The sequence below is a fragment of the Peribacillus loiseleuriae genome (assembly GCF_001183985.1).
Lineage (GTDB): Bacteria > Bacillota > Bacilli > Bacillales > DSM-1321 > Peribacillus > Peribacillus loiseleuriae.
This window is the reverse complement of record NZ_LFZW01000001.1, coordinates 1,715,870-1,773,540: the sequence shown is the minus strand read 5'-3', so window position 1 is coordinate 1,773,540 and position 57,671 is coordinate 1,715,870. Positions and strand designations below refer to the sequence as shown.

Genomic DNA, 57,671 nt, shown 5'->3' with positions numbered 1-57,671 from the left:
CAAAACCCTTCATCTCTATTCCTCCTGACATATAAGGTGACAATCTATTAATCTGGTTACGGATGCAAAACTACTTTTCCACATTGTCCTTTAATCATCAGATCAAAACCCTTTGCAAATTCACCCAATGGAAAATGATGGGTAATCAAGGGTTTAATATTGACTTGACCAGAAGCCAACAAGTTCGAAACCTGCTGCCACGTCTTGAACATAAGTCTGCCCGTTATCCCTTGCACCGTTATTCCTTTAAACACGATATCCTCGGTTATATTAACTTCTACAGTTCCTGTAGGTAAGCTTAATATCGATACGCGGCCACCGTTTGTAATCATTTTAAACCCTTGCTTGATTGCTGTTGGATGCCCACTCATTTCGCAAACAACATCGACACCGCATCCGTTGGTGAGCTGTTCCACGAAAGCAATTGGATCAAGTAGATTAGAATGTATGGCATGAGTTGCACCCATTTTTTTCGCTAAATCCAACCGATAATCATTTACATCGAAGGCAAGAACCGTTGATGCACCTACCGCTTTTGCTACAGCAATCGCCAGCAATCCGATTGGACCACAGCCTATAATTGCCACACTTTTTCCTGCTACATCCCCAGATAGTACTGTATGAACTGCATTTCCCATCGGCTCTTGAATGGATGCAATATCTGCATGCATGTCAATCGGGTTCCTCCACAGGTTTTTTGCAGGAAGTGCTACATATTCTGCAAAGCAACCTTGTGTATCCACACCTACTATTTTTGTATTCTTACAAATATGATATTGACCTGTTAAACATTGCGGACAAACTCCGCAAACAATATGGGTTTCCGCAGATACGAAATCTCCTACTTTTACACTCGTAACATGAGCACCAAGTTCTACTATCTCACCTGAAAATTCATGCCCAAATACATAAGGCGGATTCACCCTACTTCGGGACCATTCATCCCATGTATAAATATGTACATCCGTACCACATATGGATGTAGCTTTTACTTTTATGAGTACTTCTTCATCATGAATCTTTGGAATGTCGACCGTTTGTATTTCAGCACCATATCCCCGTTTATGCTTTACAACCGCTTTCATTTTCCCATTCATCATGTACACTCTCCCTAAATAAGAAACAGCAAGATACTTGAAATAATACTGCTCATCTTTATGAATATTTTATTGTAAAATACGACTGTATTTTTAAGTAACACAATCATTATTATCAACATACATTTTTATTTACTTGATAATTTGAAGTTTCCATCAGTAAAGGTTTCTTCCCCCCACTGATGGATTAGTTAAATCGGGATAATTTCCGTTTAGTTTCCAAAGCAATTAGAAGGCAGTTGTACTAGCACATTTATCCTAGTATCGGGCTGATGCCTGAAACCCACACCTCTTTGCAAGCATACAATATCTTGTACTGTAGTTACCGGTAAAGGGAGGGTAAACAGATGGGTCAAAGGCGTAATTGCGGAACCCGTTCATTTGAAGAAGCTGACCGAGTTACTTGTTTTAAACCGTGTCACGAATTTTCTTGTAGCGAATCAATTCACACTACTTGCTTCAAACCATGTTCTTGTAATAAGAGGAAAAGCAATATTAAAGAAAAATGTCCGTGTTCCACAGAGAATATTGCAGGTTCTTTCAACAACAATCCGCATCACAATAAAAATCATTGTTCATTATTTACATTTAATTGTGGCTGTCATCGGAGAAAAAGTCATTGTATCTGCCGCGACAATTTCTAATAAACAACGGTTTTTAGAACTGTTTATTTAAGACAGACTATGAGGTCATAGTCTGTTTTTATGTGGAATTTTATTTCACAACTCGAATTAAAGCTTTCCCATTCAAAACTCAGTATAATTAATTAACAGGTTGCGAATCATGAGGAAACTTCTTTGCAAAATTATTAAATAATAGATTTTTCACAAAATCAGCTGAGTAATACTTAGTAAGGTCATTGATTAATTTGTGGTAACCACGATAATTTGTTAACTCTGAAACTTTATGATCCATTCCATCAAAATCGGAACCAAAGCCAAGATTGTTTTGCCCGCCAAGGCTCCCAATATAATCAATATGCTTTAACACATCTTTGATTGTTACCTTTTTATCTTTGCTTAAAAATTCAGGTACAAATGTTATCCCAATCGGTGCTCCTTTGTTTATTAATGCAGAAATTTGGTTATCACGAAGATTTCTTTGATGTGGGCATAGTTTATACGCATTCGAATGAGATGCAATAATATCGTTTGCCAGTTCAATCACATCCCAGAAAGCTTGCTCTGATAAATGTGAAACATCAGTCCATGCTTTATATTCGTTTAATACTTGAATCAGATTTTTTCCAAACCGCGTTAAGCCCGCCCCTCTTAGTTCCATAGCTCCATCTGCCACCATATTCGCAAAATTCCAGGTAAGTCCCACTGAACGGACTCCAAGCCTTAGTAAAGTCTTTAGTTTCAATATATCTGCACCGATACAGTCACATCCTTCAAGTGTTAAAACGGCTCCAATTTGATTAACTTTAAGTTTTTGTATGTCTTCATTCGTGCGGATCCATCTTATTTGCGGTAATGAAACGATTTTGGTAACGAACAGTTCTACCATGGATAACGCCGCCATAAAACGCAGATCAGGGTGAACGTTCTCAGGTATGTATATAGCAAAGCATTGAACCTTTCCTCCAGTTTCTTTTAATGATTCATATGTTATATCTAATTTGGATTCATCATGAAAGGTAATGGTCGCATCAATAAACATTTTCATCAGAACGTCACAATGAGCATCGAATATTTTCATTATGTGATACCTTCCTTCATCTTTTTTATACAGGAAATCAGATAATTAGTAGGGGCATTGACATCTTTTCCTCCATAAAAAGAACCTGCTTGGCTATCCAAACAGGAAATTCTAAACTTCATTTTCATCTTGGTTCTATGATTAGTTTTATTGCTGTTCTTTCTTCCCCATCAATCTTAATGTCTGTAAAGGCAGGAATACAAATCAAGTCCATTCCACTAGGAGCTACAAATCCTCTTGCGATTGCTACTGCCTTGACAGCCTGATTTAACGCCCCTGCACCAATAGCTTGTATTTCCGCGGTTCCTCTCTCTCTTAGAACCCCTGCTAGGGCGCCTGCTACAGAGTTAGGATTAGATTTTGCTGAAACCTTTAATATTTCCATTCCTAGTCCTCCTTGTTTTCCCTTACCTGTTTGAATCGTGGCTCAAAAGGTATGTCTCTATCCACTGCTACTATATTCATGAATAAAAACAGGTATGACAAGAAGGGAAAATAAAGTGAAACTAACCATTAGCAACGGTCTTTTCGCGAACGGTTAGTCCCGTTCTACTGTCGCTAAGATCTTCGCTTTCGCTTCGATCAATCGACAGTACGAACCCGAATCAATGAATCACAGACTAAATACGCCGTGTCCTCATGTCTTCGTCCGTGTGACCCACGTCCCGTGGGCGCAAACTTACCTTTGAAAACCAATCAGGCATTTACGGACCGTTTTTTCTGTTTATATTCTTCAAATTTCTCTACATAAAATCCTAGTATGATGATGTTACTGTCCATTAATGCGGGGTAAAGTGAAAAACAGCCCGCTTACGCAAGGCTGTTTTAATGATTAATGAAAAAACGGGTGATCGTCGTTTATCAATAATCGATCTATTTTGTTTGCTTTTCCAGTTTTTTCATCAATGTCTATGATGACTGCACTTAAGATTGTTCTTCCTTCTTTTGGTACTTCAAAACGTACAGGTAGACTTGTTAAAAAACGATGGATGACAGCGTCTCTCTCCATTCCAAGAATTCCATCGTACGGACCAGTCATCCCAACATCAGATAAATAAGCTGTGCCCTGAGGAAGAATCCGATTGTCTGCCGTTTGAACATGTGTGTGGGTTCCTACGACTGCCGACACTTTCCCATCGAGGAACCAACCCATTGCTTGTTTCTCACTCGTAGCTTCTCCATGAAAATCAACAAAAATTATCGGTGTACGTTTTCTAGCTTCTTCTACAAGCTCTTCTGCTTTCACGAATGGACAATCTAATGCAGGCATAAATGTTCTTGCTTGTAAATTAATCACAGCAATCTCTAATTGATTTAACTTGATATATTTTATCCCTGCACCTGGGGTTCCTTCTGGAAAATTTGCAGGACGCACGAGATTCTTTGCAGATTCAATAAATTCAAAAATTTCACGGTTATCCCAAGCATGATTTCCAAGCGTCACAGCCTGCGCTCCAGCTTCAAGAAATTGCCGATAAATCTTCTCGGTGATTCCGCGACCCCCAGCAGCATTTTCCCCATTTATTATGGTAATTTGCGGTCGATATTTTTCCTTGATTTTCGGTAAATATTCTTTCACCATATCTCTTCCTGGTGAACCCATTACATCTCCAACAAAAAGCAATTTCATAGTTAATTCCTTTCTAAAAACCAAACTTTAATGATACTATTCTGTTCTATTGTACCACATATCATTGCCTAACCTTTCACGCTAACAACCACAATGAAAAGCACTTCACCCTTTCATCCATTAGTGAAACCATCATCGGTCATTAGCTACTAAAAACAAGTTATTCTAACATATTAGCCAATGAAACATGTCACAGTCAGGTGTTCAATTAGACATCAAAGCTCATAGGAAAGATTAAATGCCTTGTTCAACCTCAGGCATAGCAACTGTTTGGATAATCTTCTCCCTATCTGATTAATTGGTTCTAGCCTAGAGGTAAGGCTGTTTGTGCTAGACAGCAAAATTCATCGAAAAAGCTTATACGTATTCTTTATAAGAAAAACAAAGCGTTGGACCCCGAGGGCCCGAACGCTTTGTTTATTTTGCATATTCAACTGCTCTTGTTTCACGTAGCACTGTTACTTTAATATGTCCTGGGTAATCTAACTCTTCTTCTATTCGCTTACGGATATCCCTTGCAAGTCGATGTGCCCCCAGATCATCAATTTGTTCTGGTTTTACCATAACTCGTACTTCACGACCAGCTTGAATAGCAAATGATTTTTCCACTCCATCATAGGACTCAGATATTTCTTCCAGCTTTTCGAGTCTTCTGATATAGTTTTCGAGCGTCTCACTTCGAGCACCCGGCCTAGCTGCTGATAAAGCATCTGCAGCAGCGACTAGTACAGAAATAATCGATGTCGGTTCAGTATCGCCATGATGAGAAGCGATGCTGTTGATAACTACTGGGTGTTCTTTATATTTCGTAGCCAATTCTACACCAATTTCTACATGGCTACCTTCCACTTCATGGTCAATCGCTTTTCCGATATCGTGAAGAAGTCCTGCTCGACGCGCAAGCGTTTCGTCTTCACCTAGCTCAGCAGCTAATAAACCAGATAATTGTGCAACTTCTATGGAATGCTTCAAGACATTTTGACCATAGCTTGTACGGAATTTCAAACGACCCAGAATCTTAATAAGGTCAGGATGAAGTCCGTGAACACCTACTTCAAATGTGGTATGCTCTCCGATCTCTCGGATGTGTTCATCCACTTCACGTCTTGCTTTGTCCACCATTTCTTCAATGCGTGCTGGATGGATACGACCATCCTGTACAAGCTTCTCTAGTGCTAGACGAGCTGTTTCACGTCTTATTGGGTCAAATCCAGATAAGATTACTGCTTCAGGCGTATCATCAATAATAAGATCGATTCCCGTAAGCGTCTCAAGAGTCCTAATATTCCGGCCTTCTCGACCAATAATACGACCCTTCATCTCATCGTTTGGAAGATTGACAACTGAAACGGTGGTCTCAGCAACATGATCAGCAGCACAACGCTGAATTGCAAGTGAGAGAATATCTTTTGCTTTTTTGTCAGCTTCTTCTTTTGCGCGGTTCTCTGTTTCTTTAATCATAAGAGCAATATCGTGTGCCAGCTCATTTTCGATACGATCAATAATAATGGCTTTTGCTTCATCACGAGTCAGGCCTGAAACACGCTCAAGCTCTGTTTGCTGCTTACGAACCATCTCATCCACTTTGCTTTCCATCTCTTCAATATGCTGTTGTCTTTGGTCAAGAGAATCTTCCTTCTTTTCCAAAAGAGTTTCACGTTTATCTAACGATTCATCTTTACGGTCAAGGTTTTCTTCTTTTTGTAATAATCGATTTTCTTGTTTTTGTAATTCAGATCTTCGTTCTCGAACTTCACGCTCGGCATCTGAACGAGTTTTGTGAATATCATCCTTCGCTTCCAATAGGGCTTCTTTTTTTAGAGCTTCTGCTTCCCTTTTTGCATCTTCAAGAATTTGTTCAGCAGAATTTCTCGCCCCTGCTATTTTGTTTTGAGTAATGTTCTTAAAAACAAAATAGCTAACAACTGCACCGACGAATAGGCCAAGCAAACTGGAGATGATGAGTTGAATAGGTTCCATCGTTTCACCTCCCCTTGCTATGAACTTTTACTTAATAAAGTTGAACTGTCGGCAAGTACATTGTACATGTCTTCAATATACAGCACTTGGCTTTTCAAAATTCTTCATCTTAAAAAATATAAAATATACATGTTAATTGTATAGTTGAGAAATTTTATTGTCAAGAGTTTGCAAAGACTCTATACATGAATATTCAGAACGGTTCCAAAAAGTTAAAAATTATCCTTACAACCTTAACTTTTTTGCCTTATTAGCGAAATAACCTTGCTAAACTATGCTATTATTTTTGACCAAAAATTACCATTCTAAACCATGTTTACAAAGAAAAGAAGCCTAGTTTGTCATCAGGCTTCTTTTCTTTGGCACATTTATTCGGGCAGGCTCATTTCTTCCTGTTCTTTCTCACTATCTGCAGGCAATACATGTTCACCATCTAGATTATAATGATTACGAATTTTCTGTGCTATTTCAAGTTTAATAGTTTTGTTTTCTTTTAAGAATAGCTTAGCATTCTCTCGGCCTTGCCCTAGTCTTTCGCCGTTATAGGAATACCACGAACCGCTCTTTTCAACGATATCTAATTCTGATCCCATATCAATGATTTCGCCTTCTCTGGAAATTCCTTCACCATACATAATATCTACTTCTGCTTGCCTGAATGGTGGCGCTACCTTGTTTTTAACGACTTTAATTTTCGTTTTGTTACCTACTATGTCACTACCTTGTTTCAATTGTTCTGCACGGCGCACTTCAAGCCTTACTGTTGAATAAAACTTCAAAGCGCGGCCCCCTGGAGTCGTTTCAGGATTTCCAAACATTACGCCAATTTTTTCACGAACTTGGTTAATGAAAACAGCAATCGTATTGGATTTATTAATTGCACCAGATAGTTTTCTAAGTGCCTGTGACATCATCCTAGCTTGAAGACCCATATGAGAATCTCCCATTTCACCTTCAATTTCAGCTTTAGGTACGAGCGCAGCCACAGAGTCAATGACGATAATATCTACTGCACCACTTCGCACTAATGCTTCAGCGATTTCAAGTGCCTGTTCACCAGTGTCTGGCTGTGAAAGCAACAACTCATCAATGTTGACCCCCAGCTTCTGTGAGTAATCTGGATCCAGTGCGTGCTCTGCATCAATAAATGCAGCTGTACCTCCATTAGCCTGTACCTCTGCAATCGCATGTAAGGAAACCGTTGTTTTACCAGAACTCTCTGGACCATATACTTCAATAACCCTACCTCGAGGGTATCCGCCCACTCCTAAAGCTACATCCAATGCTAATGAACCGCTTGAAATTGTTGAAATTCTTCTATCTGTTTGTTCTCCTAACTTCATGATGGAACCTTTACCAAATTGTTTTTCAATTTGTTTCAATGCCATTTCTAATGCCGCTTGACGATCGCTCACTCAAGTTCCTCCTCTATAGGTTAATCAGCTTGGCTGATTAGATAATAAATTTTTAAGATAAAGCAGTAGCTCGCCCCAGGCTTAGTATACTAGGGGAAATACCCAAACTTCTATTCTAATTCGACTTATAAAAAAGAAAGGGAGAAAACAAGAATACATTCACGCATTTCTATTTGTGATGATCTTTAATCCATCTAAAATGCTCGCTTGGTTCCCTCTTTGATGTCTATCTCTACTATATACTCTTTCCTTTCATTTGCCAAGCAAAAAACGAACATTCATTCGTTTATTTCTAAAGTTATAATAACTTAAAAACAGCATTTCTGTCTAGCAAAAAATCTATTTCCAATTAATAAATACTTTAAAAATGCAATTTTGATTATATATTATTAAAAATGACGGTTGCATTATTTAACGATGCAATCGAGGGCTCAATTTAACTCTTTCTTCTTCTACAAGCTAAAAAAGTTTTAATAATAATATTCCAAAAATAAAAAGAGGTTGTCTTAAAAGCAAATTTCACCCTTTAAGACATCCTCTTGTAAAATTAGATAGAAAGATGGTTCAATAGATAATGGCAGCCGTATTTTACGCTTCTTATTCTGATCTGTGCTCTGCTACCAGAGAGGTTTAGTTTCTTAACCTTCGAATGCCCTTTGCGAAAAGCTATACCTATAAAGACGGTTCCTACCGGCTGATCTTCCTGTTCATCTGGTCCCGCTACTCCAGTAAAGCTGATTCCAACATCTGCATCGAGCTGTGTTCGAATATTTTCGGCCATTTCGATTGCGCATTGCTCGCTTATGACACCATATGCAGAAATGGTTTCATCGCGAATTTGAAGCAAATTAGATTTAGCATCATTTGTATAACTAACGATTCCGCCTTTAAAGACTTTACCGGCTCCAGGTATTGTCGTTAGTTGCTCTTGGAACATCCCACCAGTCAAACTTTCGGCAGCGGCAATTGACATACCTCTTGCAGTTAACTCTTTTACCAGCTCCTTAATTAAAGAAGTCTGGTCGCTTCCATAGTAAAAGTCTCCAACACGATTCATTATTTCTGCTTCAGTTTCGCCTATCAGCTGATCACATATTTCTTTTGACTCATGCTTAGCCGTAATCCTTAGCGTCACTTCACCATCGCCTGCAAGTGGAGCAATCGTCGGATTGGTTTGATTTTCAAGCAAGTCATCTATCTTCGTCTCTAACAATGACTCTCCAATTCCAAAAAAGCGCAGTACCTTTGATTCAATGCGTTCTTGTTTATCTAGCTTTTCCATTAACCTTTTATACCCATATGTTAAGAACATAGGCTCTAACTCTTTTGGAGGTCCGGGTAGTAACATATATGTCTTATCCTTTAAAGTAAGAATCATGCCAGGGGCCATTCCGTGATCATTTGCAAGTACATCCGCATGTTCTAAAATGAGTGCCTGCTTTTTATTATTTTCTGTCATTTCTCGTCCAGTCTTTGTAAAATACGCTTGGATAGCTGTTAAAGCATGATTGTCAAAAACAAGATTTTTTCCTAAATGACGGGCAATCGTTTCTTTCGTCAAATCGTCCTTGGTTGGTCCAAGTCCGCCTGTAAAAATAATGAAGTCAGCACGAGATTCTGCAATCTCGATAACAGATTGAAGCCGATCGCTATTATCCCCTACGACAGTATGGAAATAAACGTTAATTCCTATTTCTGCTAGTTGCTTTGATAAAAACTTCCCATTCGTATTGGCTATTTGGCCTAGTAGTAATTCAGATCCAACCGCAATAATTTCTGCGTTCATTTCCATCCCCCACACATTCGATTACTTAGAATTAATAAATACAGTTTTGTTTTTCGCGAAATAATCCCATCCAGACCAAACAGTAAAAACTAACGCAATCCATAAAGTGATGTTAGCGAATGGGAATGAAATTAAAACAAAAGGAATATTATGTAATAACAAAGCTGAAATAGCTACAATTTGTGCCCACATTTTTATTTTCCCTAAAATATCGGCAGCAACTACTTCACCTGTTCCTGCAAGTACAAGCCTTAAGCCTGTAACGGCAAACTCCCTACTAATAATGACAATAGCAATCCAAGACTGATTGTACATTAAGTCCAAATCAATTAATACAATTAATGCTGCTGAAACGAGTAATTTGTCAGCAAGAGGATCGAGAAATTTCCCAAGATTTGTGACCATATTGTATTTGCGGGCATAGTGTCCATCTACCCAGTCTGTTGATGCAGCAAGAATAAAAAGTATAGCCCCTACTAAATGATTAACTGGAAGAATGTAGTCCCCAAGCATCAACTCGCCCCAAGAAAAGGGTACGAGCATAAGAATCACAAAAATAGGTATTAAGATAATTCTTGATATTGTTATTTTATTTGGTAAATTCACAATAGTACCCTCCAAAATTGAATAGCATAAGATTCATTTCTTTATACTACAAGCGAAAAATAGCCATCATAAAGATGACTATTCAGCTTTTGTAAATTGTATCGTTACATTTTGAACGTCTTTCTCTGTTGGAGAAATGGCATATTCGACTTTTTGATCATTAGCGAAAATCTCCGTTTCATAGGCTCTTCCTGTACGGATGACAACTTCGGATTCATTCGTTGCATCAATTTCTTTGGCTTCTCCAGATTTTATAAGTCCATTAAATAGCGTCTGGCCGCTACCATTTTTCACTTTAACCCATGCTTCCCCTGTAGAGGCAACTTTCAATTTGAATGTCGCGGCGTTTTTCAGGGCATATGTGCTGTTCGATCCGCTGGTACTGATAATGGCTAATTCTTGGGTTGGTGCTGCTTCCTCAACAACCTTTTCTTTTACTGGCACATCGTCTTTAGACTTGTCTGTTTTATCAGTGCTTTTGTTTTCATTGACGTCTGTGTTACTGCCTTTATTTAGCGGTGAGTTATCAGGTTGACCGTGATCCACAACACCCGTACTATCGTCAACTACATTTGGCTTTTCATTTGGAGTAAATTTCAAATACAAGAAATACAGTAAGACTATGATTCCAACGAAAAATAATAGCCCCAATATTTTTGGAAATAGTTCCATCGCCTTTGAAGTTGTCGGTGAAAGCGTTCTTCTTGATTGAACGCGTGACAACTCTGGTAATTCGTCATGATAAATGGCTGGAACCTCATTTTTATATTGATCAAAAATCTCCTCTGGTTCAAGTTCAACCGCTTCACAATATTGTTTAATGAACGCCCGTACATAAAACTGACCCGGCATCATCGAATAATTGCCTTCTTCGATTCCTACCAAATAACGTTTTTGAATCTTTGTTACTTCTTGCAAGTCATCTAAACTTAAACCCTTTTCTTCTCTAGCTTCCTTCAATCTGTTACCTAATTCCGTCAAATCAAACACCTGCCAAATTAAAAATCAAATGAACCAAACTCTGACCCTTGTAATTGATCGTTTTGGTTTACTACTTCATATGTAATTTCTTCATAAGGAGTATTTCTTAACTCAATGATGTAATCAAAATCCTCAAGTTTGTACTCCGAATTTTGAACGAAAATATCTGGATGTTCAATTATTTTCACTGCATTTAGCCTCATGATTTCCCGAACTAGCTGCCAGTGCCTTTCATTGGCGCGTCTTGTAGAGACAATCCCGTCTAAAATAAATATATTATTATTATTGTACTCATCTTCAATAAGCTGACTGCGGATCGTTTGTTTAAGCAATGTGGACGATACAAATAACCAGCGTTTATTCGCACAGACACTAGATGCGACAATCGATTCTGTTTTCCCAACCCTTGGCATTCCACGAATCCCAATCAATTTATGACCTTCCTGTTTAAATAGTTCAGCCATAAAGTCTACAAGAATCCCTAAATCATCCCTCACGAAACGAAACGTATTTTTTTCATCTGCATCCCTTTGTATGTATCTACCGTGTCTGACAGCTAGTTTATCAAGCACATGCGGTTCTCTCAGCTTAATTACCTTTATTGTATCCATTGTCGATAGAATTGACTCAAATCTCTCAATATTTCTGCTGTCATTAGCCAGCAAAAGCAAGCCCCTTCTTCCTTCATCAACACCATTAATCGCTACGATATTTATCGATAGCATACCAAGTAATGAAGAGATGTCCCCTAATAAACCTGGTCGGTTTTTTTGTATTTCATATTCAAAATACCATTCTTTATTCTCCACTATACACACTCCTTATCAAGAAAGGGGAACCTAGACTTTTTATCATATTTAAAGATTACGCAATTTATCAATGAAGAAGAGATTTTTCCTAAAGAAACCCGATTTCATGAAAATAAAATTGTCTTGTCTCTATAATATAGCATTTCAGTAAAAGTTAAAAGGGAAAACATTACTTAACTTAATTTAAGATGATTCTCTACGTACCTAGATTACATGTTAATGAAAAAGGATGATTCAATTAGTCAGTCCCTCTAATTTGAGGTCCAAAACTTCTGAATCATCCTAATGTCTTTAGCTCGTGCCGTTGTTGTCGACTAACTTAACCATCAAGCAGGCAATTGCATGCTTTTCATCTTCATTTGCTACCGACCACAGATCAGATAGTACACGTTCCTGATCGTTTTTGGGATCTACTTGATTTGCCAGATAGTCCCCAATCTCAATAGCCAAGCCAGTTATTGCATCTTGGGAAAGGCCTTGCTTCTCCCCTTGGTTCAATCTGTCTCCTAAAAAGTCTTTCCATTGATCCCAGTTTTCTAATACAGACATTGATTATCATCCTTTCTTTAATTGGTACCATGTTAGCATATGAAAATAGATTATTTTTTATACAGGAAAGTCACATGTACCAACCACCGTTTACCCCTATGATTTGCCCAGTCATATAGGAGGCCTTCTGAGAGAGAAGAAATGCGACAACATCAGCAATTTCATTTGCTTCACCGATCCTTCCCATTGGAATGTCTCCCTGCAAGATTTCAAGTTCCTCTTCTGTAAAGGATTCTAGCATGGCTGTTGCTACCGCTCCAGGCGCAACAGCATTGACCCGGATACCATTTAGCGCTGTTTCCTTGCTCAATGCTTTAATGAATGCATTTTGCCCACCCTTGACCATCGAGTAAAGCACTTCACATGCGCTGCCTGTCTGTCCCCATATTGATGTAACCGCGACAATTGAACCTCTATTTCTCATTAATTTAGGGAGTAAGTTTCTTGTTAGCTGAAAAGGGCTTGTCACATGAAGCTGAATCATTTGCGCAACAGTAGAGTCATCCATATCGGTCATTAATCCATAAAAGCTATTGCCACTATTTAAAACAATCGTATGTAAAGAAAAGATTTGATTGCATAAATGCTTATACCCATCAACATTACCTAAATCAGCCTGTATCGGAATAAGTTCGATATCATAAGATGATAATTCCTTAATAAGTGCAACAATTGCTTCTTCATTCCGATTGTAATGGAGATACAATGAGTAATTTTCTGCTGCAAGCTTTCTTGCAATTGCGCTTCCGATTCCTCCACTTGCTCCTGTAATAAGTGCAAAACGTTTTTCCATCTTTATTCCCTCCTTGAAACCACTACAAAAAAGAACAGCTCATACAAAGAAAAATCATTTGTATGAGCCATCCTCAAAAAGCTTATTTAGGCAGCACCTGACAAACCGTAATAAATTTTTCTTCAATCAATTTTTCAGTCGTAACCTTGACATCATTAAACTCAATTTGTTCAAGCACTGGTACGACATCAAATAAATTCATATCATTAAAGGCGTAACGAGTAAATTGGTTCGCGATATATTCAGGGGAATTTAATGAACGTAAAAACAAGCCGATTCGTTTCTTGATTACTCGTTTCATGCTTTCTTCACTAATCCCTTTCCCTGTTTTTGCCTCAAAGAGGATTTGTTTCAACTTTGCTGTTAATTCGTCAGGATGTTTCGTATCTCCTCCTATTAACGCAAATCCAAAGCCATTCTCTTGGGTAAAGTCATAGGAAAATGTTTGGTCAATTAACCCGTTCGTATACAGTTCTTCATGAAGAGGCGAGCTTTTCCCCAATAACATTTCCAGCAAGATGCTTACGGTTAATTCTTTTTTTAATAACTCTTGACCGCTAAGATTGAGATCTGCCGATTTAATTCCGAGCATAATTTTCGGTGTTTGAACACTCATGTGTAATGTTCGGTCTTTCATCGCTACATCTGAAGGCTCCGTTTCAAATTTACGGTTAATTTCTCGTGGTGGTTGGAATTCCTTACCTTCTTGATTGTTGCGGATTTTCTCCATAATTTCTTCTGGTTCTACAGGTCCGACAATAAATAACAGCATATTGCTTGGATGGTAAAAGGTTTCATAACACTCATAAAGTAAATCCTTCGTAATGTCAGCAATGGATTCAACTGTTCCAGCAATATCAATTTTCACAGGATGGTTATGATACATATTTTCAATGGTTCCAAAATAAAGACGCCAGTCAGGATTATCATCATACATCTTTATTTCTTGACCAATAATCCCTTTTTCCTTTTCCACTGTTTTATCAGAAAAATAAGGATCTTGCACAAAGTCAACGAGTGTCTTTAAGTTAAGATCAAAGTCAGAAGTACTAGAAAAAAGATATGCTGTTCTTGTAAAAGAAGTAAAGGCATTGGCAGAGGCACCTTGCTTACTAAACTGTTGGAACACGTCACCATCTTCTTTTTCAAATAGCTTATGCTCTAGAAAATGTGCAATGCCATCAGGTACTTTTGCATAGTTTTCTTTACCTAGAGGAACAAAATGATTATCAATCGAACCATATTTCGTCGTGAAGGTCGCGAAAGATTTATTGAACCCTTTCTTTGGTAAGATATATACTTCCAACCCATTCGTCATTTTTTCATGGTATATTTCTTCTTGAAGTTGTTCAAATGTTATTTTCTCCATTCTTTACACCTCCGTTCCTTTCATGAAATAGATGGTATCTAATTCAACTTTTTGAGCAACCGCTATGATTTCCTCTTTCGTAATGGCTTCTGTTTTTTTCAGCCATTCTTCCAAAGAAACGGCATAACCAGAAACAACATTATGATAAAGTATTTCTACAAGACCGCGAGCTGAATCAACCGTTTCTAATAGTTGATTTTTGATTACTGCTTTTGTTTGAGATAATTCCTCATCACTGAAATTCCCTTGTTTCATTTCCTTCATCTGCTCATGAATAATGTCAACAGCTTGATTATATTTGGCTGATTCAATGCCCGACATAACCATTAACAAGCCTTTGTGGCTTTCTAAACGAGACGCCGCATAATAAGCCAAACTTGCTTTCTCCCTGACATTTATAAAAAGTTTTGAATGAGAAAAACCTCCGAATATTCCGTTAAAAACTTGTAAAGCATAATAGTCAGGATCTCCATATACAATATACGTGCGATATCCAATATTTAATTTACCTTGTTTAACATCCATTTCCTCAATTTTTTCCTTCACTTCGTTTACTTTTTTCTGTACACTGTTCATTCTTGCGGGCTCTCGATTAGGAAGCTTGAAATGTTGATTGAAGAGCTTCTGAACTTCTATCTCATTAATATCACCTATTACGTAAACATCCATTTCATCTTTCGCGAGCGCTTGCTTGTAATAACTATACATTGATTCCGCTGTAATGTTGTCTAATGACTCGATATCCCCCAATGCGTCTATACCATAAGGCTCTTCTTCACACATTACTTCCACAAGACGAGTCGTTGCATACCGCATTTTGTCATCATATATGGATTGTATTCTCTGTTGAAGCGATCTTTTTTCATTATTAAACGTCCCTACATCAAAGCTTTCGCCATCCTTTTTCGGATTAAATAGTACCTCTGCTAAGAAGGCAATCCCTTTTTCAAGTAAAGGCTCCGAGTCATGAAGGAATTTTTCATTGGCAATTTCAAAGATAAAACTAATGACTTGATATTCCCCTTTTTTGGCAACATCTACATAAAAACTCGCACCGTATAATTCATCCAAATATGAACGTAATGTTGGTGTCGTCTTGTATGTAGCTGTATTACTTTGCAATATATACGGAAGCAATGAACGATATGTCGCTGTTTCACTTTTTAGAGGTGCTTTCATTTTAAATACAAGTGTATTCGTTTTGTATTGAGCTGTTTTGACGATATGCAATGAATAGCCAGGGTTTTTCTTTATAGTGTCAAGAGAGATTCCCATTTTATAGTCCTCCTCATTCATTTTTTATCTTTATATTGTTTGTTAGTTCAAGTGCTTTTAAACCTATTAGAAGAAATTGAGTGCATACGATTTTTCTTCTATAACTTTTCTCTTCTTCTAAAATATACCTTGTTTAAGAAATTTCATGCAAGTATCATGATTTTTATTATTTTTTTTAAGGATTTCATACTATTTTAATGAATACAAAAACAAAAGTGGAAGCGGCGGTCTAGATGCGACTTGAAGGGGGGCGATTGCGAATGATGCGTATAGGTATAATACAACTTCCATATAAAGAACGTCATCTTATGCGCTAAGCAATAAAAAAACGAGGGTGGCCCAAAAGCAAAGGGGTCAGACCCCGCAACAACTAAATTCAGTATTAATATAAGTGTATGGAACACTACATACTGATTTAGTGTGCGAGGTCAGACCCTTATGAGACACCCTCGTTCAACTAATTATTATCTTTTGCCTTTAATATAAGGCAGACCTGATGCTTTCGGAGCGTCTGCGCGACCAATAAAGCCAGTCAAAGCGATAATGGTTAACACATATGGTGCAATCAATAAATAAACGGATGGGATATCTTTAAAAAATGGTAAGCTAGCTCCAACAATACTTAAACTTTGTGCTAAACCAAAGAATAATGCTGCACCCATTGCGCCAAGAGGATGCCATTTACCAAAAATCATTGCAGCAATTGCCATAAAACCTTGTCCGTTAATCGTGGAGTGACTGAATTCATTGGATACTGTCATTGCATGGACAGCTCCGCCGATTCCAGCAAATGCACCTGATAAAAGGACACCAGCGTAACGAATTTTTGCAACATTCACTCCCATTGTATCGGCCGCCATTGGATGTTCGCCAACAGCTCGAATACGTAAGCCGAATGGCGTTTTGAATATAATATACCAAACGACAACGGCTAAAACAATCGCAATGTAAGAGATATAATATCCGTTAGAGAAAAATATTTTCCCTATAATCGGAATATCACTTAGGAATTTGACATCAACACGATCAAAATTTTCTGTAACCATGTCTGTTTGCCCTTTTCCATAAAGCTTTTTAACTAAGAAAAGAGTAAGACCAACAGCCAACAAGTTGATTGCAACCCCACTGACCGTCTGATCAGCACGAAACGTAATCGATGCTACGGCATGTAGGAGGGAAAAAATTGTTCCCGCAACCATGGCGACTAGCACAGCGATCCAAGGTGTAGCAGCTCCAAATACATCAGCAAATGTCAGGTTAAACACAATACCTGTAAATGCTCCAATTACCATTAAACCTTCTAAGCCAATATTTACAACACCTGTACGTTCTGAAAACACACCGCCAAGCGCAGTGAAGATAAGTGGGGCTGCAAGACCAATCATTGATGGAACAATAATTTGCAGTACTTGATAAAAGTCCACTTATTTCACCCCCTTTTTATTAATTCGGTTTAAGATCCAGCGAATGAAATAGCTAGATGCAACAAAGAAGATGATCAGAGCAATGACGATGTCTACGATTTCATTTGGAATGGGCGTTTCAACCGGAATATTCAGAGCCCCAGCTTTTAAACCACCAAATAAGAATGCTGCAAGTACAACACCTATTGCCGTATTAGCACCTAGAAGGGCAACGGCGATTCCGTCAAAACCAATTCCAGTAAATCCGCCTTTTATCGAAGCATAACCAAATGTCCCAAGTCCTTCCATCGCACCAGCAAATCCAGCAAATGCTCCTGAAATAACCATTGACATCATAATGTTCCGGTTTACATTCATTCCAGCGTATTCAGATGCATGTTGGTTAAAACCAACTGCTTTCAGTTCAAATCCAGTTGTCGTTTTCTCAAGAATAAACCACATAATGATGGCACAGATCATCGCAACAATGATTCCCCAGTGAAGGCGTGAACCATCCGTTAATCCTGATAAAAATGGCGACCTTAATGTTGCTGTTGCAAAGATATTATTGGTCTTGTCTAATTTATCAGTTAACACATAGGAAATAATATAATTGGTCACATGAAGAGCCGTGTAATTAAGCATAATCGATACAATTACTTCATGTACTCTGAATTTGGCTTTTAATAAACCAGGAATAAATGCCCACACAGCCCCCGCTAATCCACCGACAAGAATAGCGAGCGGCAAATGAATCAACATCGGCAGTTCAAAAGTTGTCCCCACCCAAACGGCTGCCAACCAACCGACAATAAGCTGACCTTCGACACCAATATTGAAAAGACCTGTTCTAAAAGCGAATGCTACTGCTAAACCAGCTAGTATGTACGGCGTAACTGTTCGGATTGCTTCTCCAAGAAAATATGAATCACCAAAAATCCCATACAAAAGTGCTGAATATGCGTCAATCGGATTATATCCACTGACAAGCATAATAATGGCTCCTGCTAATAAGCCTAGCACAACCGATAAAACGGGTATAAACAAACCGGACATTTTTTTAACCATGAGATTTTCCACCTGCTTCCATACGCTTGCTTCCAGCCATCATCAATCCTAGCTCTTGCTCAGTTGTTTCTCTTGGATTGACGATAGCAACAATTTCCCCTTCATAAATAACCGCCACTCGATCACTAACATTTAAGATTTCGTCAAGTTCAAATGAAATAAGTAAAACAGCTTTCCCATTATCACGTTGTTCGATTAAACGTTTGTGAATGAACTCAATCGCGCCAACATCAAGACCACGTGTCGGTTGTGCTGCAATCAATAGATCCGGATTACGGTCTACTTCACGTCCTATGATTGCTTTCTGCTGATTACCACCTGATAGTGCACGGGCAGGCGTATATTCGCTTGGAGTTCTAACATCGTACTCTGAGATAATGCTTCTGGCTTGATCATAAATCTTCGAATAATTTAAGACACCTGATTTAGAAAGTGGCTTTTGATAATACGTTTGTAAGACGATATTTTCACCAATGCTATAATCCAAAACCAATCCATGTTTATGACGATCCTCTGGAATATGTCCTACACCAGATTCACTGATTTTTCTCGGTTTTAAATTTTGTATTTCTTTACCATTAATTTTAATAGAACCACTAATCGTTTTTTTCAACCCAGTAATGGCTTCTATTAGTTCTGTTTGACCATTCCCATCAATACCTGCAATTCCGACTATTTCACCAGCTCTAACCGAAAGACTTAAATGATTAACCGCTTGGATTCCACGGGCGTCCTTGACACTAAGACCATTAATATCTAAAACAACATCTGCTGGTGCTGCTTCTTTTTTCTCCGTTTTAAATACAACATCACGTCCAACCATAAGGCTCGCCAAAGAATTCGGGTCTGATTCACTTACATTAACCGTACCAATCCCTACACCTTTACGCATAACGGTCACGCGATCACATACCTCCATAATTTCTTTCAATTTATGAGTGATCAAAATAATCGATTTTCCTTCGTTAACAAGAGATTTCATGATCATCATTAATTCTTTGATTTCTTGTGGTGTCAGTACCGCTGTAGGCTCATCAAAAATCAAGATTTCAGCACCACGATACAAAGTTTTTAGGATTTCGATACGCTGCTGCATTCCAACTGAAATGTCTTTAATTTTCGCATCAGGATCGACACTAAGATGATATCTCTCAGAAAGCTCTCTTACCTTTTTACTGGCATCTTTTAAGTTGATTTTTCCAGCTTTGGAAGGTTCTTTACCTAGGATAATATTTTCTGTGACAGTAAAGGGATCCACAAGCATGAAATGTTGGTGAACCATCCCGATCCCTAAATCATTAGCAATATTAGGATTTGTAATTTTGACTGGTTCACCATTTACGCGAATTTCTCCTTTTTCTGGCTGGTAAAGACCGAAAAGAACGTTCATTAACGTTGTTTTCCCTGCTCCATTTTCCCCAAGCAAAGCATGTATTTCTCCCTTTTTTACTTGTAATGTTACATTATCATTTGCAACTATACCTGGGAATTCTTTACGAATATTGAGCATCTCTATTACATATTCCACGCGTAATCAACTCCTATAATTAAGTGAAACTTTCTACTAAACCTTTGGCTCACACTTATCGAAAACATCATTTCTCAACAATCGGAAATTTCATCCCATAAGCGAGGCGACTACTCTTATCGTGTGTTCGCTCACTAACGGATTATGAGTAACAGAACTATTTTTAAATACACAAATGATTGATTGGATGAGTCAGGTATTCATAATAATTTCCCCGCAGTCCATGTTATGAAATAAAAGTGATTTTTTAATAAAGAGGTAGATAAACACCATGCTTCTACTATCTTTACATTAGAAAAAATCAAATGAAAAACTATGAATGATCATAGCTTTTCCTTCAGTTTTTTCAAAATACATCAAATTAAATCCCCATAAAAAGAAGGAATAAAAGGCAAAGTGCTTGCCCCTTTTATTCCTTCTCCCTTTAGTTCAATATTAGAATCCCATTGCTTCGTATTCTGCTTTCGTCTTAGGAACTTCAATTTCTCCAGCTTTAATCTTTGTGATATATTCATCAACAGCTTTTAGAGCCTCTTCAGAAACATGGTCTGTATGCTCAGAAATTGCAATAGCGTTTTCTTCAAGACCATATTCCACGTTTTCTCCACCTGGAAATTCATTATTCATCGCTTTTTTAGATATATCTTGAACTGCAACGTCAACACGTTTAACCATTGAAGTTAAGGTAATGTTTTCTTGTTTGCCTTTAACTTCTACAGCACCTTCATCATACTGGTCACGGTCAACACCGATTACGTAGATTTCTTTGCTAGGATCTTGTTTCTTTAAATCTGTAGCTGCTTTAAATACACCTAAACCTGTACCTCCTGCTGCATGATAAATGATATCTGCTCCAGAAGAATATAAAGTGTTCGCAATAGCTTGTCCTTTTTCAGGTGCACCGAAGCCTCCTGCATACTGGATGACTACTTCGGCTTTAGGATTTACTGTTTTTACCCCAGCGATAAATCCTGATTCAAACTTTTTAATCAATTCACTGTCCATTCCACCGACAAAACCAACTTTATTGGTTTTCGTTGTTTTTCCGGCAATTACCCCTACAAGGAATGAGCCAATTTGTTCTTTAAATGTAATACTTGCGACATTATCCCCTTTAGCTACTGCGTCAATAATAGCGAAATTAGTATCTGGACGAAGTGCAGCAACTTCTTCGATCGAATTTTGAAGTAAGTATCCAACTCCGAATACTAAGTTATAGTTTTGTCGGGAAAGTTGGGTTAAGTTCGTTGTATAATCAGCGTCTGATTTAGATTGAAGGTATGTATACTCTTTTTTCTCAGTAAAATTATTTTCTTTACCGAACGCTTTAAGGCCTTCCCAAGAAGATTGGTTGAAAGATCTGTCATCAACACCGCCAATATCCGTTACCATAGCCACTTTAAATTTGCTGCTTTCTTTTGATGCCCCTTCATCCTTTTTACCATCATCTGAACCACATGCAGCCAACATCGTTCCAGTGGCTAAAACAAGTGACATCACTAACCCCATCTTACGCTTTTTCATAATTTATACCCCCTATATTTAATTGATACTTAGTAGAAATGCTTGTAACGACTAATTGTCTACGTTTCCATCGCTTGTAAAAAATTAGATTCGTTTACGAAGCACATGAAAACTAAACACATCCGCCTTAAAATAATTGACTGAATATAGAATTGGTTCATCCTTATCATCGAAGTGCATTTGCTTTAAAACAAGCAGCGCAGCTTCAGGTTCACATTCCAGAATCGGAGAAACCTTCTCATGATAGCCGATCGGCTCAATTTGAGCGACCGCATGAGTAATCGTACGGTTAGATTCTCTTTCAAGAATATGAAAAATCGATTCTTCACTGTATGAGAAGTTCCCTTTAAGTATACTTGCGGGAATCTTATCGATACAATAAACGACTGGCTTGCCATTCGCAGTTCTTACTCTTTCAATCACTACAATCTCCTCGTCTATTGAACAAGAAAAACGGCGGATATCATCGTCAGTCGGTTCCAGGGTTGTAGAGCTCAAGAAAATAGTTCCTGGTTTCATCCCTGCTTGCTTAATCATATTCGTGACACTATTAAGCTGCTCGATTCCTGAGCTAAACACAGGTTTGACATGCACAAATGTCCCAACCCCATGCCTTCTGATAATTACGTTTTCTTCTTCAAGAATTCGTAACGCTTCACGTAGAGTAGCCCTACTTACGCCGAGTTTCTTCGCAAGGTCAAATTCTGAAGGTAATTTCTCTTTCTCTTTATATGTACCCTCTTCAATATCCTGCTTGAGGTGATCGATTACTTGTAAGTATAAATGTCGATGATCAGACTTAATAGACATGCAGGTTCCTCCAACTTATTTTCTTCAGACTTCAGACCTCTGAGGTATAATCATTCCTACTAATCCAAAATACTATACCATTTTTCCTTTTATAAATAAATAGAGATTTTCAATTTGTCGAAAAATAACGAATAAGATCTTATTGCTTTTTCAGAAATTTCGCGAATTTTGAAATCAACGAAATATCCCATATGTATTATTATACATTATCTTTATTCATCTTTTATCTAAGGAATTTTCATTATCCGATTTTCCCTTTTTTGTATCAGTATCATTCATGCTTAAAATAATAATTAACCAAATATTAAGAATGATTAATCGTTTATATTTATTCATTTTTTTTAATAAGCTAGATTCATGCTTAACACTTTTATTTTTGCGTTTTTTGCCTGAACATTCTTTTTATCAAATGGGAATAGGTCATACTATTGCTTAGATTTTTCAGTATATAACCATATTATGGATATTACCTTCCGTTATTTCTATTTAATATTTTGTTCGGCATACTAAACAAGAATTATGAGGTATAATAATATAGACAAGCTTTTGGAAGGATGATTAGATGGTAATGATTACGGAGTATAGTATTGAAAAAATGAAAGATCCATTTGGGATTTTAACGGGGGAACGGTATGAAGTATTGCTTGATATTGCAGTCCCTGAAGATGATGAACTATTTACGGAAGCAGGAATTTACATTCGTGTATTATATAAAGTAGAAGATAGTCAATCAACAATCATTAAATATGATCTACTTGAAAGAGGAACAGATAAACTGCTGGACTTCGAATTAGAAGATGAAGAGATTGAGGCTGTTCGAGCCTTTTGTATTGAACACTTAGCTGAAGCTTTATAATCTATAAGGGCTGTCTCAAAAAAGAAGCTCGCCTCGTACTCTTTATACAGGATAGGTGCTACATTCACTTTTTCTCTGTAGTTAATTTCGAGGCTGTTTCTTCGTTTTTGAGACAGCTTATTTAAGTTGTTTATTAATTAACTTGAAAGTGATACTAGATTTTTTCTAAAAAATCTAGTCATTGAAGATTAACTACTCCATCTTAGTTGCTTTACTTCCTTCAATTTAATACCATATTTATCCTTATGACAGGTGCGCTTCGTTCGAAGAATCTTTTGCGATTAAGACGATTCTTGGCTTACTACCTTCATATGGTCCAACAATCCCTCTCGCTTCCATCTCATCGATCAACCGGGCAGCTCGGGTGTAACCAATTCGGAAACGCCTTTGCAACATGGAAACAGATGCTGTCTGCATTTCAACTATAAGCGTAACTGCATCATCATATAAACTATCTTCCACTTCACCAGTTGTTTCTACGATTTCATCAGGTATCATTTCTTCATTATACTGAGCTTTTTGCTGTGATATCACATAATTCACAACATCCTCAACTTCATGATCAGATAAAAAAGCTCCCTGAACACGAATTGGTTTTGACGCTCCTACGGGGAGAAACAGCATATCGCCTCGACCTAGGAGTTTTTCAGCGCCCCCCATATCTAGTATGGTTCGCGAATCCGTCATCGAGGAAACACTAAAGGCAATCCTAGATGGGATATTTGCTTTAATAATCCCTGTAATAACATCGACTGAAGGCCTTTGTGTTGCAATAATCAAATGAATTCCTGCAGCCCTTGCCATTTGGGCAAGCCTTGTAATGGCGTCTTCCACGTCAGAAGAAGCAACCATCATTAAATCAGCAAGCTCATCGACAATGACGACAATATACGGTAATAAAGGTTGTTTATTTTCTTCTTCCTCATTAAGGTGAGTGATATATTCATTATACCCCTCGATATTTCTAGTGCCTGTATGAGAGAACAACTCATAGCGTCGTTCCATTTCACTTACGACCTTTTTTAAAGCTTGTGATGCTTTTTTAGGATCAGTAACTACCGGGGCAAGCAAATGAGGAATGCCGTTATACACGTTCAATTCAACCATTTTCGGATCAATCATCATCATTTTCACTTCATGTGGCTTTGCTCTCATTAAAATGCTCGTAATAATTCCGTTAATACAAACGGATTTACCACTTCCCGTCGCTCCAGCAACTAGTAAATGCGGCATTTTATTCAGCTCAGCCTTCACTGCTTCGCCTGATATATTTCGTCCTAATGCAACTTGAAGTTTAGACTCTTGCTTGTCAAATTCCTTCGCTTCCAATACTTCACGTAAAGAAACCATAGCAATTTCAGAATTGGGAACTTCTATACCAATTGCTGATTTCCCCGGAATAGGTGCTTCAATTCGAATGTCCTTAGCCGCTAGTGCTAGTGCAAGATCATCTGACAAAGATACGATTTTACTTACCTTCACGCCAACATCGGGATGAATTTCATATTTGGTAACCGCGGGTCCCAGATGCACTTGGGTTACTTTGGCTTTTACTCCAAAACTTAAAAATGTCCGCTCAAGCTTTGCCGCATTTTCATGAATTAATTTATACTCTCCGCTTTGATCTGTCTTTTTAGGCTGATTCAATATTGAAAGTGCTGGAAGATTGTATTCTTTGTTCTCCACTTCTGTAAACGTCATAGGAGGGGCAATATCTCCTACTTCTTCCAATAGACCCTCAAAATCTTCTGACTGCTTATCCATTTCAATGGATTCAATTGGTTTTGAATCATCCTTTTCATCGTATGCCGTCTCGGCAAAATTGGAGATTAAGCGATTAGATGGGGCAATGATTTCGATTTCCCCTTCCTCCAATGAAGGTTCTTTACTTTCTTCTTGGTTCTCTCTTTCTACTTTGAGCTCTATTTGTTGCTTTTTACGTTCCTTTTTTTCTTGTGTCCATGTCTTCATATCGTCAATAAAAGCAGACCACTGTTCTGACACGAAATTGGAAAAAGAAATAAAAAACTTACCGAGCGTGTCCCCTAACGTTTTGCCAGTTAATAAAATGACTCCTATTATTATGAAGATAAAAGCAGCAATTTTAGAGCCTGCTGCATCAAATAAAAAATAAGATGCTGCAAACAAGATTGCTCCAATCATTCCCCCTCCTAAATCATGGGTGCTTGTTTTACCATTGACCTCCATCCAAAACAAGTCCCAAGTATTTCGGATTACGCTTGGCTTTTGAAACGGACCACCATCTGCCAATAGGGTAAATAATCTAACATGACTGAGCATCAGAATGCTCATCACAATTAAATAGAAGCCAACTAATTGCCGCTTTAGCAAAAATGGCACCGATCTCTTCACCATTAAAAATAGTCCGATTGCAATTAGACCAAGTAAGAGCAGAATATACCATTCACCCATAAAGAAACGAACCAAAAAGGTAATCGCCTTACCAACTGCACCAAGTTCAGCAATGGCGATTGCAGATAGCCCAAGAAAACTTAAGCCAATTAGTTCATATTTCATTGTTTTTTTTAAATCCGCTGATCCTTTTGATTTTCTGCGTTTTTTCTTCGCCATTTTATCACCTTAATTTTCCCTGCATTTTATGTACACTATTTTTTCAAGAACGAATAAAGCAGCCAAGAGGCTGCTTATTCGTAAGTAGTTTTAGTATAGCATAAAATAGCTTTCATGGACTTTTTTTCTAGTTAAGAAAGCTTTGTTTAACAGATAAAATGCTACCTGGCTCAATACTTTTTACTAAAAAATGAGCAGGGTCTGTGCTAACAATTCTTTCGACCCGAAACGAATAATGATCAGATTGTTCAGCCATAATTGAGATTCCGTCAAAGTTTAGAAGATGAATATTTGCATGTGCCTCAGGATGCCCCGGGAAAATGTATTCCTCTGGTACGATCGTATACAACGTCATTGCAGCATGCCCTCCTCATTACCCTCTTGCTCCTGATTGGATTGATCGATTAACTCGTTTAATTTCCTCATCGCTTGACCGACTCCTCCTACTTCATCAATGACTCCATAATCAACAGCCTCTTGACCGACAACATTCGTTCCAATATCCCTAGTTAAATTTCCTTTCGCGAACATAAGGTCCTTGAATTGTTCTTCCGTAACTTTTGAGTGCTTAGTTACAAAGTTGATTACGCGATCTTGCATCTTATCTAAGTATTCAAATGTTTGCGGGACCCCGATGACGAGACCTGTTAGACGAATTGGATGGATGGTCATCGTAGCAGTTTCAGCAATAAATGAATGATCACACGAAACAGCTATTGGTACACCAATCGAATGACCACCACCAAGCACGATAGAAACACATGGCTTTGATAATGAACCAAGCATCTCGGCAATTGCTAAACCAGCTTCTACATCTCCACCGACTGTGTTTAGAATAACAAGCAGCCCTTCGATATTCGGATTTTGTTCAATCGCAACTATTTGCGGTATCACATGCTCATATTTCGTTGTTTTATTTTGAGGTGGCAGCTGCATATGTCCTTCGATTTGTCCTACAATCGTTAAGCAGTGTATTTTTGAATCCTTTGACATCTGCGGAACATTCGTTTGCCCAAGCTGTTGAATTTTTTCTATAAGTGTCGAGCCTTTCTCTCCTTGTTGCCCTTCATCGGCATTTTCCATTTTTCCTTGATCCACTTTACCCATCCCCTTTCAGAATATGAATAGAGTTAGTATGGACTAAGCTTGGACGGTTCATTCTTTACAGGGAAATATCAATGGAAAAATAAAAATCTCGCACATTTCGTCAGAGGCACTAAAGAATTCCATTGAATAAAAAAATAAGTGGATTACCTACTATGTGTAGATAATCCACTTATTTTTTAACTATCCGTTGATGAAAGTACCTGTTAATTATTCAAAGTAAGCGAAGTGACAACATTTCGTTACGCGTAGATTATTATTCAGTTAATTTCTAATGAATATAAAACTAATGATTTTGTGTTAAACTTTTGATCCACCTTTTTCGGGATCACTTCACCTTTATACATAGTTTTACCCGTTTTCATTTCACCGATAAATAATTGCGGTGGTAGGTTCGACGAATTATTTTCTTCAAAATCATTCGTCGCAAGTACGTACACTCGATCATTTTTAATGACAATCGGAAACGTTTCTGTCCCGACACTTTTAATTGGGAAAGTTTGATCATTTGTAATAGTTTGGTTTGTGATAGTAAATGTTGTCAAATGCAGACCTTTCGCATCGTGATTGATTACATACAACTTGTCGCCATTCACATAATTTTGACTTGTAACAATACGATCTGTTAATGATTCAGGCAACTCAATCGTTTTTAAATGATTTTTATCATAAACATATTCAAATATCGCTGCTTTATTGGTAGTATTTGCTGATCCCTCACTTTGATTTACAATTTCAGGTCGCTTAATAAAAATGATTGATTTCTGAGGTTGCGATGGATTTTGTTCCATTGAATTTATGACATCATAGCCCATTTTGACTTGTTGTGGCGTAATGATCACTTCATCATTCAGCAGCTTCTGGTTACCAAGATCAAAAGTATATACATGTACTTCTGCCTCATCCATACCAGTATTGGTATACATATAATTTTTAGTAACTACTTTTAATTTGGATTGAATGAGTTGTACATCTAACACTGAGATACTGTTGAATATTTCGCCAGGAACACCGAGTTCGAATGAAATATCCTTATCAGAAGCTAAGTCCAATAAGCCAATGTTAAACACATATTTATATGAATGATCTAATGAAGATGGTTTGTAAACTGTCTCTGCATAGGCTATAAAATCGGCGTCTTGATAAAAAGAGTAGATATTATTTTTTCCACGCATAAAGGAACGATGCTCTTTTTTGAGTTTTTCAATTCTAGGATCATTATATACAGTCATTCGTTGTAAAGACGATTGATTACTCAGATATAATGTTTCATTAGAAGTAATCTTTACACTAGTATTCATGCCCTCCTTTTCAACAAAACCGCTTAAACTAACATCTTTCATTTCACTTTCATGACCTTCTAACGTTTTAATAGAGTATTCCGGAAAATCATTTGCATTAACAATCATTATTCCATAATAGGCCCCGATGATAATGATGGACAGACATACAAGTAAAATACTGCTAATATACTGTTTCATAGCCATTCCTCCTCTTAAACCAATACCCGTTTTGATATCAACCAATTTCCGATTGCGATGGATGCTCCCGTTATTAAAATTCCGAGTACTAGGAAAAGGGCAAAAATCTCTTCCGGATATAAATCAGGTACTGTTTCGTTAGCCATCGCAAACAATGGTGAAAGAAATAACAAAACCGCTGCAATAAAATAAAGAATTCCGAGTACAATCCCTTTCAGACGAAAACTTCTTTCAAATAGAATTGAGGTAAAGAGAACAAACACAAACATCATGCCAATTCCATACGAAATGAGAAAATCACTAAAATATGGCGGTATGACGATTCCTAAAATACCATTTGACTGAAGAATGACCGATACATCCATTCTCGTCTTTAAAAAGTTTTCTAGAATTAGTGATTCAAACAATGTATTCTCAAGTGGTAATATAAGTATTTGAAATGCAAGTAAACCAAAAGTAAAAAGCAGAATCGCTGAAGCTTTTGAAAAATATAATGAAATTCTTGCAGTTGGTAACATTAATAAGCGATAAGCGAATGTATTTTTCCCAAACCAATCACGATACCAGATCATAAAACTATAAAAGATAAGAGCGACAATACATAAAGCAATCGGACCTATAAACCAAAGGGTAGATGAAATGTCGGTAAAATCAATTCCACCAAATTTATGTAGGTATCCAGACTCGGACAAATTCTGCTCAAACATGACTTCATGTGCTCTATTCATAAAACTACTTGAAGTGACAATCACACCAATAAATTGACTAAGTAGAGTAATAACCAATAATGACACATAGATTTTTATAAAACGATTGATTTCAAAATTGACTAGCTTTATGTAGCTTTTCATCCTTGATACACCTCTCTCATCACGTCAATAACGGATTTACCTTCTTCCTGACGCATTTGTTCGGTATTAAATTCCTTTAAGACAATTCCGTTATCTAACAGAATGACTTTATCGATTAAATGCTCAATATCATTGATTTCATGGGTAGTAATGATGACACCCCGGTCTTCTATTAAATGACTTGTGAACACTTCTGCAATTTGTTCCCGACTAAAGATATCGATTCCTGAGAATGGTTCATCCATTAAAATATAATCTACGTCAATCGCCAATCCCATTAGCAAATTGATTTTGGCTGTATTCCCTTTCGATAATTCTGAAATACGTGTTTTTTCATCCAGCTTAAAGAAAGTAAGAAGCTCTGTCGCACGTTCTTGATTCCAATTCTTATAGAAATCCCGCATGAATTGCATCGCTTGTTTAATTGTCATTTGCGGAAGCATTGTAATCGCATCTGGGATAAATGTTACCTTTTCATACATACTCTTATTGATTTTTTGTCCATCAATTAATATACTTCCTTTATTGATTGGAGTCAGTCCCATAATTGCCTTTAATGTGGTTGTTTTTCCGACACCATTAATTCCGATTAAGCATGTAATTTCGCCCTTATTAGCCGTAAAAGTAACACCATCAAGCACTTTTTTTCTACCGAACTTTTTTGTGAGCTGATTGACTTCAATCATTTAGAGACCCTCCTTACTACTTTCTTGCGAATATTTTTCCTGCACAATCCGAAGTAGCTCATCGATTGGAACATTTATTGGCCGAATGGACTGCACGAATGAATCAACCGCTGCACTAATTAATTCCTCTCTTACACTCTGTAAGATATTTTCATTTCTTGTAATTTTGCTTGGAAAATTCCTTTCAGTTGTAATCAAACCTTGCTCCTCCATTTCTTTATACGCCTTTTGTGCCGTATTGGGATTTATTTTCATCGTGGCAGCAAGTTCTCTCCTAGATGGAATTTCTTGTCCAACCATAAGATTCCCATTTGCAATTTGTTCCTTAAAATATCGGACAACCTGTAAATAAACAGGATCACGATTATTAAAAGTAGCATTCATGAAACCATCTCCTATTTGAACTACTTTAACAGTGTATGTATCATATAGTTCATACACTACTTATATGTACTATACACATAATACACTCCAACTGTCAATATCATTTTTTATATAGTGAGCCTTCCATCAGTGGGTAGTTGAACCAATCGAGCTTTTACGGGCAGTTGTCCCCCAACCCACCTTCTTTATTCCTCATAAGCTTAAGGTGGGGGTCTTGACTTTCCGTTAATGCGGAATAAAAAGATCCTAGCATCTGGCACAGCTAGGACCATTTCAAAATATTAAATTTCCATAATAATTGGCAAGATCATCGGACGTCTTTTCGTTTTGTCAAAAAGGTATTGGTTTAATGAATCGCGTATATCTTGTTTCAATACAGCCCAATCGAAAGGATGGCGAGTTCTTGCTTTTTGGACAATATTATAAACTAGTTCTGTTGCCTCATCCATCAGCTTCTCTGATTCACGGACATAAACAAATCCACGAGAAATGATTTCAGGACCAGCTGCAATTGATTTATCTCCTCTGTTCAGCGTTACTACAACGATTAGCGTACCATCTTGAGACAGGAGCCTACGATCGCGGAGTACGATATTTCCCACATCCCCAACACCGCTTCCATCAATTAATATATTTCCTGACGATACTTTGCTTGAAAGCCTAATTTGACTATTGGTCATTTCAATAATATCACCTTTATCTGCGACAACGACATGATCTTTTCGTAGACCAGCTCCAATCCCAAGCTTTTGGTGAGCATATAATTGACGATATTCTCCATGTACTGGAATTAAATATTTCGGCTTCATTAGGTTTAGCATCATTTTCAGTTCTTCCTGACTGCCATGGCCAGTAACATGTACTGTATAACGATTGGGTACAACTGTAGCACCTACTCGGTATAACATATCAATCGTTTTAAATAGTATCACCTCTCCACCTTTTAAAGGAGAAGCTGCAAGAATCACTGTGTCTTCCGGTTTTATTGAAACTTGCTTATGCGTACCTTTTGCCATTTTTTGCAACGCTGTAATGGGTTCACTTTGGTGACCGGTCGATAAAATGACTAACTTATGATCGGAATATTGTTTAAGTTCTGACGCTGGAATAATTAAATCAGCAGGTAATGTAAGATAGCCTAGTTTTAAGGCGGTCTCATATACACGCTGTATGTTTTTTCCGACCACCACAACTTTTCTGCCACTGATTATAGCAGCGTTAAATACATGTTGAATACGGATAATATTAGAAGCGAAGCAAGCAACAATTAATCGTCCTCTCGCTTGTTGAAATGCCTGTATCATGTCTTGTTCTACAATTGCTTCTGAAGGGGTATAGCCTTGCGACTCTGCTCCTGTACTATCCGATAACAGACAGAGTACCCCCTCTTCTCCGAGAGCCGCCATTTTGCCTATTTCAGGCTTATACATATCTGTTGCTGCCTGATCAAATTTAAAATCACCCGTATAGACAATTGCACCTTCTTCTGTATGAATCGCAATCCCAACAGAGTCAGGTATACTATGATTCGTCCGGAAAAAGCTGATCCTACTTGCTGGGAAGTTCAGAATTGAATCAGACTGAATTTCAATAAATTCCGCATTGCCTTTAAAATCATTTTCCTTCATTTTCTCTTTGGCTAGAGCCAATGTTAATCTCGTACCATACACAGGTGCCTTAATGTATTTTAAAACATAAGACAAGGCCCCTATATGGTCGTCGTGCCCATGACTTAGAAGTATTGCTTTTACTCTTTCTTTGTTCTCAACCACATACGAAATGTCCGGAATAACCGCATCGATGCCTAACATTTCTTCTTCAGGAAACATTAAACCAGCATCAAGCAGAAACATATCTTGATTTACTTCAACAATATACATGCTTTTTCCAAGCTCTCCCTGTCCTCCCAGGGGTATAACTCTAATGCCGTTCATATGATCTCTAGTCAACCTTATATCCTCCTTAAGTAAATACTGTTCGAAATCCAATTGTATCCATTATAACTGAAGCTTTTAAAAAAATGGCAAACTTTCACTTTTATACCTTGATTTATTCAAAATATAGGAGTCAAAATCACTGCGAATATTTTTTTCAAAATTAAAAGCGCATACATTCATTATATACAACAAGCCAATCGTTACCGATTGGCTTGTATACGATGTCTATATTTATCCCGCAGTAACGAGCGAGACCCCTACCTCAAAGCTTAGAGGATGCGTAGGCCCGTAAAAGCCCGATTGATGAGATACAATGAAACTTACCTTTGTTGTTTTCATAGGTAAGTTTCATTGTAGTGTCACTTTATTAAAGGTATTAGTAACATTAGAACGAGACTAACAATTAGTAGGGGATAAAGCCCCTACTAATTGAAGTTTCACTTTATAAAATAGTTGTGCTAAGTGTCATTCTTTCCTGTTCAGTAAGCGGCACAAGCGGCAGCCTAACCGAACCGACATCCATTCCCTTCATTTGCAAAGCTGTCTTGACTGGAACTGGACTCGGTGCTGCAAATAGTCCTTTGAACACTGGAAGCAATGCCTGATGCTGTTTAGCTGCTTCTTTCAGGTTCCCTGTAAAGAAGGACTCGATCATTTGCTGCATTTCATTCCCGATAATATGTGATGCGACAGAAACGACCCCAGCGCCACCAATTGCAAGGACAGGAAGAGCAATGCCGTCATCTCCACTATACAAGTGAAAATCTTCATTTGTGCCTGATATGATTTGGGTCATGGCAGTCAAATCACCGCTTGCTTCTTTAACGGCCACAATATTATCAACTTCAGATAATCTAATAATCGTTTCTGGAGTAATATTTACAGCCGATCTTCCAGGGATATTGTACACCATAACCGGGAGGGTCGTGCTGTCTGCTATCGTCTTAAAATGCTGATAAAGACCTTCTTGATTTGTTTTACTGTAGTAAGGAGCCACTAGCATGATGGCATCTGCACCAGTTATCTCTGCTTTTTTCGTAAGCTCAATCGTTGCATACGTATTATAGCTACCAGTTCCCATAACAACAGGAATTCGTTTGTCAACAACTTTTACAACATGCTTGAGCAACGCTATTTTTTCTTCAGATGTTAAAGTAGGTGACTCTCCAGTTGTACCTGATATGACTAATGAATCTGTACCATTTTCAATCAAGTAATTGATCAATAATGTTGTTTTTGCTAAGTCAATATTCCCTTTTTTATCAAAAGGAGTAACCATTGCGGTTGAAACTCTACCAAAGTTAATCATACATACACCTCTTGATTTTATAAGATGAGATACTCATCACAATTAAAAAAATATAAATGAAGTTATCGATCTGTTATCCGGTATTCCGGGGTTTCCTCGTGCAATTGAAATGCGTCATGTAATGCATTCACAGCAACTGACAAATCTTGTTCCTTTACTAACACCCAAATGGTTGTGTGGCTATCGGCAGATTGTAAAATGCTAATTTCCCGATCTGATAATGCTGTCACGATTTTGGCAGCAACACCAGGTACTCCATTAATCCCAGCCCCAACAACCGAGACTTTTGCACAATTCCTTTGGATAAATGGCTCATACCCCATATTTTCCAAAATAGAAATGGCATTGCTTGTCATTTCTTCTGTAACTGTATAAACGACTGCGTTTGGTGAAATATTAATAAAATCGACGCTTATCGAAGCATTTGCCATCGCTTTAAATACTTCAGCCTGAAGATTATATTGGTCTTTCTTTGCTTTCACTTTGATTTGAGTAATTTTCGAGACATGGGCTATCCCTGTCACCAGTCTTTCTTTTATCTCACTGCCATTGCTGCCTTTATTCATGCTCGTTACTAATGTTCCGAGACCATCTGAATAAGTAGATCTGATGCGGATTGGAACTTTTGCCTGCATCGCAATCTCAACAGCTCTAGGATGAATAACTTTCGCACCTTGATAAGCCATATTACATACTTCATTGTAAGTTACTACAGAAAGCGGGCGAGCAAAGTCAGCTATGCGTGGATCAGCTGTCATTATACCTTCTACATCAGTGAATATATCTACATATTCAGCTTGTAATGCTGAGCCAAGGGCTGCTGCAGATGTATCGCTTCCACCCCGTCCAATTGTCGTTATGTCCCCGTTTTTTGCTGCTCCTTGAAAGCCAGCAACTACAACTACATCATGAAGCTCTAACTCTCTTCTTATTCTATCACATTTCATGTCAATAATTTTGGCATTTGTATGATCTTGGTTTGTGAGGAATCCGGCTTGTGCTCCTGTAAAGGTTGTCGCGCTTATTCCACTATCCAATAGTGTATTCGTGAAAACAACCGAGGAGATTGTTTCCCCCACGGATAAAAGTAAATCTTGTTCTCTTTTTGAGAGTTTGCTGTCTGTACCATTTACGAGTGATAAAAGCGTGTCCGTTGCATAGGCATCTCCTTTTCTTCCCATTGCCGAGACGACGACCACAACCTTGAACCCATCATTTAGCGCTTTTTGGATATGACGCTTAGCATGTGCTCTGCTTTCCTCATCTCGTACAGAAGTTCCTCCGAATTTCTGAACGATGAATTTCATTCTTCACACCTCAAATGTAAAGGGCTAGCTCAAAAAGGTCTGATTTCGTACTCTACTACAGTATTTAGTATTAAACAATACTTTTATACTATATTCAGTAGTTACTGGGTCTGCCTTTTTTAACCAGCCACATTGCTTCTTATATCTCTTTTTAATTACAATCGAACGATCAATCTAGCTTTACTGATAAATGCTATCTTTATTTTACCGTAACTAATCCTAATTTCAATAAACTTTCCGCGATTTGAACTGAATTCCAAGCAGCTCCTTTAAGAAGGTTATCGGATACTACCCATAGATGGAATCCATTATCCTTATCCAAATCTTTACGAATTCTGCCAACAAAGACGCCGGTTTTTCCAACAGCATCGGACGGCATCGGATAAATTTGATTTTCTGGATCATCTTGAAGCACGACTCCTGGTGCATCACTTAATAATGTTTTAATATCGGCTGCTGTAATGCTAGCTGCACTCGTTTCAACGTACACTGACTCAGAATGGCCGGTCTCAACAGGTAGTCTAACACAGGTTGCAGCTACATGTAGTTCAGGCATATGCATGATTTTTTTTGTTTCATTAATCATTTTCATTTCTTCGTAAGTAAAGCCATTATCCTGAAATGTATCAATTTGCGGAATTACGTTAAATGCAATTTGATAATGCTTTTTATCACCTTTCACTGGTAATATTGCTGGTTTGATTTCTTGGTTATCAAGTAAGTCGCGAGACTGCTCTCTTAATTCATTAATTGCTGCAGCACCTGCTCCAGAAACGGCCTGATAAGTAGATACAATAATTTTATTTAATCCATAAGCCTTTCTAATCGGTTCAAGAGCTACGACCATTTGAATAGTTGAACAGTTCGGATTAGCAATAATTCCATTATGATGGCGTAAGTCTTCTTCATTTACCTCAGGAACAACTAAAGGGACTTGTTCATCCATGCGGTAGGCACTCGTGTTATCAACCACAATCGCTCCGCGTTTCACCGCTTCAGGTGCCAACTCCTTAGAAATACTTCCACCCGCACTGAATAAAGCGATATCTATACCTTCAAAGCTTTCAGGCTTTGCTTCCTGAACTTCAACTTCTTTACCTTTAAATAGAAGTTTCTTTCCTGCCGAGCGGGCCGAAGATAAAAAAGTGATTTTTTTTATTGGCAGTTCTCTTGATTCAAGTGTTTGTATCATTTGTTGTCCTACTGCTCCGGTCGCCCCGACAACCGCAATATTTAATCCTTTTGTCTCTTCCATTTTCCTTACCCCTTTTCCATTCACATGATGACTTCCATCTATTTGTCATCGATGCTAGTAACATTTTTAATAGAAATATCATTTATTTTAACATATCAATGCACGAAAGAAACAGGATTTTACTAATTTATGTCGTAATCGGGGCAATACAGGCAAAAAATTAACAAAAATCTGATTATTTATCGATATTTTCATCTGTTTCATTTATTAAAATTTATGAGGGATCTTTAAATCTCTCGATGATTACTGGTTGAATTTGTTTACCATCTAATGCGGCGATAATTGTTTCACGTATCTGACTCATTCTCGCTACCATCGAAGTCGGTTTCCCCTCCGGATCATCCTGACCGTATGGTACAAAATAAACATCTTTTGAGTCCATTAATCTCATTAAATTTATTCCATTGAGTCCTAGAGCATCATTGGTTGAGACAGCTAAGACAACTGGACGGTGATTCCTCATCGTCGCTTTTGCGGCCATAAGCACTGGTGAATCGGTTAATGCATTCGCCATCTTACTCATTGAATTTCCTGTCATCGGAGCAATGACCATACAAGCAAGAGGTTTTTTTGGGCCTAGTGGCTCCGCTTTTACTATTGTATCCACCACATGATGTCCGGTCAATTTTTCTATCCTATCAATCCAGTCTTCCCCTTTTCCAAATCTTGTTTCTGTATGCTGAACAGTCGAAGTGACAATCGGAATGACCTCGGCGCCTTCATTCACTAATTTTTCAATTTCCGGAAAAACAGCATCATACGTGCAATGCGAACCAGTTAATCCGAAACCAATTCGTACACCTTTTAAGCTCATTTCGTTTTCCCCTTTCGCTTTTTCATATCTTCCTTGATTAACTCGGACAATGCATTCCCTAATATTTTACCTGCAGTTTTCGGTGCAACAATGCCAGGCAAACTTGGTGCAAGCAATGCCTTGATTCCTCTTTTCTCAGCATAACGAAAATCTGTACCTCCCGGTTTTGAAGCAAGATCAATGACTAAGGTATGAACAGGCATATTTGCCAGTACACTTGCTGTGATAATTGGATGAGGAATCGTATTAATGCATATATCTACATCTCTCATCATCTTCGTTAAATCATTGATATGAAAAGGCATCATGGCCATCTCCGTAACCCTTGCAACATCTTCCGTTTTTCTAACTCCCACTCTTACCTTCGCACCAAGAGCTTGAAAGCTTCTCGCCGCGGTCATGCCGACTCTACCTAGTCCTAAAATGGCTATACTCGAGCCATGGATGGTGAAGTCTGTATGTTGTATAGCCATCATAATTGTCCCTTCGACGGTCGGGATTGAGTTATAAATGGCTACATCATCCCTTTCAAAAAGCTGCACAAGACGCCGATTGGCATTTTTCATAATTCCTGTTAAATATACATTACTAATTCCAGAATAAAACGTACAATGAGGTGGAGTTTTCAATACAACCTCTTCCGTAATTGTTACTTCTTCATTTGAAAAAATCGTATCTACCTTACCTTCAAGATTTGTACCTGCAACAGGTAGTATGACTGTATCAATTTCAGAAAAATCTACATCCTCAAGCTTCTCTTTTACCGCACCAGTAAATGAATGTTCAAGCTGTTCAAAGCCTACTAGCCAAAGTCTTGCATCCAGTTCAGTCAGTTTCCGAACTACCTCTAGCTGACGAGCATCCCCGCCGATAACTGCGATTTGCAAGCCTGTGAGCATTAAAACCGTCACCTTCTTTTTCATGGAAATGTCTCCGCGTTTTTTTTCATTGATTTACCCTTACATCCTATGTAGTGCTTCCAAAATAGGTGATAGTAGGATATGTATCTAACATTCTAAATTGAATTTTCAACTACAAAAATTCACAAAAAAAACCGCCCTTAGGCAGTTAAAAAGAACAGTAAATTTTATTCTTCATATTGGGTTTCCACTATATCAATAATCACCATGTCAGAACCGATCTTCTTTATGTGCTCCCAGGGTACTTTTATTTCATGTCCTTGCCGCTTTAATCCAAACCACTTTAAAGAAGGGATGATTAAAGCTGTTATTTGTCCTTTTTCGTTGATTTCAAGATCCGTTTGACCTAATACTCCTAATCGCTCAGCACGGGCCACATCGACAATCTCTTTTCCACTTAATTCACTAAGCCTCAAAGTATCTCCTCCTTATATGTTCATATTTCATCTATATCCGACTTTGTCCAAGAATAGAAGTACAAGAATGACCATTTATTAGAATAGCGCAAACGCCCTGTTCACCGCCGGCAAGCAAATGGCTTCGGATGGGCTTGACTGCCTTCACTGAACATCGAAATTCACCTGAAAAGCTTTCTTTCTTCTCTCAAATAAAAGGCTGTCCCATAAGAAAGGGTCAGACCCCACATCTACTATATTCGTTTATATGACTGTGTAAATAACACAATAAACGATATATAGAATGTGAGGTCTGACCCTTGGGGCATCCTCTTTTTTTGTGCGATTATTTAGTCCATTCTTCTAGCGGACTAACTAATGAAGAAGCATAAGAATCTGTGAAAATTTGCTGTGCCATCTTGTTTACCTGCTCTTCCGTTACTTCATCAATTAATTCTACAATCCGATCAAGAGAACGATGATTCTCAAGCAACAGCTCATTTTTGCCGTTACGGCTCATTCTGCTATTGGTGCTTTCAAGACTCAACATCAAGCTTCCTTTTAGCTGCTCTTTGCTGTTTCTTAGTTCTTTCGCAGTGATCCCTTCCCGTTTTAGCGTGTCTAAAGTCATTTGTATCGTCTCATATAGACTTTCCAACTGATTAGCTCCAGTACCGCCATATATCGTCACTAAACCGCTATCTTGATAACTCGAATGATAAGAATAAACTGAGTAGGCAAGGCCACGTTGTTCACGAACCTCCTGGAAAAGACGGCTGCTCATACTACCACCCAAAATATTGTTGAGAGTGATTAAACTGTACATGTCATCATGACCGATGCTCAAACCTTCAAAACCTAAGCATAGGTGGGCCTGCTCCGTTTCTTTCTTTTTTGTGAATTGATTTTGATGAAAAATAGGCTTAATAAGTTCAGTTCGAATATCGCTGCCTGTAAACGATCCGAAGTATTTTTCAACTTCTTGAATCATGCTTTCGTCCACATTCCCAGCAATGGAAATAACGACCTTGTCCGGTGTATACATATCATGAACGTATTGTTTTAACGTCTCACTTGTAAACGTATCAAGTGTTTCTTCTGTGCCAAGGATTGGATAGCCCAGAGGATGCTTTTCATATACTGCTTCACTTAACAGGTCATGGACAATATCATCTGGAGTATCTTCGTACATTTTAATTTCCTCAAGCACTACATTTTTCTCTTTCTTCAATTCTCCTTCGTCAAACGTAGAATTAAAGAACATGTCAGAAAGAATTTCAAGCGCAAAGCTAGCATGGTTATCGAGCACTTTTGCATAATAACAAGTATATTCTTTTGAAGTAAAGGCATTTACCTGACCGCCAATGCTATCGAAAGATTCAGCAATTTCTCGAGCACTACGAGTAGTTGTACCTTTAAAAAACATATGCTCGAGAAAATGGGAAATCCCATTCAATTCCGGTGTTTCATTACGGGAGCCAGTTTTAATCCAGATCCCTATCGCAGCTGAACGGACTGTTGAGATATTTTCGAGTACTATTCTTGCACCATTTTGACATGTATATTTCTTAATCAATGAACATTCCTCCTTGTTCTTTGCAGTTGAAAGCGCAGGCAATTTGTAAACTGCTATCTATTGAATCATTCTTCTTTCATCAACAGCTTCTGAAACGGTTACAATTTGTAGGCCTTTCTTCTTCAATTGTTGAATTAAAACTTCTAATGACGATGCAGAAGCGTCTGTTGGATGCATCAGGATAAATGCTCCAGAGTGAGCTTTACTAAGAACTCTATTTAGCAGAACATCTGGACTTGGCTTTTGCCAATCAATTGTATCCACACTCCAAAGAATCGTACCCATACCAAGGCTTTTTGCAACTTCAACCGTTTCATCTCGGAAACCCCCACTTGGAGGAGCAAACCACTTTACTTTCTTATCTGTCACAGCCTCAATCACTTCATTTGTTTTTTGCATTTCATTTTTAGCAGCCGTTTGGGTTAGTGATTTCATATCAGGATGAGTATAAGAATGATTGCCAATCTCATGTCCGCCTTGTTCAATCATTTTTGCTAGTTCAGGATTATTCTTAGTCCATCTACCTTCCAAAAAGAAAGTAGCCTTTACATCATTTTCCTTAAGTATGGCAAGCATATCCTGTAAATATTCATTGCCCCATGCCACATTAATTAAAAGTGACACGACTGGTTTTTCAGGATGTGCCCGGTAAATTGGTGCAGGAGCTAAGTCGCTTATATGTACGCTAGGAGAGACTTGTTCAAAAACCAACTTTTTTTCGTTAAAAATCCCTTTGTCTTTCATTGCCTTATAAGATTCCCTAACGTCTACTTTAAGACCGTTAAGACCAGGTACCGTTTTCCAGATTGAATCAATTCTTGCATCCTGTGGAGCTATTTCAAATTCCTTCGCCTTTGATTCAATATCTAGCATAAGCGAGTCACCCTGTTTTACTGCAACAACAGCCTGCCCTGTTATCGACTTTACATACAAATCTACATATGGATTTTGCACTAATAACCATGATATACCTGCAATGGCACTAAACGCAACTATCTGGCCTAATTTCCTCATCTTTTACAGCTCCCCTCACATAAATAGTATGAGGAGAATGGACAAGGTAGAACGATAGCAGTCATTGACAATAATAGTAGTGCAATCTCCTTTAAAAAGAAATGTATTCAATATGATCCATCATCCTAACAAACAAATAACCCAAAGCGATCATCGATGCGAATAGACCAATTAATTGATCAACTATCCTTCATCATAAGTCTTTATATAGAAAAAAGCATGCAAATTCACAAAGAATCGCATGCATCCATTTTATCGATATTGCTAAACACTTTTAAGCCTCTGATTTTTCTTCACTTTCTTTTTGAGCCTTTAGAATTGCTTTATGAGAAAGATTTACTCTTCCTTGTTTATCGATTTCAACGACTTTAACAGATAATTCATCGCCTATTTTTACAACATCCTCAACCTTACCTACGCGTTCTTCAGCAAGCTCAGAAATGTGTACAAGACCATCTTTACCATTAAAGATTTCAACAAACGCACCGAATTTTTCAATTCGTTTTACTTTACCTAGATAGACTTCACCAACAACTACTTCACGAACAATATCTTCAATGATTTTCTTCGCTTTTTGGTTCATCTCTTCATTAGTAGACGCAATAAACACTGTACCGTCTTGCTCGATATCAATTTTCACGCCAGTTTCTTCAATAATTTTATTGATGTGTTTTCCGCTTGGTCCGATTACATCACGGATCTTATCTGGGTTAATTGCCATCGTTAAGATTTTTGGTGCATATTTTGAAAGATTTTCGCGTGGCGTATTGATAGTTGACATCATTGAATCAAGAATATGCATTCTTCCACGTTTTGCTTGTTGAAGTGCTTCTTCAAGAATTTCTCTTGATAGACCTTCAATTTTTATGTCCATTTGCAGAGCAGTGACACCTTTTGCAGTACCCGCTACTTTAAAGTCCATATCACCTAGGTGATCTTCCATCCCTTGAATATCAGTTAAAATGGTATAGTGTTCTCCAGTTTTAACTAGTCCCATTGCAATACCAGCTACTGGTGCTGTCAAAGGAACACCCGCATCCATCATAGCCAGCGTACTTGCACAGATACTTGCTTGTGAAGTCGAACCATTTGATTCAAGTACCTCTGAAACAAGTCGGATTGTATATGGGAAGTCTTTATCATTTGGTATCACTGGCTCTAGTGCTCTTTCTCCAAGTGCACCATGGCCAATTTCACGACGTCCGGCACCCCGGATTGGTCCTGTTTCTCCAACACTGAAATGTGGGAAATTATAGTGATGCATGAATCGTTTAGATTCCTCAGTACCCAGTCCGTCTAAAATCTGAACATCTCCAAGTGCACCAAGAGTACAGATAGATAAGGCTTGAGTTTGTCCACGCGTAAACAATCCTGAGCCATGTGTACGAGGAAGGATGTCGATTTCAGAAGAAAGCGGTCTGATTTCATCTGGATTACGGCCGTCCGGGCGAACCTTTTCTTCTGTAATCAAACGACGTACTTCTGATTTCACCAATTTATTTAAGATTTCTTTAATTTGCTTTAATGTGTCTTCGTCTGTTTCTTCCTCGAATTGCAATAGCACACGGTCTTTTACTTCTTTAATAGCTGCTTCACGAGCATGTTTCTCCTGAACTTGTACGGCTTTGTTTAAATCAGCTTCACAAAGACTTTTAATTTCAGCCTCAAGCCCCGCATCTACTTGATATAGATTGATTTTCATTTTTTCTTTGCCGATTTCAGCAACGATTTTTTCTTGGAACTCGATTAAGTTCTTAATTTCATCATGTCCAAACATAATTGCTTCAAGCATCGTTTCTTCAGGTACTTCGTTAGCTCCTGCTTCAACCATATTAATCGCGTCTTTCGTTCCAGCTACAGTCAAATTAATATCACTTTGTGCAAGCTGATCAACATTCGGATTAACAATGAATTTCCCATCAATTCTACCAACAACTACACCTGCGATTGGCCCTTCGAACGGAATGTCTGAAACGGATAGCGCAAGAGATGATCCAAGCATTGCGGCCATTTCAGAAGAACAATCTTGATCCACACTCATCACCATACTGATAACTTGTACATCATTTCTAAAGCCGTCAGCAAATAAAGGACGAATCGGACGGTCAATCAAACGGCTTGCTAAAATTGCTCTTTCGCTTGGTCTTCCCTCACGCTTAATGAATCCACCCGGAATTTTCCCAACTGCATATAGTCTTTCTTCATAGCTTACCATTAAAGGGAAAAAGTCAACGTTCTTTGGTTCCTTTGATGCAGTAGCTGTACTTAATACAACTGTTTCTTCATACCGTACAAGCACAGCTCCATTTGCCTGTTTAGCTAACTGGCCAATTTCAACAGTTAATGTTCTTCCGGCCCATTCGTATGAATACGTATGTTTGTTCTGTCCCATCTTTCAATTAAACCCCTCTCTGAATCTTCACTTTAGAGGCCTGGTCGTTTTCACCTAAACCTTATCTAAAATCTTCATTATCATATATGTCAAATTAATAAAGCTTCCATAACCAAACTATTCCTATTATGCACGAAATAAATAAGCATTAACAGCAAAACGGAGTATATTTGAAAAAAACAAGTTTTTTTTCAAATAATCTCCCTTTTACACATTATGTAAAATGACTTTTGTCTTCAAACATCAAAAAAGCGGGAAAATCTCCCGCTTTTTCGACTAATTATCGGCGTAGGCCTAATTTATTAATTAATGTACGGTAGCGAGTAACATCTTTATTACGAAGGTAAGTAAGAAGATTACGACGTTTACCAACCATTTTAAGAAGACCGCGGCGTGAATGGTGGTCTTTTTTATGAGTGCGTAAGTGACCGTTCAAGTTGTTGATTTCTTCTGTTAAAACTGCAATCTGAACCTCTGGTGACCCAGTGTCAGTGTCGTGAGTACGGTACTCAGTGATAAGTTCATTTTTACGTAATTGTGTAATTGCCATTGTTTATTCCTCCTAAGGTTTCTGTAAAATCCCCAATTACTGAGCCAGCGTCGGAGACTCGCTTAGCCAAGCAACGGTTATTTTCATACTTGAATATCATACAACCTTTTTTTACAGAATGCAAGTTCTATCCATCTAATTGCGAAAAATACTCGATTGCGTGATTTTTATCCAATTCAATCTGTTGAACCAATTGTTCCAGGCCAGCAAATTTTTGTTCACTGCGGAGCCTTTTATGCCATTCTACAGCGACATCTTCTCCATATATCACTCGATCAAAGCCAAGCACATGAACTTCAACGGACGGATATTCAGGTCTCTTCTCATGGAAAGTTGGCTTATATCCCACATTACAAACACCATTAAACCATTTATGATCAATTTGAATTTTCACAGCATACACACCTGTAGATGGGAAGATATATCGATCCTTGATGTCGATGTTTGCAGTCGGGAATCCGAGCTGCCTTCCGCGTTTTTCACCGTGTATTACGGTTCCTCGTACAGAATACCATCTTCCTGTTAACTTATAAAAGTCAATAAAATCTCCTTCTTGCAAGGTTTTTCTTATCCTAGTTGAGCTGATTTTCTCCTCTTCCATTGTTTGCTTTTCGACAATGGTTTGCGTAAATTGACCTCTTGAATGAATCGGAAGCGTGTCCATCGTTCCTTCTCCGAACCTTCCATATGAGAAATCAAAGCCTGCGACAACATGAATGGTATGAAGCTTGATTAAATAATCATCCACAAATTGTTGAGGAGTTAATGTTGCGAATTCTTTTGTAAAATGAATAACGAAAACATAATCAACATCAAGCTCTTCAATAATCGCTACCTTTTCTTGCAACGGTGTAATATATTGAACAGATTGCTGCTCCATCCCAAGTACTGCAGATGGATGGGGATCAAAAGTCATCACCGCTGATTTAGCACCCATCCTCATAGCTGCATCTTTTGCCGTCTGAATCACTTTCTGATGTCCAATATGTATTCCATCAAAAAATCCAAGCGCAATAACTAAGGGTGGTAATTCTTCAGGATTAAATGTTTGAGGATGCTCTATTGTCATTACTTTCACGTTCAAATCTCCTCTTTCTCCCGGTATGCCTCACAGTTCATCTATGACCAAAATTTTCACTGGTTTGATTACATGTTCTTTTACGGGATGCACTTGATAAATAGCTAAGGCTCTTCCATTTTCATTAATCATGACAAAAGGTTCACCTTTAGCATAATCCAAATCATCTGGCTGCGTTAGAACCGCACCGTTTAATATTTTCATTGCTACTTTATCATTAATCTGATATTTCGGCAAATGATAGAGACCACGCTCAAGCGGCAGCAAAAATTCCTTTTCTTTTCCTTCTTCGAAAAGCTCTTTCACTTCTTCGAGCGTTTTGCAATCATTTAAAGTAAACCCCGCTGATTCTATTCTAATTAAGCTGGACATATGAGCTGGATAGCCGAGACGTTCTCCCATCATGACAGCAAGCGTTCGTATGTATGTCCCTTTGCTGCATTTCACCCTGAATTTAAATGAAATGGTATTCCCCACAAATACTTCACGATCATCGAGTAATGTTAATTCATGAATTGTCACTTCTCTTGAAGGTCTTTCAACCTCAATCCCAGCCCGAGCATACTCATATAATTTTTTTCCGTTCACCTTGACTGCTGAATACATCGGTGGTGTTTGGATGATTGGACCCGTTAAAGATTGAAACACTTCTAAAATATGTCCTCTTGTGATTTCATCCGAAATAATTGTTTCATCCAATTTCTCACCGCTGCTATCTTCAGTAGTCGTTGAAAAACCGAGTGTGATTTCGCCTTCATATGCTTTTCCAGCGTCTGTAATGTATTCAGCAATTTTCGTTGCTCTTCCGATACAAATAGGTAAGACTCCCGTAACATCTGGGTCAAGAGTGCCTGTATGACCCACTTTCTTTGTTTTTAAGATTTTTCGAAGTTTAAAAACACAGTCATGCGAGGTCATTCCTTTTGGTTTTAATAAAGGCAAAATCCCTTCCATTTTTGACACCTCTCTTCATTTTGTTTTTTTAATTTTTGACAGAAAAAAAGATAGACCATTGTCTACCTGTTTTTCAAAGAAAAATATGTTGAATGTGGGTGTCCCAAAAGGATCTGACCTCGCACCCTACCCATAGTATAAAGTAGTCGCGGGGTCTGACCCTGTCGTTATGGGATACCCTTATCAGGTTGTTATTCTTCGTCTTTATTAGCAGGCTGCTCTGAATGAATCTGAGTAATAAGTGATTCTATTCGATTTCCATAAGTAACCGACTCATCAAATTCAAAAGATATTTCCGGCGTTTTCCTTAAACGGATTCTCTGACCGATTTCTGAACGGATGAAACCTGTTGCTTTTGAAAGACCCTTTAACGTATTTTCTTTTTGCTCTTCATCTCCAAGTACAGAGATATAGATAGTTGCTTGTTGAAGGTCACCCGTAACAGCAACATCTGTAACAGTAACAAAACCAATCCGGGGGTCCTTTATTTTACGACCGATAATTTCACTCAATTCTTTCTTCATTTGCTCGCCTACACGATTCGCACGATGGCTCATTTACATCACCTCGCTCGTCCTATAGCCATTCTATATCTGTTAGTGTTCGTTCTAGTTCCGGAAAAGAATCTAGAAATTGTAGGGCATTCTGTATTTCTTTCTCAGTCGATTTTCTAGAAGAGGTCACCGCAACGATGGCAATTTGTGTTCGTTGCCACGTATCTTGGAAACCTACCTCGCTTACAGAAATATTAAATTTCTGTTTTAGCCTTGTCTGCACTCTTTGTAAGACAGCCCTTTTATCCTTTAAAGAATGGGCGTCGTAAATGATGCATTCACAAACGACAGAACTGATAATCATTTACGCTCTATTTCTTCCATAATATAAGCTTCAATGACATCTCCTTCTTTAAGATCATTAAAGTTCTTAATCGTGATTCCACATTCATAGTTTTGTGCAACTTCTTTTACATCGTCTTTAAATCGTTTTAATGTATCTAATTCGCCTTCAAAAATTACAATGCCTTGGCGGATTAAACGCACGCTAGAGTTACGAGTAATTTTCCCGTCCGTTACATAGGAACCAGCGATTGTACCAATTTTAGAAACTTTGAATGTTGTACGTACTTCAGCTTGACCGATGACTTTTTCTTCAAATTCAGGATCAAGCATCCCTTTCATCGCTGCTTCAATTTCTTCAATCGCTTTGTAAATGATACGATGAAGACGAACATCAACATTCTCCGCTTCTGCTGCTCGCTTAGCGTTCACATCAGGGCGAACGTTAAACCCAATGACAATGGCATTTGAAGCAGAGGCAAGGATAATATCAGATTCTGAAATTGCACCTACACCAGAGTGAATGATTTTCACTTTAGCTCCTTCTACTTCAATTTTTTGAAGAGATGCCGCAACAGCTTCTGCTGAACCTTGAACATCTGCTTTCAAAACGATATTCAATTCTTTTATTTCTCCTTGTTTCATTTGCTCAAACAAGTTATCTAGTGTAACAACAGATTTTTCATTACGTGATGAAACTAGTTGTCTTTGTGCACGAGTTTCCCCAACTTGACGGGCTGTTTTTTCATCTTCAAACACGATAAAACGATCCCCTGCATCCGGAACCTCGTTCAGACCTGTGATTTCAACTGGTGTCGATGGACCAGCTTCTTTCACCCGGCGACCAAGATCATTAACCATCGCACGTACACGCCCGAATGAGTTACCAACTACGATTGGGTCTCCAATTTTAAGTGTACCGTTTTGAACAAGCAATGTAGCAACTGTTCCACGGCCTTTATCAAGACGAGACTCAATTACTGTACCAACGGCTCTACGTTCTGGATTTGCTTTGTATTCTTCCACTTCACCAACAAGCAAGACCATTTCGAGCAAAGTGTCGATTCCTTCGCCTTGTTTTGCAGAAATCGGAACGAAAATCGTATCTCCACCCCATGCCTCGGAAACAAGACCATGTTCTGTTAATTCCTGCATGACGCGATCAGGATTTGCAGATTCTTTATCCATTTTATTAACAGCAACGATAATTGGCACCTCTGCTGCTTTAGCATGGTTGATTGCCTCAACCGTTTGTGGCATTACGCCATCATCTGCAGCCACAACTAGAATGGTAATATCGGTAACCTGTGCACCACGGGCACGCATCGTAGTAAATGCAGCATGTCCAGGAGTATCCAAGAACGTAATCTTCTTCCCGCTTACTTCAACTTGGTATGCCCCGATATGCTGAGTAATCCCACCAGCTTCTCCCTCTGTTACTTTTGTGTTACGGATTGAGTCTAGTAATGTCGTTTTCCCATGGTCAACGTGACCCATAATCGTAACAACAGATGGACGTTCAATCGTATTTTCTGGAGCATCATCAGTAACAAGAGATTCAAGATCTGTTAAATCGACTAAGATTTCTTCTTCTACTTCAACACCATACTCACCAGCAATCAGTTCAATTGCATCTTTGTCTAATGTTTGGTTAATGGTAGCCATTACACCGAGCATAAATAGTTTTTTAATAATTTCTGATGGTTCACGGTGCAATTTCTTAGCAAGTTCTTGAACGGTTAATGATTCAATAAACGTAATTTTTGCAGGTAGCTCACGTTCTTTTCTCTTTTGAACCGGAGCTTGCGTTTGAGTTTGGGTTCTGCCTTTATTGTTTTTATTACGGTTATTGAAATTATTACCTTTTCCTTTGTTGAAGTTGTTTCTTTGTCCGCCTTGGGGAGATGTTTTACCTGCAACAGGCTTTACGGGCGGTTTTTTCTTCAGCTTTTCCTTATTAACCGTATTGCTTTTCTCATTTGCTTCTTCTTCATATTTTTCCACAGTGGAAGAAGTTGTGTTAGACTGCTGTGTTTTAGGTTGTGTTGCTTCAGCAGCTTGCTTATTTTCAGTTTTTGGTTTTATTGAATGATTTAATTTATCGATCGTAGAATCGTCTAATGTTGTCATATGGTTTGATACCTCTATATTCATTTCTTTGAGTTTATTAATTACATCCTTGCTTGAAACGTTCTTTTGTTTTGCATATTCATGTACACGTATTTTTGTCATACGTTCACCCCCGTAAAATTTAATCGAGCAACGTTTGGAGTTTTCTTGCAAAACCTTCATCTAAGACAGCGACAGTAACACGTGCATCTTTCCCTATCGCTTGACCGAGCAAAAACCGATTTTCGACTTTTTTTAAAGGAACCTGATAATACAAGCATTTATCAGTGATTTTTTTTTCTGTATTGGAAGATGCATCACAAGCCAGAATAACTAGCTTTGCTTTACCGCTTCTCACTTCTTTTACAACTAATTCTTCTCCTGAAATTAGTTTACGCGCTCGATTTGCTAATCCTAATAGAGACATCCATTGTTGTATCATCTTGTTGAAGTATTCTCCTTATCCACTAATTCAAGTAATTGTTCATAGATGGAAGGATCGATTGCCGCACTTAGTTGATTGGCCAAGATATTTTTCTTCTTGGCAAGCATAATCGTATCTTGATCTAATGTTAAATAAGCACCACGCCCAGCTTTTTTTCCTGTAGGATCAATGCTTACTTCTCCTTCTTTTGATCGAACGATTCGAATCAACTCTTTCTTCGGCTTCATTTCACCAGTTGCAACACATTTGCGCATTGGTATTTTTTTCATAATCGATCACCTCTACCTTATTCGTCATCCTCGACAAACTCATCTTCATCAACATAGCTGTCTCTACTTAACAGAAACTCTTGTTCTTCAACAGGATAGATTCCCGCTTCACGAGCTTCTGTTTCACTTTTAATATCAATCTTCCAGCCAGTCAGTTTTGCTGCTAAACGTGCATTTTGTCCTCGTTTCCCAATAGCAAGTGAGAGCTGGTAATCAGGAACAATAACAGTTGTTGCTTTTTCTGCTTCTTCAACGATTACTTCAAGCACCTTTGATGGGCTAAGGGCGTTGGCAACAAATACGACCGGATCTTCTGACCAATTAACGATATCGATTTTTTCGCCTTTAAGCTCGTTAACAATCGCTTGAACTCGTTGTCCTTTTTGTCCCACACATGAACCTACCGGATCGACTTCTTCGTTATCAGAATGAACGGAAATTTTGGAGCGATCTCCAGCTTCACGTGCAACCGATTTGATTTCGACTGTTCCATCAAAAATCTCTGGAACTTCAATTTCAAATAATCGCTTTAATAGACCAGGATGTGTACGTGAGACGAATATTTGCGGGCCTTTTGATGTTTTTTCGACTTTCGTGATAAACACTTTAATTCGATCATGTGGTTTATATTGTTCATTTGGCATTTGTTCACTAACAGGTAGCAACGCCTCAATTTTTCCTAAACTAACATAAATAAACCGAGAATCATGACGTTGAACAATTCCGGTCATAATGTCCTCTTCACGATCAATGAATTCTGAATAAATGATACCGCGTTCCGCTTCACGTACTCGTTGTGTAACAACCTGCTTAGCAGTCTGTGCTGCAATCCTTCCAAAATCCTTCGGTGTAACTTCCAGCTCCACAACATCTTCAAGCTGGTAGCTAGGATTGATCTGTTTTGCTTCTTCTAAAGAGATTTCAAGCCGTGCATCAAATACCTGATCCACAACGTCCTTTCTTGCAAAAACTCTCATTGTACCTTTTTCAAAATTTAAATCTATACGAACATTCTGCGCCTGATTAAAATTACGGCGGTATGCCGAAATCAGCGCTGCCTCAATGGCATCAATCAGAACTTCCTTTGAAATTCCTTTATCTTTTTCTAAAACATTGAGAGCATCCAATAACTCACTGCTCATGGTTGTTCCCCCTTCAATCTTTTTTAAGAAAATGTAACGGCTAGCCTTGCTTTAGCAATCTTCTCAAATGGGATTACTACCGTTTTCTTTCTAGTTTTAATTTTCATTTCTATCGTTACTTCTTTTCCGTCAAAGCTGGTCAAGATACCTTCAAACTCTTTTTCATCCAAGATTGGTTCATATGTTTTTATGTAAACATTTTTCCCAAGTGCTTTTTGAAAATCCTTCTCTTTTTTCAAAGGTCTTTCCGCTCCAGGAGACGAGACTTCAAGGAAGTAGTTTTGGGGAATTGGATCTGTTTCGTCCAGTTTTTCGCCTAATTTTTCACTTACTGTTCCACAATCCTCAATGTCCACACCAGTTTCTTTGTCTATATATACACGAAGAAACCAACTTTTTCCTTCTTTAACATACTCAACTTCTACCAATTCAAGTGCCAATTCGTCTAAAATTGGAATCACAAGTTCTTCTACGGTTTCTGTTACTTTTTTACTCATTCGTTTCCTCCATACATGGTCCGTATACATATCTTTGTAATGGATTCAAAAATTTAGTCAATTACAACACGAAAGAGTGGGTTTCCCCACTCTTTCCATTGGTTCTGCTTAGTATTTCCAATAAAAATATACCATAGTCAAGGGATTTATGCAAACAAAGTGCAACCTTTGTTCGTTCAATTTCCTTATTTCATAAGGTTTGGCGAATATCATGCTCACGTTTATCTTTTTCTATTTTGTCATAAGACAAATGTCATTTGTACATAACTGGAGTGTTGAATAACCCTTTCACGCTAAATATTTTTTGCTGAAAAGTATTGTTATCAAAACAAGGAAAGTTGATTTTGGTCAGGCAATGATTCTAAGCAGCCTTGCTTGTCCAAATACTCCAGGATGGTTTTCGATACTTTTCCACGCTGTTGAAGATCCTCTTTGGAAAGGAATTCACCCGTTTCGCGAGCACGAACAATATTGATTGCTGCATTCGTTCCAAGTCCAGGAATTGAATTGAATGAAGGAATTAGTGAATTCCCTTCAATGAGGAACTCATCTGCACTTGATTTATACAAATCAACTTTACTAAACGAATAGCCTCGTTCACACATTTCAAGAGCTAATTCCAGTACTGTTAGCGTATTTTTTTCCTTGGTTGACGCATCAAGTCCTTTTGCGTTTATTTCTTCAACTTTTGAACGAATAGCTTGTGAACCTCTTGTCATCGCTTCAATTTCAAAATCTTCGGCTCTTACTGTGAAATATGCTGCATAATACAATAATGGTAAATGCACTTTGAAATAGGCAATTCTCACCGCCATTAATACATACGCAGCTGCGTGAGCCTTCGGGAACATATATTTTATTTTTTTACAAGAATCAATATACCATTCAGGAACTTCATTTTCCCTCATGCTCGCTTCAAATTCTTCAGTTAGTCCTTTCCCTTTACGAACAGATTCCATAATTTTAAATGCAAGGGAGGGCTCTAGACCTTGGTAAATTAAGTAAACCATAATATCATCCCGGCAGCCGATAACTTCACTCAGCGTACAAATTCGGTTATGAATCAGCTCTTGAGCATTTCCAAGCCATACATCGGTACCATGTGAAAGTCCTGAAATCTGAACGAGTTCCGAGAATGTCGTCGGTTTCGTATCTTCAAGCATTTGACGAACAAACCGGGTCCCGAATTCCGGAATGCCAAGCGTTCCTGTTTTACACATGATTTGGTCTTCTGTGACTCCAAGGGTTTCTGTACCGCTGAAAATCTTCATGACTTCAGGATCATCGGTGGGAACCGTTTTAGGATCTATTCCGCTCAAATCTTGCAGCATTCTTATGACTGTCGGATCATCATGCCCGAGAATATCAAGTTTTAGAATATTATCATGAATAGAATGGAAATCAAAATGAGTCGTTTTCCATTCAGAATTGCGGTCATCTGCTGGGAATTGGATAGGTGTAAAATCGTAAATATCCATATAATTTGGCACTACGATAATCCCCCCTGGATGCTGACCACTCGTCCTTTTTACGCCTGTACATCCAGCAACAAGACGATCGGTTTCTGCACCGCGCATATGAAGATTATTGTCTGATGAATACCCTTTTACATACCCGTAAGCGGTCTTCTCAGCAACTGTACCAATCGTCCCAGCACGGAAAACATAATCTTCTCCAAATAATTCCTTTGTATAGTTATGAGCATTGGGTTGGTATTCACCGGAAAAATTCAAATCGATATCAGGTACCTTATCTCCATTAAATCCCAAAAAAGTTTCAAACGGGATATCTTGTCCGTCTTTTTTATAACTTGTACCGCAGTCTGGACAGTCTTTGTCTGGTAAGTCAAATCCAGAGCTTACTGAACCATCATTGAAAAACTCAGATTTTTTACAATTTGGACAAACATAATGTGGTGGTAACGGATTAACCTCTGTGATTTCCGTCATTGTTGCGACTAACGATGAACCGACGGATCCCCGTGAACCAACGAGATAGCCGTCATCAAGAGATTTTTTTACGAGCTTATGAGAAATTAAGTAAATAACAGCGAAACCATGACCGATTATACTTTTTAATTCTTTTTCAAGACGTGCTTCTACGATCTCAGGGAGATTATCTCCATAGATGCTTCGTGCCATACTATAGCTCATGTCTCTCATTTCATCATCTGCACCTTCAATTTTCGGCGTGTACAGATCGTCTTTAATCGGTTTTATGTCATCAATCATGTCTGCAATCTTATTCGTGTTTTCAACGACAACTTTCCGAGCTTGATCTTTACCGAGAAATTCAAAGTTCTTTAACATTTCATCTGTGGTCCGGAAATGGACATCCGGTAATTTGTGACGGTTAAGTGGATTGGCACCACCTTGTGAATTTACTAATATTTTGCGGTAAATTTTATCATTCGGCTCAAGATAATGAACATTCCCTGTTGCCACAACTGGCTTATTTAGCTTTTCCCCGAGTTTCACAATATTAGAAAGAATACCCTCTAATGATTTTTCATCGCGAATATATTCCATTTCAATCATATGTTGATAAACATCTTTCGGATGAATTTCGAGATAATCGTAAAATTCGGCAATCTCGGTGACTTCGTCGAATCCTTTCTGCATCATTCCCTCGAACACTTCACCTTTATTACATCCAGAGCCAATCAAAATTCCTTCACGATACTTTTTCAGCTTTGATCGAGGAATCCGAGGTACTCGATAAAAATAATCGATATGAGAAAGGGACACAAGCTTAAATAAATTCTTCAATCCCGCTTGAGTCTGGGCGATGAGCGTACAATGATAAGGTCTTGAGCGCTGATAAGCATTTCCTGCACCCATATGCTCATTGAATTGGTCGTGATACAGGATTTCTTTTTCTAAAGCATCTTTGAGCATTTTTAAGAGTAAATATCCCGTTGCTTCAGCATCATAAATGGCCCTGTGATGCTGGGTCAGTTCAATATCGAACTTTTTAGCCAACGTATTCAAACGATGATTTTTGAATTCTGGATACAGATAGCGACCTAATTCTAATGTATCGATAACAGGATTTGTAGCTTTGGGATGCCCCATCTTTTTATAGCCAACATTTAAAAACCCCATATCAAAGCTTGCATTATGAGCAACTAAGATTGCATCATCGGCCCAAACCCGAAACTTTTCAAGAACTTCCGGCACATCTGGAGCATTTTCCACAAGATCATCTGTAATACCAGTCAAATCGATAGTTGTCGCTGATAAAGGGTGATGCGGGTTTGCAAACGATTCAAAACGGTCGATAATTTCCCCGTTTTGAATTTTCACTGCTGCAAGCTCAATAATCGTATCGTAAACAGCTGATAAACCAGTCGTTTCTACATCAAACACAACATACGTATCTTCTTCGAGCAGACGGTGTGCATCATTATAAGCAATTGGGACCCCATCATCGACTAAATTCGCTTCTACTCCATAAAGGATTTTAATATCATTTTTCTTACCAGCACTAAACGCTTCTGGGAATGATTGAACACCACCATGATCCGTTATCGCAATCGCTGTATGTCCCCATTTCTTCGCTTGGGAAACAAGCGCTGAAACTGGTGAGACTGCATCCATTTGGCTCATCGGTGTATGAAGGTGAAGCTCGACCCGTTTTTCACCTTCTGGCGCATAGTCGATACGGCCTTGCTTCGTAATTTCGTTAATATCATTTGCCATCATGACTAAATCACGAATGAATGTATCAGTTTGGATACTTCCTTGGGCTCGGACCCACATCCCTTTTTTCACCCTGGCCAAAATAGCTGCATCTTCTTTGTCTCTTGAAAATACTTTCACAATAATTGAGCTTGTATAATCCGTTACTTTAAAGGTCAGTAATGTTCTGCCACTGCGAAGTTCTTTGACTTCAGCATCAAACACATATCCTTCAATCGCAATTCTTCTTTCTTCTTCCATGATTTGTTCAAGACGTCTGAAATCAGCGTCCTCCTTAATCGTATAACCGATTTTAACAGGTCCTTCATATTGAGATCCATCCGCTGATTTTTCACTTTCCTTCTTCTGCATTTCGAGTAATGCTGCCAAACCTTTTTCTTCGTCTTCTTTTTGTTTCTCTTTTAAGAACTGCTGATAATCATTATTTGATTTAATTTCGGCTACTTCTGCTTCGAGCGACATTGGAGGAAAGCCTAATACTTGATAGTTGTTAGAAATCAAACTTGAATACTTTTTCTTTAACTGACCAGCTTCTGCTTCATTTCGAGCAGAGACAATAATCCGATGACCTACAATCTTTGGATCTTGCTCATTTAAAAGCGAGAGCAGTGCTGGTGAAATCCCTTGAAGTTCACTTAAGCAATTTTTCCAGTATTCCTTGACCAATTCTTCTGTAACCTTTGGCTGAAGCACATTGAAGCTAAATGATATCTTAGCAATGTGAGCAAATGTACTCGCAAGCTGTGTAGAGAATTTTGCATGAACACGAAAAGGAATTAGTTCTTCAAGTTTGAAGACAAAATGCCAGCTCTTTGATTCTCTTTCAATCAAAAGTTTTTCAATCTCAGCACCATAAAAATACTGTACAAATGCATCATCCGTTAACTTAAGCTGACTGAGCAAGAGTTGAAACCTCTCTCGACCGTTGTTCATTTGTTGATCCAATTGTCATCCTCCTTCTTTCTTTTACATTTTTTAAACTAAATATAGAAACGGCAGGACGCCTTCATGTTCAAAATGTAACAGTGGTAATTATACCACAACAAGAATATTCTTCTTATCTTGCAGAACCAGAGTTCCCCTTTAACACTTTGTGAAGTTTTCCTATTTTCTATTAATTATTTCGAATTGGTAAGAGTTATGCTCACATAGAAAAAGGCATCTTCATAATGACCGATGCCTTTCTATTGCTCTATTTTTATTATTTGCCTAGGATTTCAGACAAAGTTTCCACTAAGGCGTCTGTACCGATTTCCAGCATTTCGCCTGACTTTCTAATTTTCACTTCAATGATCCCTTCAGATGCTTTCTTCCCAACTGTGACTCGAACTGGAAGTCCAATTAAATCCGAATCAGCGAATTTGACACCTGGACGCTCTTGACGATCATCCATAAGTACATCATAGCCTTGTTTTTTCAAAGAGCTATATAATTCCTCAGCAAGAGCAGCTTGGACTTCATCTTTCATATTAACAGGGATCAAGTGAACATGATAAGGAGCTAAATTGCTTGGCCATAGAAGTCCATTTTCATCATTAAACTGCTCTGCAACTGCAGCAAGTGTCCGGGAAACACCAATTCCATAGCACCCCATGATCATTGGTTGGTTACGGCCGTTTTCATCCAAGTAAACAGCATTCATCGCCTCACTATACCTCGTTCCAAGCTTGAAAACATGTCCAACTTCGATTCCTTTTGCGAATTTAATCAATCCATTCCCGTCTGGAGATTTGTCCCCTTCTTGAATAAAGCGAATATCCGCATATTGAGATACTGAGAAATCGCGGCCAGGATTTACATTCATATAATGGTAATCCTCTTCATTAGCACCACAAACCGCATTGACTAACTCCTCAACAGCTTGATCTGCAATCACTTCAACATTTTCAGCAGATTTAATTGGGCCAAGTGAACCAATAGAGCATCCTAATACTTCTTTCGTATCTTCTGCAGAAGCAAGATCTACATTTGCTGCGCCGTAAATATTTTTTAATTTAATATCATTCACTTCATGATCACCGCGAACCAGCACTAATACAAACTTTTCGTCCACTTTGAAAAGAAGTGATTTGATGCAAGCTTTCGCATCTGTTTGTAGAAAACTAGCCACTTCTTCAATTGTCTTTTTGCCGATTGTTTCAACTTTTTCTATTTCTTTTGCCAGGTCGGTGTTTTTCACTTCATCTAATAAAACTGGTGCCATTTCAATATTGGCTGCATAATCCGAGCTGTCTGAATAGGCTATTGTGTCTTCTCCTACTTCAGAGAGAACCATGAATTCATGCGTGTCTTTCCCACCCATTGCTCCAGAATCAGCAATAACAGCCCGGAAATCTAATCCGCAGCGACTGAATACATTTGAATAGGCAGCGAACAAACGTTGATACACCTTATCTAAACTTTCCTGATTAGAGTGGAAGGAATATGCGTCTTTCATAATGAATTCACGACCACGCAATAATCCGAAACGCGGCCTTTTTTCATCCCGGAATTTCGTCTGGATTTGATAAACGGTTAATGGCAGACGCTTATATGATTTAATTTCATCGCGAACTAGGCTCGTGATCACTTCTTCATGTGTTGCACCTAGGGCAAATTCACGATCATGACGATCTTTTAATCTCATAAGTTCCGGGCCATACGTATACCAGCGACCTGATTCCTGCCAAAATTCTGCTTGCTGAAGCGCAGGCATTAATAGTTCTACCGCCCCTGCGTTATCCATTTCTTCACGTACAATCTGTTCTATCTTTTGTAGCACCTTTTTTCCTAATGGTAGAAAGCTATAGACACCGCTAGAATTTTGTCGCATATAGCCTGCCCGTAGTAAAAGCTGGTGACTTCTAATTTCTGCATCTGCAGGTACTTCTCTTAATGTTGGAATGAACGTCAT

General features: G+C 38.2%; 51 protein-coding genes (2 of these 51 running past the window's edge). 2 read left to right on the top strand and 49 right to left on the bottom strand.

The features are described 5' to 3' along the window. Nucleotides 1-13, bottom strand: partial view of a glycine C-acetyltransferase gene (locus tag AC625_RS08170; protein ID WP_049680857.1) — the beginning only. The gene continues 1,163 nt to the left of window position 1, outside the view; only the first 13 of its 1,176 coding nucleotides appear in the window; the start codon lies at nt 11-13; the stop codon falls past the left edge of the window. 43 nt (nt 14-56) lie between these two features. Continuing rightward, complete coding sequence (tdh, locus tag AC625_RS08165; protein ID WP_049683635.1) at nt 57-1,097, bottom strand: L-threonine 3-dehydrogenase; 1,041 nt, start codon at nt 1,095-1,097, stop codon at nt 57-59. A gap of 381 nt (nt 1,098-1,478) precedes the next feature. Between tdh and AC625_RS08160 the strand changes: the two genes are divergently transcribed. Continuing rightward, nucleotides 1,479-1,772, top strand: coding sequence for a hypothetical protein (locus tag AC625_RS08160; protein WP_049680856.1), 294 nt, complete (start codon nt 1,479-1,481; stop codon nt 1,770-1,772). Nucleotides 1,773-1,859: 87 nt separating this feature from the next. On the opposite strand, the gene AC625_RS08155 is transcribed toward AC625_RS08160, so the two are convergent. From AC625_RS08155 to AC625_RS08070, 18 genes are all read right to left on the bottom strand, one after another. Further along, complete coding sequence (locus AC625_RS08155) at nt 1,860-2,798, bottom strand: dipeptidase (protein WP_049680855.1); 939 nt, start codon at nt 2,796-2,798, stop codon at nt 1,860-1,862. A 124-nt stretch (nt 2,799-2,922) separates the two neighbouring features. Then, on the bottom strand, nt 2,923-3,183 hold the full coding sequence (spoVS, locus tag AC625_RS08150; protein ID WP_049680854.1) for a stage V sporulation protein SpoVS: 261 nt from the start codon (nt 3,181-3,183) through the stop codon (nt 2,923-2,925). A 447-nt stretch (nt 3,184-3,630) separates the two neighbouring features. Next, nucleotides 3,631-4,428, bottom strand: coding sequence for a TIGR00282 family metallophosphoesterase (locus tag AC625_RS08145; RefSeq protein WP_049680853.1), 798 nt, complete (start codon nt 4,426-4,428; stop codon nt 3,631-3,633). Between the two features lie 417 nt (nt 4,429-4,845). Continuing rightward, on the bottom strand, nt 4,846-6,408 hold the full coding sequence (gene rny / locus AC625_RS08140) for a ribonuclease Y (protein WP_049680852.1): 1,563 nt from the start codon (nt 6,406-6,408) through the stop codon (nt 4,846-4,848). Between the two features lie 368 nt (nt 6,409-6,776). After that, on the bottom strand, nt 6,777-7,823 hold the full coding sequence (gene recA, locus AC625_RS08135; protein ID WP_049680851.1) for a recombinase RecA: 1,047 nt from the start codon (nt 7,821-7,823) through the stop codon (nt 6,777-6,779). A 547-nt stretch (nt 7,824-8,370) separates the two neighbouring features. Then, nucleotides 8,371-9,609 (bottom strand): competence/damage-inducible protein A, encoded by a 1,239-nt coding sequence (locus AC625_RS08130; protein WP_049680850.1) that lies wholly within the window; start codon nt 9,607-9,609, stop codon nt 8,371-8,373. Between the two features lie 21 nt (nt 9,610-9,630). Next, entirely contained in the window at nt 9,631-10,215 is a 585-nt protein-coding gene (gene pgsA, locus AC625_RS08125) for a CDP-diacylglycerol--glycerol-3-phosphate 3-phosphatidyltransferase (protein WP_049680849.1), read from the bottom strand. Between the two features lie 78 nt (nt 10,216-10,293). Beyond that, entirely contained in the window at nt 10,294-11,205 is a 912-nt protein-coding gene (locus AC625_RS08120) for a helix-turn-helix domain-containing protein (RefSeq protein WP_245644949.1), read from the bottom strand. Between the two features lie 8 nt (nt 11,206-11,213). After that, nucleotides 11,214-12,005, bottom strand: a complete 792-nt coding sequence (locus AC625_RS08115) for a DUF3388 domain-containing protein (RefSeq protein ID WP_049680847.1) — start codon at nt 12,003-12,005, stop codon at nt 11,214-11,216. A 291-nt stretch (nt 12,006-12,296) separates the two neighbouring features. Continuing rightward, complete coding sequence (locus AC625_RS08110) at nt 12,297-12,554, bottom strand: DUF3243 domain-containing protein (protein ID WP_049680846.1); 258 nt, start codon at nt 12,552-12,554, stop codon at nt 12,297-12,299. Between the two features lie 70 nt (nt 12,555-12,624). Then, the gene (ymfI, locus tag AC625_RS08105; protein WP_049680845.1) at nt 12,625-13,347 is read right to left on the bottom strand and encodes an elongation factor P 5-aminopentanone reductase; all 723 of its coding nucleotides are present in this window, start codon (nt 13,345-13,347) and stop codon (nt 12,625-12,627) included. A gap of 82 nt (nt 13,348-13,429) precedes the next feature. After that, a complete protein-coding gene (yfmH, locus tag AC625_RS08100; protein ID WP_049680844.1) occupies nt 13,430-14,716 on the bottom strand; it encodes an EF-P 5-aminopentanol modification-associated protein YfmH in 1,287 nt (428 codons plus the stop codon). A 3-nt stretch (nt 14,717-14,719) separates the two neighbouring features. After that, entirely contained in the window at nt 14,720-15,991 is a 1,272-nt protein-coding gene (gene yfmF / locus AC625_RS08095) for an EF-P 5-aminopentanol modification-associated protein YfmF (protein WP_049680843.1), read from the bottom strand. A gap of 464 nt (nt 15,992-16,455) precedes the next feature. Continuing rightward, nucleotides 16,456-17,415, bottom strand: a complete 960-nt coding sequence (locus tag AC625_RS08090; RefSeq protein WP_156187446.1) for an ABC transporter permease — start codon at nt 17,413-17,415, stop codon at nt 16,456-16,458. Further along, a complete protein-coding gene (locus AC625_RS08085; RefSeq protein ID WP_049680842.1) occupies nt 17,416-18,462 on the bottom strand; it encodes an ABC transporter permease in 1,047 nt (348 codons plus the stop codon). Next, complete coding sequence (locus AC625_RS08080; RefSeq protein WP_049680841.1) at nt 18,455-19,990, bottom strand: ABC transporter ATP-binding protein; 1,536 nt, start codon at nt 19,988-19,990, stop codon at nt 18,455-18,457. The genes AC625_RS08085 and AC625_RS08080 overlap by 8 nt, the downstream gene beginning before the upstream one ends. Nucleotides 19,991-20,425: 435 nt before the next feature. After that, nucleotides 20,426-21,514: a BMP family lipoprotein gene (locus AC625_RS08075; RefSeq protein ID WP_049680840.1), complete on the bottom strand. Its 1,089-nt coding sequence runs from the start codon at nt 21,512-21,514 to the stop codon at nt 20,426-20,428. Nucleotides 21,515-21,598: 84 nt separating this feature from the next. Beyond that, on the bottom strand, nt 21,599-22,324 hold the full coding sequence (locus tag AC625_RS08070; protein ID WP_049680839.1) for a GntR family transcriptional regulator: 726 nt from the start codon (nt 22,322-22,324) through the stop codon (nt 21,599-21,601). A gap of 562 nt (nt 22,325-22,886) precedes the next feature. On the opposite strand from AC625_RS08070, the gene AC625_RS08065 reads away from it, so the two are divergent. Continuing rightward, nucleotides 22,887-23,180 carry a DUF6509 family protein gene (locus AC625_RS08065; protein WP_049680838.1) on the top strand — a complete coding sequence of 98 codons (294 nt, stop codon included), beginning with the start codon at nt 22,887-22,889 and terminating at the stop codon, nt 23,178-23,180. A 243-nt stretch (nt 23,181-23,423) separates the two neighbouring features. Here the strand turns inward: AC625_RS08065 and AC625_RS08060 are convergent, their stop codons facing one another. From AC625_RS08060 to AC625_RS07920, 29 genes are all read right to left on the bottom strand, one after another. After that, entirely contained in the window at nt 23,424-25,772 is a 2,349-nt protein-coding gene (locus tag AC625_RS08060) for a DNA translocase FtsK (protein ID WP_049680837.1), read from the bottom strand. A 127-nt stretch (nt 25,773-25,899) separates the two neighbouring features. Further along, the gene (locus tag AC625_RS08055) at nt 25,900-26,127 is read right to left on the bottom strand and encodes a YlzJ-like family protein (RefSeq protein ID WP_049680836.1); all 228 of its coding nucleotides are present in this window, start codon (nt 26,125-26,127) and stop codon (nt 25,900-25,902) included. Continuing rightward, on the bottom strand, nt 26,124-26,879 hold the full coding sequence (locus tag AC625_RS08050) for a ClpP family protease (protein ID WP_156187445.1): 756 nt from the start codon (nt 26,877-26,879) through the stop codon (nt 26,124-26,126). Before AC625_RS08050 ends, AC625_RS08055 begins: the two co-directional genes overlap by 4 nt. A 257-nt stretch (nt 26,880-27,136) precedes the next feature. Continuing rightward, the gene (locus AC625_RS08045) at nt 27,137-28,357 is read right to left on the bottom strand and encodes a hypothetical protein (protein ID WP_049680834.1); all 1,221 of its coding nucleotides are present in this window, start codon (nt 28,355-28,357) and stop codon (nt 27,137-27,139) included. A gap of 14 nt (nt 28,358-28,371) precedes the next feature. Next, entirely contained in the window at nt 28,372-29,208 is an 837-nt protein-coding gene (locus AC625_RS08040) for a hypothetical protein (RefSeq protein WP_049680833.1), read from the bottom strand. Further along, nucleotides 29,205-29,894, bottom strand: a complete 690-nt coding sequence (locus tag AC625_RS08035) for an ABC transporter ATP-binding protein (protein WP_049680832.1) — start codon at nt 29,892-29,894, stop codon at nt 29,205-29,207. Before AC625_RS08035 ends, AC625_RS08040 begins: the two co-directional genes overlap by 4 nt. Continuing rightward, the gene (locus AC625_RS08030) at nt 29,895-30,278 is read right to left on the bottom strand and encodes a GntR family transcriptional regulator (protein ID WP_049680831.1); all 384 of its coding nucleotides are present in this window, start codon (nt 30,276-30,278) and stop codon (nt 29,895-29,897) included. A gap of 281 nt (nt 30,279-30,559) precedes the next feature. Next, nucleotides 30,560-32,212, bottom strand: coding sequence for a ribonuclease J (locus AC625_RS08025; protein WP_049683633.1), 1,653 nt, complete (start codon nt 32,210-32,212; stop codon nt 30,560-30,562). Nucleotides 32,213-32,657: 445 nt separating this feature from the next. Next, on the bottom strand, nt 32,658-33,524 hold the full coding sequence (gene dapA, locus AC625_RS08020; protein ID WP_049680830.1) for a 4-hydroxy-tetrahydrodipicolinate synthase: 867 nt from the start codon (nt 33,522-33,524) through the stop codon (nt 32,658-32,660). 62 nt (nt 33,525-33,586) lie between these two features. Next, entirely contained in the window at nt 33,587-34,831 is a 1,245-nt protein-coding gene (gene dapG / locus AC625_RS08015; protein WP_049680829.1) for an aspartate kinase, read from the bottom strand. Between the two features lie 199 nt (nt 34,832-35,030). Next, nucleotides 35,031-36,086, bottom strand: coding sequence for an aspartate-semialdehyde dehydrogenase (asd, locus tag AC625_RS08010; protein ID WP_049680828.1), 1,056 nt, complete (start codon nt 36,084-36,086; stop codon nt 35,031-35,033). A gap of 214 nt (nt 36,087-36,300) precedes the next feature. Then, nucleotides 36,301-36,900 (bottom strand): dipicolinate synthase subunit B, encoded by a 600-nt coding sequence (locus tag AC625_RS08005; RefSeq protein ID WP_049680827.1) that lies wholly within the window; start codon nt 36,898-36,900, stop codon nt 36,301-36,303. Next, nucleotides 36,897-37,799 (bottom strand): dipicolinic acid synthetase subunit A, encoded by a 903-nt coding sequence (dpaA, locus tag AC625_RS08000; protein ID WP_049683632.1) that lies wholly within the window; start codon nt 37,797-37,799, stop codon nt 36,897-36,899. Before dpaA ends, AC625_RS08005 begins: the two co-directional genes overlap by 4 nt. A gap of 188 nt (nt 37,800-37,987) precedes the next feature. Next, nucleotides 37,988-38,236: a YlmC/YmxH family sporulation protein gene (locus AC625_RS07995; protein ID WP_049680826.1), complete on the bottom strand. Its 249-nt coding sequence runs from the start codon at nt 38,234-38,236 to the stop codon at nt 37,988-37,990. Between the two features lie 325 nt (nt 38,237-38,561). After that, nucleotides 38,562-39,791, bottom strand: a complete 1,230-nt coding sequence (locus tag AC625_RS07990) for a M16 family metallopeptidase (protein ID WP_049680825.1) — start codon at nt 39,789-39,791, stop codon at nt 38,562-38,564. 57 nt (nt 39,792-39,848) lie between these two features. After that, entirely contained in the window at nt 39,849-40,805 is a 957-nt protein-coding gene (locus AC625_RS07985; protein WP_049680824.1) for a polysaccharide deacetylase family protein, read from the bottom strand. 274 nt (nt 40,806-41,079) lie between these two features. Next, on the bottom strand, nt 41,080-43,197 hold the full coding sequence (gene pnp / locus AC625_RS07980) for a polyribonucleotide nucleotidyltransferase (RefSeq protein WP_049680823.1): 2,118 nt from the start codon (nt 43,195-43,197) through the stop codon (nt 41,080-41,082). Nucleotides 43,198-43,477: 280 nt separating this feature from the next. Then, the gene (gene rpsO, locus AC625_RS07975) at nt 43,478-43,747 is read right to left on the bottom strand and encodes a 30S ribosomal protein S15 (protein WP_049680822.1); all 270 of its coding nucleotides are present in this window, start codon (nt 43,745-43,747) and stop codon (nt 43,478-43,480) included. A 127-nt stretch (nt 43,748-43,874) separates the two neighbouring features. Continuing rightward, nucleotides 43,875-44,816, bottom strand: coding sequence for a bifunctional riboflavin kinase/FAD synthetase (gene ribF / locus AC625_RS07970; protein ID WP_425415480.1), 942 nt, complete (start codon nt 44,814-44,816; stop codon nt 43,875-43,877). Nucleotides 44,817-44,855: 39 nt separating this feature from the next. Then, nucleotides 44,856-45,779, bottom strand: a complete 924-nt coding sequence (truB, locus tag AC625_RS07965) for a tRNA pseudouridine(55) synthase TruB (RefSeq protein WP_049680820.1) — start codon at nt 45,777-45,779, stop codon at nt 44,856-44,858. Nucleotides 45,780-45,970: 191 nt separating this feature from the next. After that, entirely contained in the window at nt 45,971-46,336 is a 366-nt protein-coding gene (gene rbfA, locus AC625_RS07960; RefSeq protein ID WP_049680819.1) for a 30S ribosome-binding factor RbfA, read from the bottom strand. 19 nt (nt 46,337-46,355) lie between these two features. Beyond that, nucleotides 46,356-46,637: a DUF503 domain-containing protein gene (locus tag AC625_RS07955; protein ID WP_049680818.1), complete on the bottom strand. Its 282-nt coding sequence runs from the start codon at nt 46,635-46,637 to the stop codon at nt 46,356-46,358. Then, complete coding sequence (infB, locus tag AC625_RS07950; protein ID WP_049680817.1) at nt 46,634-48,847, bottom strand: translation initiation factor IF-2; 2,214 nt, start codon at nt 48,845-48,847, stop codon at nt 46,634-46,636. Before infB ends, AC625_RS07955 begins: the two co-directional genes overlap by 4 nt. Nucleotides 48,848-48,866: 19 nt before the next feature. Further along, on the bottom strand, nt 48,867-49,166 hold the full coding sequence (locus AC625_RS07945; protein WP_049680816.1) for a YlxQ family RNA-binding protein: 300 nt from the start codon (nt 49,164-49,166) through the stop codon (nt 48,867-48,869). Continuing rightward, complete coding sequence (gene rnpM / locus AC625_RS07940) at nt 49,163-49,438, bottom strand: RNase P modulator RnpM (RefSeq protein WP_049680815.1); 276 nt, start codon at nt 49,436-49,438, stop codon at nt 49,163-49,165. The genes AC625_RS07945 and rnpM overlap by 4 nt, the downstream gene beginning before the upstream one ends. Before the next feature lie 17 nt (nt 49,439-49,455). Continuing rightward, the gene (gene nusA, locus AC625_RS07935; RefSeq protein WP_049680814.1) at nt 49,456-50,580 is read right to left on the bottom strand and encodes a transcription termination factor NusA; all 1,125 of its coding nucleotides are present in this window, start codon (nt 50,578-50,580) and stop codon (nt 49,456-49,458) included. Between the two features lie 23 nt (nt 50,581-50,603). Further along, a complete protein-coding gene (gene rimP, locus AC625_RS07930; protein WP_049680813.1) occupies nt 50,604-51,077 on the bottom strand; it encodes a ribosome maturation factor RimP in 474 nt (157 codons plus the stop codon). A gap of 323 nt (nt 51,078-51,400) precedes the next feature. Beyond that, nucleotides 51,401-55,711: a PolC-type DNA polymerase III gene (locus AC625_RS07925; protein ID WP_049683631.1), complete on the bottom strand. Its 4,311-nt coding sequence runs from the start codon at nt 55,709-55,711 to the stop codon at nt 51,401-51,403. A gap of 268 nt (nt 55,712-55,979) precedes the next feature. Further along, nucleotides 55,980-57,671, bottom strand: the 3' portion of a protein-coding gene (locus tag AC625_RS07920) for a proline--tRNA ligase (RefSeq protein WP_049680812.1). The gene runs 12 nt beyond the window's last position; the window shows 1,692 of its 1,704 coding nt (coding positions 13-1,704); the start codon falls outside the window, past its right edge; it ends in the stop codon at nt 55,980-55,982.

Bases quoted from the DNA above. Each gene is read 5' to 3' on its own strand.
- AC625_RS07985 (WP_049680824.1), bottom strand. From the start codon at position 40,805: ATGAGGAAATTAGGCCAGATAGTTGCGTTTAGTGCCATTGCAGGTATA.
- AC625_RS08145 (WP_049680853.1), bottom strand. From the start codon at position 4,428: ATGAAATTGCTTTTTGTTGGAGATGTAATGGGTTCACCAGGAAGAGAT.
- dpaA (WP_049683632.1), bottom strand. From the start codon at position 37,799: ATGCTCACAGGCTTGCAAATCGCAGTTATCGGCGGGGATGCTCGTCAG.
- yfmF (WP_049680843.1), bottom strand. From the start codon at position 15,991: ATGGGAATCTCTCTTGACACTATAAAGAAAAACCCTGGCTATTCATTG.
- AC625_RS08070 (WP_049680839.1), bottom strand. From the start codon at position 22,324: ATGTCTATTAAGTCTGATCATCGACATTTATACTTACAAGTAATCGAT.
- AC625_RS08060 (WP_049680837.1), bottom strand. From the start codon at position 25,772: ATGGCGAAGAAAAAACGCAGAAAATCAAAAGGATCAGCGGATTTAAAA.
- AC625_RS08025 (WP_049683633.1), bottom strand. From the start codon at position 32,212: ATGAACGGCATTAGAGTTATACCCCTGGGAGGACAGGGAGAGCTTGGA.
- rpsO (WP_049680822.1), bottom strand. From the start codon at position 43,747: ATGGCAATTACACAATTACGTAAAAATGAACTTATCACTGAGTACCGT.
- tdh (WP_049683635.1), bottom strand. From the start codon at position 1,097: ATGAATGGGAAAATGAAAGCGGTTGTAAAGCATAAACGGGGATATGGT.
- infB (WP_049680817.1), bottom strand. From the start codon at position 48,847: ATGACAAAAATACGTGTACATGAATATGCAAAACAAAAGAACGTTTCA.
- AC625_RS07955 (WP_049680818.1), bottom strand. From the start codon at position 46,637: ATGATTATCAGTTCTGTCGTTTGTGAATGCATCATTTACGACGCCCAT.
- asd (WP_049680828.1), bottom strand. From the start codon at position 36,086: ATGGAAGAGACAAAAGGATTAAATATTGCGGTTGTCGGGGCGACCGGA.
- AC625_RS07945 (WP_049680816.1), bottom strand. From the start codon at position 49,166: ATGATACAACAATGGATGTCTCTATTAGGATTAGCAAATCGAGCGCGT.
- AC625_RS08045 (WP_049680834.1), bottom strand. From the start codon at position 28,357: ATGAAACAGTATATTAGCAGTATTTTACTTGTATGTCTGTCCATCATT.
- AC625_RS08110 (WP_049680846.1), bottom strand. From the start codon at position 12,554: ATGTCTGTATTAGAAAACTGGGATCAATGGAAAGACTTTTTAGGAGAC.
- nusA (WP_049680814.1), bottom strand. From the start codon at position 50,580: ATGAGCAGTGAGTTATTGGATGCTCTCAATGTTTTAGAAAAAGATAAA.
- AC625_RS08050 (WP_156187445.1), bottom strand. From the start codon at position 26,879: ATGGGTAAAGTGGATCAAGGAAAAATGGAAAATGCCGATGAAGGGCAA.
- dapG (WP_049680829.1), bottom strand. From the start codon at position 34,831: ATGAAATTCATCGTTCAGAAATTCGGAGGAACTTCTGTACGAGATGAG.
- spoVS (WP_049680854.1), bottom strand. From the start codon at position 3,183: ATGGAAATATTAAAGGTTTCAGCAAAATCTAATCCTAACTCTGTAGCA.
- rbfA (WP_049680819.1), bottom strand. From the start codon at position 46,336: ATGAGCCATCGTGCGAATCGTGTAGGCGAGCAAATGAAGAAAGAATTG.
- truB (WP_049680820.1), bottom strand. From the start codon at position 45,779: ATGGAAGGGATTTTGCCTTTATTAAAACCAAAAGGAATGACCTCGCAT.
- ribF (WP_425415480.1), bottom strand. From the start codon at position 44,816: ATGACAATAGAGCATCCTCAAACATTTAATCCTGAAGAATTACCACCC.
- rimP (WP_049680813.1), bottom strand. From the start codon at position 51,077: ATGAGTAAAAAAGTAACAGAAACCGTAGAAGAACTTGTGATTCCAATT.
- AC625_RS08065 (WP_049680838.1), top strand. From the start codon at position 22,887: ATGGTAATGATTACGGAGTATAGTATTGAAAAAATGAAAGATCCATTT.
- ymfI (WP_049680845.1), bottom strand. From the start codon at position 13,347: ATGGAAAAACGTTTTGCACTTATTACAGGAGCAAGTGGAGGAATCGGA.
- pnp (WP_049680823.1), bottom strand. From the start codon at position 43,197: ATGGGACAGAACAAACATACGTATTCATACGAATGGGCCGGAAGAACA.
- AC625_RS08075 (WP_049680840.1), bottom strand. From the start codon at position 21,514: ATGAAAAAGCGTAAGATGGGGTTAGTGATGTCACTTGTTTTAGCCACT.
- AC625_RS08130 (WP_049680850.1), bottom strand. From the start codon at position 9,609: ATGAACGCAGAAATTATTGCGGTTGGATCTGAATTACTACTAGGCCAA.
- dapA (WP_049680830.1), bottom strand. From the start codon at position 33,524: ATGATTAACTTTGGTAGAGTTTCAACCGCAATGGTTACTCCTTTTGAT.
- AC625_RS08005 (WP_049680827.1), bottom strand. From the start codon at position 36,900: ATGAGCTTAAAAGGTGTACGAATTGGTTTCGGATTAACTGGTTCGCAT.
- rny (WP_049680852.1), bottom strand. From the start codon at position 6,408: ATGGAACCTATTCAACTCATCATCTCCAGTTTGCTTGGCCTATTCGTC.
- AC625_RS08030 (WP_049680831.1), bottom strand. From the start codon at position 30,278: ATGAATGCTACTTTTAATAATCGTGATCCTGTTTATTTACAGGTTGTC.
- rnpM (WP_049680815.1), bottom strand. From the start codon at position 49,438: ATGAAAAAAATACCAATGCGCAAATGTGTTGCAACTGGTGAAATGAAG.
- AC625_RS08055 (WP_049680836.1), bottom strand. From the start codon at position 26,127: ATGACGTTGTATACGATCGTACCAGAGGAATACATTTTCCCGGGGCAT.
- AC625_RS08085 (WP_049680842.1), bottom strand. From the start codon at position 18,462: ATGGTTAAAAAAATGTCCGGTTTGTTTATACCCGTTTTATCGGTTGTG.
- yfmH (WP_049680844.1), bottom strand. From the start codon at position 14,716: ATGGAGAAAATAACATTTGAACAACTTCAAGAAGAAATATACCATGAA.
- AC625_RS08035 (WP_049680832.1), bottom strand. From the start codon at position 29,894: ATGATTGAAGTCAATCAGCTCACAAAAAAGTTCGGTAGAAAAAAAGTG.
- AC625_RS08155 (WP_049680855.1), bottom strand. From the start codon at position 2,798: ATGAAAATATTCGATGCTCATTGTGACGTTCTGATGAAAATGTTTATT.
- AC625_RS08040 (WP_049680833.1), bottom strand. From the start codon at position 29,208: ATGAAAAGCTACATAAAGCTAGTCAATTTTGAAATCAATCGTTTTATA.
- AC625_RS07925 (WP_049683631.1), bottom strand. From the start codon at position 55,711: ATGAACAACGGTCGAGAGAGGTTTCAACTCTTGCTCAGTCAGCTTAAG.